We start from the raw sequence: 57,671 nt of genomic DNA, 5'->3' as shown, positions 1-57,671 counted from the left end.
AATGAATTCCACTTCCTTTTCGCCGTTTACATTTCTACAAAGCTCTATTAAAGAGTTTCCGGATTTAGCAGCCATTATAGGAGCCTTGTGGAATTCGCCGCACATTTTCGAAAGTTCAAAGAAGGAAGTCTCTCTCGTCACATGGATCTTCTTGCCCAATTCCTTTACAAAAATCTCGTGGTCAGCCATAGAATCACTCCAAATCATTGACACCACAAATCGTCGATGTTAGAATCTATTTGCTGTGGGGCGTAGCCAAGTTGGTAAGGCATCAGATTTTGGCTCTGACATCCGTAGGTTCGAATCCTGCCGCCCCAGCCAGAAAAGGGTGGCGTAAGCCACCCTTCGTTCTGCTAGTTAACAGTCTCTGTAGCCCCTTCGCTATCGAAATTCACGTCTAAATCAACGTCTCCGACAGAAGAAGGCTCATCATTGCCGAAAGGAACTTCCAGTTCGCCTGTTCCTATCTCAGTGTCGATAACCGTTTCGGTCGAGGCTTCAGTAGAAGTAGCGTCAGCCGTTGGAGTTGCATCGACGGTATTCTGAGCATTAAGTTCGGAAATCTGGAATTCTATTGTTTCGATGAGCGATCCAATAGTTTCGTCTTCGGGATAGAGTTCGGCAAGTTTCTCAAGATAGTGCTTTTCACTGAGAAGGTATATCTGCGTTATCTGCTCGTTCTGCTCCATGTTCGCCATCTTTTCATATATATCCACAAGGAGGTATAGAGCGCTCATCTTGAGATCGGTAGCTGCTTCGGTGGAGTTGATAACCTTCTGGTTAAGATCGCTTTCAATTCCCTGAATTGGAGAATCCAGGAGAAGTGATCTTGCCTGAGCGCCGAAGTACTGTCCATAATATTCGAGATAGCTGTCGAGTAGCTCGGGGCTTTCGAGAAGAGGCCTTATGTTTGCGTTATAAGAAGTTTCGTTGTACATGTATACCACTTCGGGATTATCACCGTCTATCTGGTACATGTAGTTAATCACTCTCGTTGAATTTGGCATCACAGAATAAAGGTATCGCACCGAATTCTCGAATCGCAAGTTCTTGCTGTCAAGCAAACTACGTTTCTCCGTAAGAGCCTCTTCGATTTCTTCAGGAGTCTCTACGTTGAATTCACTCATGTACTCTTTGGCCCTTTTCGTGTCGGTAAGTACGCTTCTGGCCTCCGTATCTGTCGATGGGATCGTCTCGAGCCGGCTGTCAATTTCATCGATCGTCAGCGAAGTGGCCGTAGAAGGTAGAGTCAGCAATAAATCCTGAAGATCTTCAAGATCAAATATCTGGTTTCTAAGCTTCGTTATCTCGTTTTCGACGAGTTCAGTGTAGAAAACAACGGGAAGATACGAGTCTCCAATCAGGAGATTGCCGGATTCGTCGAAGTAGTCTTTCTCGAGCTCCTCAAGAAGCGCACTTGACTTTTCTGGGTCGGAAATTGCCTCGTCATATCTGGCGTACATCTGCAAATCGGGATCGTTGACTGTATATGAGAGATTGTTCTCTTGCCGATAGTCGGCTATCCATTTATTGAACTCCTCATTTTCAAAGCGGCCTAGCTCAGTCTGATAGGCAGAAGTGCTGGCAAACTCCTCGAAAGTGTCGAAAGTTGTTTTGCTGTTAACCTGAATCAAGTGGTAGCCGAACTGCGATTCCACAGGGCCTATTACAAGACCGGGCGTAGCATCAAACGAGGCATCTTCAAATTCCTGCACCATCTGACCCCTTCCGAATTCACCAAGGGCCCCGCCGTTAACCGCGGAGCCGGTATCGATAGAAAACTGAGTCGCGGCATCTGTGAACGAGATCTCGCCGCTGTCTATCATCGACTTAATCTCAACCGCACTTGCTTCATCCGAGACGAGAATGTGGTTTGCATCGACTCTCTCATAGTTGATCTTCAGATCTTCCATATTTTCGTTGACGTAGTTCTCAAATCTCTCTTCCATGTCGGGAATAGCTTTCTGCGTGACATTAGTTGCAAGCATTTGTGTTGCTACATAGTCTCTTATCAGTTCAGAGAAAGCATCTACCGAACCGTACTGATAAACAATTGCGGATTTTGTTTCCTCATCTGCCACGTATTCATCGACGATTCTCTTCGTTTCCGCATCGACCTGTTCCTCAGCTGGAAGGACATCGTTCTCTGTCGCGTAGAGAAGAAGTGTCTTCTGATCTATCAATGACTTGAACAAATCATATCTGATTCCCATTTCACTGGGATAGTTTTCCGTTTCAAAGTATGGATCAAAGTTGTAACCCTGACTCCGAAGATTCGTAAGTGTGTCGCGCACAGACGTTTCGTATTCTGAATAAGTGATCCAGTAATCTGAGTTTGAGAGAGGGGTACCGTCTTTTGTAAGCCCTCCGACAGTTTCGCTAAAACTGATCTCCGTACCGATGCCCTGCTCATTGCCCTGGGAGCCCCCTCCAAGATACTGGGCAACCGACCACCAGACTATTCCAACTCCAAAGAGTATGGCCACGGCCCACACAATCGGCCGCTGAATGGATTTCATGAAATTAGAATTTCCTCTCGATTTTCTGTTTGGCATTTAGTTTTCAACTCCCTCCAAGTACCTAATACTCTACAACCAACAGGGGGAGGTTTATGCCTCCCCCGGCTTCACGAATTATACCATAGTAAGTATGCTCTTGTAATCGGCGCGATATCAAGAAAGATGGCCGATGTAACTAACCAACTTGCTTTGCGTAAACCCTGAAATCCAGGTATGGGAATATCGAGTCAATCCATTCAAGGGTCTTCAACCTGTGATCGTCGATCGAGTCACTCTCGATCTCTCTGTAAAGCGTCAGCAACCTGTCGATGTGAGTCTTTGTTCTGAAGACTGCATATTCTACGGTTGTGTTGGTAGTTATTATGAAAGCCCAATCGCTTGACTGAGCAAGGAGAAGCTCTCTCGCCATCTGATTTAGGGCCCTAATTTTAAGAGGATCTTCAGTTCTCTCATACTTCCTTGCAAGCTCTATCATTCTCCTAGAACCCTCGTCGAGATGCCTGTATATCCAGTCATTCCTACCGTTCAGCCAAACTTCATTGTAACCGTTCGCTCCCCATGTCGATGTATTTGGGGTTACAACCTGCGCCTGTTCCATGGACTCAATCACTTCGGGTGGTGTCGATGGAACAACGGTTTCGTCTCCATTTAAATCTCTGAATAGCTCTTCAATAAAGAGAGGCCCTTCGTACCACCAGTGTCCGAAAAGCTCGGCATCGAACGGCGCAACGATGACGGGTTCTTCTCCATCGAACTGCTTGGAAAGCCTTCTCACCTGTTCTCTCTTTCTATTTGCGAAGTCTCTTGCATGCTCGATCGTTGCCTTTTTTGCATCATCGATGTCGTAGTAGCTCTTATCGTTCAGAGGTACATCCTTTCCCGTTATCTTGAAATACTTGATGCCAGTATTGCACCGTTCACCACTCGGATCTATGTAGGGTCTTATATAGTCCTCTTCACGATCGAATCCAACGTCCCTGTAAAATTCTCTATATCTGGCATCTCCGGGATAACCTACCTCAGCGCTCCAAACTTGCTGGCTAGATTCCGGGTCTCTTGCAAATACAAAGACACTCTCCGGAGTAACCACTGGCCTGTACACTCCGTATCTTGGAGCGGGATCTCCGTACCAGAAACTGTGCGAATCTACGAAGAAGAACGAGAGACCATGTTCGCGCAGGTAGGAGTCGAAGCCAGGAACGTAACCACACTCCGCCAACCAGATTCCTCTCGGATCCTTTCCTACATGTCTCTTGTAAGACTGCACCCCGATTTCAACTTGAGCATTGATTGTCTCCGGAAAGTTTGTCATAAGGGGGAGAAAACCATGAGTAGCGTTACACGTTACGATTTCCAACTCTCCGCTTTCCTGGAGTTTGGCAAACTCTCCAACAAGGTCTCTGTTGCACTCTTCATAGACTCTTTTTATCTCCTGGAGCTCTTTCAAATAGTGCAAGGCTAGTCTATTCGCAGCTGGATGCTCCGAGACCGTTCTCGAAATCTCACTCCCGGCCAATTCGATGGATGAACCAAGATAATTGATGTACTTCTTCTGCAGATCTTGATTGGCAAGCATCTCCATCAAAGGTGGAGTTATACTCATTGTCACTCTGAAGTTCACACTGTCATCTTTCAATCTTCTGAAAACCTGAAGCAAAGGAATGTATGTTTCCGTAATTGCTTCAAAAAGCCACCTTTCTTCCATGAAGCTTGGAAAGTCAGGATGGTTTATGAAAGGCAAGTGTGCGTGGAGCATGAGAATCAGTCTGCCTCTTTCCATTCAATCATCTCCCGCTCTTGCTCTTCGAGATAGTCTTAATGAACTCCTCAGAAGATGGATTGCCCGTTGGCCCCGAAGACTTAGTCGCGCGTTCGAAGACGAATTCTTCGTGAGATGTTTTGTACTCTTTCCTCGACCCCTTCTTGAGATCTACCCAAATTTCGTAATCGGAAAATTTTGGTGAGTTTCTAGGTGTTCTGGCAATCCTCGATTTCAAAACACTGTTGAAGTTAGCACCGATATAATACCCAATCTCGGCAATATAATCTGCATCGGGGAAATCTACCTGGAAGTACCAGTTTCCGGCATCGGCGGAGATGCTGGCCTCTTTGAATCTGTGAGCGTTCATCCCGTCATAGATAATGTTTGTAATGTCACTCACTCTCACTAGAAGCTTTCTTGAAGAATGATCTGAAATGCTTCTTGCAGTCCATTCGGACAGATCCCACATCACGTAAACCCAGTAGGGATTGACCGGGTGAATAACGACAAAGTCGCGTGAATATGATGAAGGAATTTGGGCATCTTCCGGCTTAGATGGGCGAAGTATTTCTGAGGGTCTGCTCTTTGCAGTAGTAGTGCTGGACGTCTGTCTGCTCTTTTGAACAAGTTTCTTCAAGGCGCGGGTGATATCCTTCTTTCTCATCGTTCTCTTCAAGTTGATCCCCATCATCTTCGCATAACGACGAAGGTCCTGAATCGTTGGATCTTTACTAAGGAAAGTTAGAATCTCTTCGTTGCTCATATGAAAAACCTCCCGGGCATGATTTCCTACTAAAGTAGATGATAACACACTCAAGGGAGAAAATTCAAGGTATTATAGGTGAATAACGGCGATTATTATCATTTTTCTTTATTAGACAACAAAACATGGCAGGTTTACGAAATATCTCTTAACTTATCGACCACATAATCGGACATATAATCGCTATCTACCTGAAACTGTGACCCGTCCCTCATAACCCTGACAGTTACAATGTCTCTCTCAATCTCTTCTCTTCCAACTATCAAAGAAATCTTTGCGCCGATTCTTGCCGCATGCTTCATTTTGTTGCGCATGTTTCTCTCCATAACATCAACGTAAGTTGAAATGCCCATCTTACGAAGTCTTCTGGAGTAGTCGAATCCCCTGATGTTTTCCTCTCTGCCAAATGCCAGTATTGCAACCTGAGGGATTTCGGGGACGTTCACATTTACCTTTTCGGATTTCAAGAGCATTACTATTCTTTCTAGTCCTATCGCAAATCCAACTGCCGGGCAGCTGTTTCCCCCTATGTATTCGACCAGACCGTCGTATCGACCTCCACCAACGAGTTGGTCCTGACTACCCAGTGATGAAGAGCGGATTTCGAAGGCCGTTCTGCTGTAATAATCAAGTCCGCGGACAAGCAGAGGGTCGACTTCATATTCAATGTCAGCCTTCCTTAGATACCACTGGAGTTCCTCAAAATGGTTCCTGCAATCTTCATCGAGATAATCAAGAATACTAGGAGCGTTTTTAGCGTGCTCTTTATCGATCTTACAATCGAGTAGTCTCAACACGTTTGTATCAAATCTTCGCTGACAATCAGCGCACATTCCTGGCAGTTTGTCCCGATAATAATCTCTGAGCGCAGTTTTGTAATCTTCCCTGCATTTGGGGCAACCGATCGAATTGATGAAAAGCTTTGTCTTGCTTATCTTCAGCTCCTTAAGAAAACTATAGGCCATCTCGATTATTTCAAAGTCTGCCAACGGACTCTCGGATCCCAGTATCTCCGCGCCAAACTGATGGAACTGGCGCAGTCTGCCTGCCTGAGGCTTTTCATAACGGAACATGGGACCGTTGTAAAAGAGTTTTATTGGAGCACCAAGATTCACTAAGGAATTCTCGATAAAGGCCCTTGCGACACTCGCGGTGCCTTCCGGCCGCAAGGTTATCGATCTGCCACCCTTGTCTTCAAATGTATACATCTCTTTCTGAACAACGTCCGTTGATTCACCGACACTTCTCTTGAAAAGCTCTGTAGCTTCGAAGATTGGAGTCCGTATTTCGGTGAAGGAGTATCTGTGCGAGATACTTCTAATTGCCTCCTCCACATAGTGCCAGTATCCGATATCGTCAAAGGTTATATCCTGGGTACCCTTAATTCTGGTAATCATTATATTATGCATTCCTCCGTCTTCTTAATAGGATTCTCCCGTCTCTCATCAGTTTAGTTATAGCATATATTACGACTAGAAATTCGAGCCTTCCCAGAAACATGCCAATTGTTTCGGCCCAGATCAACCCGGCAGGTGCGTTAGGAGCTGTTATTCCAACCGAGAGACCGACAGTGCTAAGGGCAGATGCATATTCAAATGCTGAAAAAGCCATCGAGTGGCCGTAAGCCATCAAGACGCCAGTTCCAATGGCATACGTTAGGAAATACAGGGAGAAGACAAGCAGAATCTCTTTGACCAGAGAGTTGTCTATATACCTCTTCGTTTCACCCTTCCAGATTTCCTCTTTAAGGATTGCATCTTTCGGAAGGAAGTACTTTCTGATTTCCAGCCATAGAATCTTTATGAGAGCAAAAAGCCTGTACTGCTTCAGACCTCCAGATGTTGAATCGAGATCTCCCCCGAATATCATGAGCAAAATAATCAAATATATCCCGAAATGATTCCATGGTACGAAGTCCACTGTAGAGAAACCGGTTCCAGTCAAAGCAGAAACAGCCTGAAAAACGCTGTGGCGGAACTGCTCCGTGGCAGAGGAGTAGAAAATGGACAGCGTGCCTGTCATCAGTAACGGCGTGAAGATCGCCAGTATGACGAACATCAGCTTCGGCTCGCCGTTCTTCCAGAACGCTCTGAAGTTTCTCTTCCAAATAGTATAGTGAATCCCGAATCCCGTAGCTCCAAGCAACATCAACACAATGGTCACAATCTCGACTGAAACGCTGTTGAACTCTGCGATCGATCTGGCCTTTGTAGAAAACCCACCGGTCGCCAGGGCGGTGAGAGAATGATTTATGGCATCGAAGAGATTCATCCCGGCGATTCTATACATTATAATCCCTGCTATAGCATAGGAACCATATATTACCGCTATTGTCCGCGTCGAACTCTTGATATTCGGCACAAGATTGTCCATGCGGCCCTCGGCCTTATAGAGTCCAAGTCCCGCCGGTCCTAAGATCGCGGACATCATAATTATTGCGATGCCGGCTCCTCCAAGATACTGCATCATGCTTCTCCAGAGAAGAAAACTACCAGGAATCGTTTCGACATCTGTGAGAGTCAGACCCGTAGTAGTCCAGCCGCTTGTGGACTCGAAAACGGCCTGGGTAAAATTGAAGTATCCGGCAAAAATAAAGGGAAGTGCCGAAAGGATTATCGCCATCACCCAGGAGAACAAGACCACTATGGCCCCTTCCTGAACACTTATCGGAGATCCTGGCCGGACCTTCATAGTCAGCTTCAACGCCATCCCAATCACAAAACTGATCGAAGCAGCCTCCACAAAAGCGAGACTCTGTAGGAAGTCTTCGGGATACCATATGCAATACAGTAGTGGAATCAACAGCACAATGGGAAAGAAGACAAATAGATTCCCCAGGTACCCAAAGACAAGCCTGTATCGCTGTTTCAAAAGATTTAGAAACATTTACACCTCTCCCAGGAGAGTTTCGAAAACTGCAGACTGTACCGTTGGACTGCTAAGAACTAGAAGAACATCTCCCGTTTCAATCACAGTGTTCCCTCTTGGGATAACAACTTCATCCTCTCTGACTATTGCTCCAATAACACTTTCATCAGGGAGAGGAATGTCCTTTATCGCCTCTCCGAGTATAGGCGACTTATCAGTCATCTCTATTCTAAGAATAGAGACTTTTTCTGAAGAAGGGAGGAGATTCGTTATGTGTTCTCTGAAAAGGCTGTCTTCAAGCGCGACACCAAGGATTTCAGTCGGACTAACCACACTCTTTATCCCCATTTTTTCGAAAACCGCTTTGTTGTCGGGGTCATTCACCATAGCAACCGGTCTCTCGATCCCATAGACACGCGAAGCCGTTAAACAGGCGACGAGATTATCCTGATCGTAAGGAGTCAGAGCAACAAACAGGTCGGTAGGGTCAAGCTCAAGCTGCTCGAGAACGTACCTCTTGCTTCCATCACCCCTTACGATAATGGCACGGAGCTTCTTTGCCATTTCGTCACAGAACCTCTCGTTCTTGTTGACCAGCATAACGTTTTGGCCTTTGGTCAAGAATCTTCGCGCAAGATGGTAGGCAATCTTCTCACCGCCAATTAGAACAATCTTCATTTGTCGTCACCGCCGATGAAATACAATGCGCTCTTAATACTCTCAACAGCCAGGAGAGTTGGACAAATCACTTCTATTCCAAAGTCCGAGAACATCTTGATGTTGTTAGGATCATAAGCTCTTGCGACAACTCGGGGCACTTCGAAATACTCTTTTGCCGACATCGAGACCATAAGATTTGTGTTGTCATCCGTAGTAAGCACAAGGGCAACATCGGCCTTGTCAAGCTTGGCCTCCTTAAGCACGTCGAGCTCCGTTGCATCGCCCAGAATATTGAAGCCGGTGAATTCGTTCGACAGGGCATCGAAAGAAGATTCATTTCTGTCGACAATGACGACGCTGCACCCCAAGGAGGAGAGCCAGTTTGCCATTCTAGAACCAAGCCGCCCACAACCGAAAATCACTACATAGTATTCATCTTTTTTTATCGCACCTTTCATGAAAGGCATTTTTTACTCCTCTAGTTTCTTAAGCTCGTCGGAAGCGTCCTTAAAATCCTCATCGAGTGAGAGCGAGGCCTTCAGATGTTTTATGGCTACTCTGGGATTGTCTTTGGCCACAAGAAGAGCGTAAAGAAAATGCGGAAAGGGTGAACCCGGAAAGTCGGAGAAAAGGTTTCCCATTAGGGACTCCGCCTTCGCCGTCTCCCCTTCCTCAATCAGTCTCTTGATCTCCCTCGCTCGTTTGTAGATGCTGTCATCTTCTCTAAGCGCAAGTTCTGCCGCATCCCTGATCTCCTGCGGCGTAAATGGTTTGGTCAAGAAATCAACAATTCCTGCTTTGAAAGCGCTCCTCATCGATTCCGGGGAAGTATCCGAAGATATTACTATTACAGGTATTGAATAACCTCTATTTTTAAGTTCTTTTAGAAACTGAATTCCATTCATCGAGGGCAAACTAATATCGGTAAATAGGAGGTCTGGCTTACGTTTCTCGATCTCTTCCAGGGCTTCCTCTGCTGTCACGAAAGTATGGACTTCGTTGTTTTCGTTCTCCATGGTCTTTTTGACGATTCGCCTTACATTTAGCTCGTCATCGACCACGTAAACGAGTGCCATGCAATCACCTCCATAACACAAATCATATTACCATATTAAGATGAATAGTGTTTGATGGTTTTCACAGCCAAAATTCTCTAGAGATTATTCGTCTCAAACTGCCTCTTTGCGAAGTCAAAGAGAAAGGATAATGCAAACCCGGAGATGATTAAAGGGAGATTCACCTCATCGAATACCAAAAGGCAAGTTGAAGTGAGTAGTCCCTCAAGCCAAATGCTAAACAAAACAAGGACCTGGTAGATAGAGAGTACATATGAGAAGAAACTACCAACGAGAAGATGCGAATACCTCTTTCTAAGGTCGCTTCTTTTCTCTGCCAGCCCTAAGAAGTAGATTGCTGAGTTAACTCCAGCAATCATTGCCAGAAAAGGCTCACGTTTGGTCAGAAGAAGGCCGAAAAAGGAGTTTACAGAAAGAGTCGCCAAAAGAGTTCCTCCGAACAAAAGCCAGAAAGTTATCACCCTCCCCTTCATAACAACCCTCCAACAACTCTTACGATCAGCGCAACCGCATATGCGACCGCAAGACTGTAAAAAGCCGAAAAGAAGACGAACTTATAACTTCCCGTTTCATTCTTAATCACCGCAAGTGTCGGCATACATGGTACATAGAGAAGAACGAACACCAGGAAACTTAAGGCGATCTCTGGACTAATGATGGTTCTCATAATTTCTAAAGAAGTGCCGCTCACGCTGGGATTGCCAAAAAAAGTCGTAAGAGAAGAAACTATAACTTCCTTTGCAGCTATTCCAAAGACGAGACTGGTTATCATCTCCCAGGTGTATCCCAGCGGAACGAAGAGAGGTTCAAGGGCTTTTCCTATCGTAGCGGCAAAACTTCCCGTTCCTTCCGTCGGAAAGTATGTCAAAATCCAGATCACTATTGAGGCGGCAAGTATTATCGTGCCCGCCTTCTCGAGGAAGTGTCGCCCTTTGTTCCATGTATAAAGCATTATTGAGGTCAGCCTGGGCTTTCTGTATCTTGGAAGTTCCATAATCAACGTTGACGGTTCGCCTTTGAAAAAGAGCTTGTTGATTAGAAGGGCCGAAAGCACTGTTATCACTATGCTTAGCAGATAAAGGAAGAAGACCACTATGCCGGCATTGGTTCCGAAGAACGTGCCTGCAATCAGTACGTACACCGGCAGTCTTGCGCTGCAAGATATAAACGGAGAGACCAGAATAGTTACGAGACGTTCCTTGGGTTCTGAAATGGACCTTGTCGACATAATCGATGAAACATTACAACCGAAACCAAGCAGGAGCGATATAAAAGAGCGGCCACTGAGTTTCATTGCATACATAAGCCTATCTATTACGAATGCCGCTCTTGGTAGATAACCGGTTTCTTCGAGAACTCCAAGGGCAAGAAACAGTATGAATATGTTCGGCACGAACACTAAGATTGCCCCGACTCCTCCAATTACGCCGTCAACCACTAGTGACCTGAGCCAGTCTATAGCGATCCAGCCGCCCACAACTCTTCCAAGACCATCAAGTAGATTTTCGATCATTATAGAAAGGGGGCCCGAAATAGTGAAGGTCAACTGGAAAACAATATACATGATTGCGAGGAAGATCAAAATCCCCAGAAACTTATGGGTCATGACGTGGTCAATTGCTTCCGAAAGGTTCCAGCCGATCTTCTCCTTTCCCTTGACGGAAGAAGAGAGAATTCTCTTGATGTATTTATAACGCGTTTCGGCGATCTCTATCGAATAATCATAGTCCAGGCTTATACCTGTTAATTTCTCGACTTCCCTATCTCTCTCTAAAAGCTTTATGGAAAGCCAACGCTCGTCAAAGGCGGAAAGAGAGGCATTTCCCCTTATTCTATCGGACAGGTTTCTAAGATTGGCCTCTATTTCATCTGTGAAGAGATAATGGACGTGACTGCTGCTCCTTGCGCTCTTAATCAGCGTATTTTTTAATTCCTCGATGCCTTCACCTGTAACGGCGGAAGTTAGTACAACAGGAATACCGAGTTGCTTCGAAAGCTCATGCTTATCTATTTCAAATCCCGCTTTTCTCGCTTCATCGATAGCGTTGACAGCCAGTACTACATCACCGCGAAGCTCCAACACCTGAAGCAGAAGGTAAAGACTTCTCTCAAGGTTAACGGCATCTCCAATTACAAGAGCAACATCAGGCCTTTCATTTATCAGGAAGTCTCGCGCTATTCTTTCATCAAGGCTGGTAGCCCCAAGAGTATATGTTCCGGGCAAATCCACCACGTCAACCGTATGGTTGGCGAGCTTCATTACTCCGGTTCTCTTCTCGACGGTAACACCCGGCCAGTTTGCAACTATCTGCCGTGAACCTGTTAACCCATTGAATATACTGGTTTTACCAACGTTAGGATTTCCGAGAAGCGCTACTTTAATTTTCTTTGACTCAATAGCATCGGCTTGGTTTTCCACGACTAAGTCTATCTCTCCCTAACAATAATTCTCATTGCCTGTCCACGGGAAAGAGCTGAACGAATACCCTTTGCACTAACTTCAATTCTCTTCCCCAGATTACCGATCACCGAAATCTTTATACCTTCTTCTATACCGATCATCCTGAGCCTCTGCCTGAAACCCATGCCGCCGTTAATAAGACTTACCCAATAATCGCCCTCTGAAACGTAAGAGAGAGGGAAAGAAGAAGTTTCGACAAGAATCCACATAGAAATATCGTCTCTAAGGGTAATATCACTTCCTTTGATTCTAAAAACCTTAGGATCTCCGAAAGGTGCTACCTTCACCAGCTGGATCTCTTCTCCAGTGACGAAACCCAAACCGCACAGCCTCTCTCTTGTAACAGGCGGTAGCTCCAGTTTTCTTATCTTACCCTTCTCTCCTTCGCACATGCTTGACAGAGGAACGACCATCTACATCACCCTTATTGAGAATTTGTCTCAACAACATTTTATCATCAAACACTGGCAGCTGCACGGTCCGATTATGACGAATTTCTGAAGATCGCCTTTCAAGGCTCCACTTGGTTACCCCTTGTCGTTCAGTTGAATTGTTGACCCTTGGAAAGCTCTTTATGCTCAAAGCCAACCGGATCTTGTCAGTTGCTCATTGCGGCGAAAGTGCCGCCCTTGTTCCTTTTCGAAGTTTATCAATCAATATTCCTTTGAGACTACTCTGTGAAGAGCGTAGACATATGCTTAGCCTGCGAGAGAGAGGAAGGAAGGTCGTTATCGATTCATCCCTGTCGGAGAAGATCGGTTGCGAGTTTCGGTGTGCCAAGAAGTTGCAAAATACAGAATACTTGATCTCTTAGCATTTTTAGTTCCTACTTACTCCTGAACATAAAAGCATTTGAGGAGTAAAGGCGAAAAGTGTAAAATTTGCTCTGAAGAACATTCGGTTTTCGACATAGGTAAAGAGGAGTGGTCTAATGCATAAAATCTATCAGGTTGATTCATTCACTGCTGTTCCTTTTTCAGGCAATCCCGCCGGAGTATGTGTTTTGGAAGGGCAAATAGATGAAAATCTTTGCCTGAAAATCTCATCGGAAATGAATCTTTCAGAGACTGCATTTGTTTGGCCTGAAGGAACGAGTAATACTTTCAATTTGAAATGGTTTACGCCAAAGACGGAAGTCAAAATGTGCGGTCACGCAACTCTTGCAACTGCGTGGATTCAATTTACGGAGTTGGGTATTAAAGGCGAGATCTTTTACGAAACACTCAGCGGGAGATTGAAAGTGAGGCTTGTCGATGAAATGATTGAGATGGATTTCCCTTCCGAGGATCCCGCAAGAATCGATCTAGACAGAAGGATCGGGGAGATAATCGGGATTGAAGGCGATGCCTATTATTCGCCAGGTACGGAAAAACTGCTCTACGAAATCCCGGCAAAAGATAAGCTTGAGACACTTTCGTTTGACACCAAAAGACTTCTGAAAACAGATTTTGGTAAACAATCAAAAGGTCTTATCGTTACGTGCTCGGGTGACGAGAGATATGACTTTTACTCCAGATACTTTGCTCCGTGGGTTGGTATAGACGAAGATCCGGTTACTGGATCGGCACACACAGTTCTTGGCCCCTTTTGGGCTAAGAAGCTAAACAAGAAGAAGCTGAAGGCCTGCCAGCTTTCGGCTAGAAAGGGAGAACTCGAGACTGAGTTGCTAGATGACAGAAGAATCCTGATTCGGGGAAAGGCAGTCACTGTAATCAGGGGCGTGATTTCGATCTAGTCTCTTCTTGATCTAATTTGATCCTGAGCTCAGCCTCATCTATCGGTTCTGCGGGATTAACGGTTGCGAAGACTTTTCTAGATGGGTCTTCCTTTACGATAAAGATCGAAAAACTCACAAGCAGGAGGAAGATCGCTCCCAGGGAAAAACCGGCGACCGTTATGTAACTTGAAAGTTCGAGATTGACGAATCCCACAGCAAATGAGAACCAGGCGAAAACACCTCCCGAAAGGAGGTCTGCCTTGAAATGGGTAAGTATAATTGCCGGAACTAGAAGCAAAAAGAGAAGCAGCACCGAAGCGGCTTCCGAGGAAAAGAATAACGAGAGGCTACAAACCAGTATAACGAGACTAAAGGAAAAGGAAATACTCCCAAGATAGCTCGATTTTATGTGCTTCAGTATTCTGCCATAACTGGGTTTGGATAGCCTCAGAAACTGAGCCGAAAGATACAAGATCGGAATCGCCAGGATCATGGCGATACTCTTAATTTCAACTGCCGAAAAGATGATCCAGAAAGTGAAAGAAGCGTAAAGCGAAAGTAGCCAAACGTTGTCGAAATCTGCCTTCTCATACTTTCTAACAAACTGAAAATGGATTACGATGATGATCGGCCAGAGAAGACTACGGGAAACGGCACGATAGAGATATCCTTCATGTTCTGCTATAGAGCCTTCGGTTAAAATCACACCGAGTATGTAAGAAAGAGCCCATAGGGCAAGGAAGATCATAATCAGGGTTTTAGAAATTTTCAGTTTGCTGCCTCCAATCCGGCGTTTTCAGGCAAGCCGGTCTACTCTACTGACTCTATTCTGCCAAGAACAATCCTTTCGATCCTGTCTACCTTTGACAAAGCTTCCTCTTTATTCTTTGATCTTGAGTAGATATATATTTTGAGCTTCGGCTCAGTTCCCGACGGTCTAACGGCATACCAGGAGCCATCGTCGAAAGAGAATTTGATCACATTCGAAAAGGGGATTCCAGTCTCTGATTCATTCCCGTTCATAATGTCGGTATCAACACCGCTTAAAAAGTCTAGATAGTGAGTAAGCTTCGAACCATCGATTTCGGAAGGGTAGCTCTTCCGGTACTCCTTCATTATTCTTTCGACTCTTTTCTGTCCCGAAACTCCTTCAAGAACGATCGAAATCTGTTTTTCGGAGAAGACTCCATATTTTGCAAAGAGTTCCTCCAGGACATCCAAAAGGGACTTTCCAGCCTTAAGGTAATACGCCGCCATTTCACATAGAAGCATCGAAGTAGATACGGCATCCTTGTCTCTTACGAAGTTCCCTGCTACGTATCCGATACTCTCTTCATAACCGAAGATGAATCTCCCCTCTCCTCGTTCTTCAATATCGAGCGCCTTACCGCAAATATTTTTGAAGCCGGTGAGTGCCTCATAGGTCCTGACATTAAATCCTTCGGCAATTACCTTCGCCATATCTCCCGTTACTATTGATTTCACAATGAATCCGTTTTCCGGAAGCAAGCCCTTCTCACTCATCGAAAGGAGAAGATAGTTGACCAGCAGCGCTCCGGTTTGATTGCCATTCAAAGCGACATAATCGTCGTCATCTCTGACCATTACTGCCAATCTATCTGCATCGGGATCCGTTGCAAGCAGGATATGAGCGTCCTTTTCAAGACCGAGTCTCTTGGCGAGCGCGAAGGCCTTTATATCTTCAGGGTTTGGGTATCCTACCGTTGTAAAATCGGGATCGGGCCATTCCTGTTCGCGAACTACGAAGACGTTCTTGAAACCTCTCTCATCCAGCACACGACGCACAGGAATGTTCCCAGTGCCGTTCAAGGGCGTGTAAACTATCCTTATTGACTTATCCAGCTCATCTTCGGAATCTCTCAGTGTTAGGGACAGGACTTTTGAAATGTATAGATCATCGAGCTCTTTGCCCACTTCTAAGAGCAACCCCTTCTTTCTCGCCACTTCAAGCGGAATCATCTTTGACCCCACGAATAACTCGGTTTTGCGTATTTGAGTGTAGACTTCATCAGCAATCTCGGGAAGAACCTGAGCACCATCATCCCAGTAGAGCTTGTAACCATTATATTCCTTAGGGTTGTGGCTTGCGGTAATCATTATCCCCGCTACAGTGGAAAGTTGGACTACAGAAAAAGAGAGGAGCGGAGTGGGTCTTATGTCATCAAAGAGATAGACCTTTATTCCATTACCCGCAAGAACGGCTGCCGAAATCTCTGCAAACTCTTTCGACATATGCCTCGAGTCGTGGGCAATCACCACACCCTTTTCTCTGTAAGCGGGGTCTCCTGAAAGAATGAAATTCGCCAGACCCTGTGTTGCCCTCGCAACAGTGTATTTGTTCATCCGGTTGTCACCGGCGCCCAACTTGCCTCTCAAGCCAGCGGTTCCAAACTCGAGCTCTTTGTAGAATCGATCCTTTATCTCCGTTTCATTGTCTTTAATCGATATCAGTTCGTTGCGAGTATGCTCATCGATAGTCGGGCTCTCGAGCCACTTTCTGTAACGGTCTCTGTGGTCCATCTTAACCTCCTCGTCTATGTTCAATTATATAGCATCAGTTTGATCAATATCAACGAAGCGAAGGTTGAAATGCGTATACCATCTAGTAAGATCCTCTTCGCCTTTTCAGTTTTCACAGTAGTTTGGTCCTATTGCTGGCACCGACCAGCATTGTATAATCTCAGAGACGACTCTTCACATTTGGGGGTGTGATTTTGCTCTACAGAAAGATCGTGGTCGGGGAAAACCTTGAATCCATGCAGTGCGAAATGTACTTCGAAAGCCTTTTTGACGTTGATTTCGACTACCTTGTCGGTCTGGGGAAGGAGATGCCGACGATTCTCTTCATAGATGCGAGCAAGTACAGCGAAGATGTCCTTAATGATTGGATTTTCGCATTTACCAATATTATTCTCATCAATAACAATCCAATCAGAGCTTTCATTATTAGAGGTTATTCAGAAGAACGTCAGGAATTCAAGGGTTATTACCGTGTTGTCAGTAGTTACAAGAGCCCTAGACAAATAGTCCAGGAAATCACGGAGAATATAGACGAGAATCTAGATAAGATCATTGGAAACAGCAACAGGGTTCTGCAGATGAAGAAAATGATCGTTCTTTCGATGTTCTACGACGGTTCGATAATGATTCTTGGAGAGACCGGATCTGGTAAGAATCTTCTTGCCGAGATTATTGCAAAGCTCTCCCCGAGGGGCTCCAGACCTTTCTACTCTATAAACTGCGCAGCTATACCGGAGAATCTCCTTGAGAGCGAGCTGTTCGGTTACAAGAAAGGAGCCTTCACAGGTGCAACAACCGAGAAGGTCGGCCTTATCGAACAGGCCAATAACGGAACACTTTTTCTGGACGAGATCGGAGATATGCCTCTAAATCTCCAGGCGAAGATTCTTGCCATAACCGAGAACCGAGAGTTCTTCAAGATCGGCGCCACCAAGCCCATAAAAGTTGACGTACGCTTCATCACCGCGACCAACAGGTATGACGATGCTGCTATAAGAAATGACCTTAGATACAGACTATCGGCCGTAAAGGTCGACCTAGCGCCCCTGAGGGAGAGGAAGACCGATATCCCCCAGATCTTTGATGCAATTCTTGAAAAAAAGGGATATCTCGTAAAGTTTGAGAACATTCCTCAAGATCTCAAGGAGAGATTCCTTTCCTACAGCTATCCGGGGAATGTGAGAGAACTGATCAATATGATCGAAGAATACCTGGCAGTAAACGATGTTGTTCAGGCTTCAGTAAACTCCTCAATGTCGAAAAACGTCAAGCTTCTAGCCGAAGAAGCAATGGTGGCAAGAATGTTGAATGGCACAACATATAAAGACTTTCTTCAAGAGGTGTACAAGAGTGTTTCGCATGAACTTTTGGTGCAACGCTCAGAGGTCCTTGGAAACAACATGAACGAGCTTTCAAAGGAATTCGGACTGACAACCAGAAGAATACGAGATCTTCTTGCAGAGGCCAACAGCTACAAAAAAGATCAATCTACTGAAGTCGACGACGAGTGAAAGGGCGATCCTTCAAAACCTCCTTATCCTAGAATATTAATGTATAATCTCTGGAGTAGGAGGTGTTCTTTTGGCAGTACGAAAGCTCAGTCTTCCCATGGGAGTTGAAGTAGCCGAGCTTTTCGGAGAGTACGATCGAAAAGCGAAGTATATTCAGAAAAAACTCGACGTAAGAATCTCTATAATTGGTGACGAAATCTGGATAAAGGGTGAAGACGGTAATGGGATTGACATAGCTGAAAAGATTGTTGATGAACTGGTTCAAATGAGCAGAGACGGTCATCTAGTCGAGTGGAGGGAATTCGAGTACATTGTAGATCAACACCTGCAGCACGATGAAGATGATGATAGTTTCAAGGGAGTCTACAACGAAGTAAAGGAAACGACATTACTTTCCAATAGAATAAGGCCTAAAACAATCGGGCAAAAGAACTACATGGAGACAATGAAAGAGAGAGAGCTGGTCTTTTCCATCGGTCCTGCAGGGACGGGCAAGACGTATCTTGCCGTTGCCATGGCCGTTGACTTTTTGAAGTCTGGCAAAGTCCAGAGAATAATCCTAACTCGACCCGCGGTCGAAGCCGGAGAGAAACTGGGATATCTTCCGGGCACACTTCTAGACAAAGTCGATCCCTACTTGAGACCCCTTTACGATGCGCTCATGGAGATGATACCGGCCGAGAAGCTTTCCTATTACAGGGAGAGCTCGATAATCGAGGTTGTTCCGCTTGCATATATGAGGGGAAGAACTCTGAACAACTCGTTCATAATTCTAGATGAGGCTCAGAATACGACCTATCAACAGATGAAAATGTTCCTGACAAGAATCGGTTTTGGATCGAGGGTAGTTGTCACCGGAGACATTACTCAGATTGATCTTCCAAGGGATTCCGGATCGGGACTTGTCGTTGTGCAGAGAGTCTTGAAATCGGTCCCCACAATCGGCTTCTCCTATTTAACAGACCAGGATGTAGTAAGAAATCCTCTGGTGAAGGACATTATAAAGGCCTACGATGAATATGAGAGAGAAGAAAAAACTGAAGAAAAGTGATCTCTCAAAGGTCCAGTTCCCCCTCGAGAGACTTCTGAACATAAAGGATCTCACTAATTTCATAGTCTTCCCTGTGTTCCTTGCTTTACTAAACAGACTGCCGTTCCTTTCGCTTCCCTCAAAACCTTTTCTGTATTTCGTTGGATCGGCAATTCTTTGGTACATCTTTGCGGAAAGGTCCGTGAGAAGTAACAGGTACTTCAACCTTCACAGCGCATATAGAATAACGTTCTTTTCCGTAGTGTCCTTCGGTGTTTTCGTTAATTCCTTCGTTCCTTCTTTGGGAGATGAGGCGCTTCTGCCAGAAATGACACCTATCTTCTTGAGTGTTTCGATGGTTACCATACTGATAGGCTATCAGGAAGGCATTGGCAGCGGGCTGTTCATGTCGTTTCTTGCATCTGCAAATCTCGACAACTCTCTGGAAACCTTCATATTGTTGTCAGTGGTCGTATTGGCGACTGCCCTCACGACAAGAGCTATAGAGAGAAGGATTGAAATAGCAAGAGCAGGATTCGAAGTCAGTTTGATATTCGTGGCGATAAACGCGATCAGGATGTCTCTTCAGGGTGAGTCCATTAACGCGGTGGATCTTCTGATAGCTTTTGCTAACCCAATATTATCGTCAGTTATTGCTATCGGAATCATTCCCTATCTTGAGTATGCAAGCAGAATCTACTCGAATACGGGCCTCCTTGAACTGGGCAATCTCTCTCACCCACTTCTGAAAAACCTGTCGATTTATGCTCCAGGAACGTATTATCACAGCATCTCTCTTGCAAACCTTTCAGAAGCGGCGGCCGAGCGAATCGGAGCAAATGCAATTCTGGCCAGAGTCGCATCATATTTTCATGACATCGGAAAGTCCAAACGGCCCCAGTACTTCGCCGAGAATCAGCAGGAGGGAACGAATCCTCACGATAACCTCACCCCCTCAATGTCAAACCTTGTGATAAATGAACACGTGAAACAGGGGGTCGAGCAGGCAAGAAAGTACAGGCTTCCGCTTCTTGTTGAAGACGTTATCAAAGAGCACCACGGAACGAGAGTGAAGAAATTCTTCTTTCACAAAGCTAAAAACATTGGACAAGAAGAGAGAAGCGACGATTTCAGATATCCGGGGCCTAAGCCACAGTTCAAAGAGTCGGGGATAATTATGCTGGCCGATTCGGTGGAAGCTGCATTCAAGAGCATCAAAAAGCCCACACCTGCAAAGACCCAGGAACTGGTCGAGGAGATTGTCAATGGAATCTACAACGAGAGGCAGCTTGACCAGAGCGGCCTTGATCTGAACGATCTCGAGAAGATCATTGAAGCCTTTACTCGGGTCCTCATGAATATGAACCAACCAAGGATCGAGTATCCAAAAGAAACTACGGAAAAGGTGGTATCCATCAATGGAGATTCAAATTCAAAACAAGACATCGAAGAAGATAGAAGAGAGCAGAATATCTAATATTGTAGAAAAGGTCGTCAAGGCAGAGCTTGGAGAAAGGGAGATAGGAATGTTGAATCTCCTTTTCACAGATGACTCTGAAATTCGAAGCATAAACAAAAAATTCAGACACAGAGATGAACCAACGGACGTCCTCTCTTTCCAGTACGGGTTGGAAGAGGAGATAGTAGGTGATATAGTAATCTCGCTTGAGAGAATTTCTGAACAGGCCGGCGAGTTTGGCAACTCCTTTGAAGAAGAGCTCTATTACATATTGATACACGGCGTTCTCCACGTCCTCGGCCACACGCACGAGGGGTACGACGATGAAGGAGAAGAGATATTCAGTCTCCAGAGAGATTACTATAAACGTTTTGTTGAGGAGGGATAGACGTTGTCTGATTTTAGACCATTCAGGGCAGTGAGACCCGCTGAAGGAATCGAGCAGAAGGTCAATTGCCCCCCTTATGATGTTGTCTCATTTGAAGAGGCCAGAGAGATCGGGAGAAATCCCGAGAGCTTCATGCATGTTATCAGGGCTGAGATCGATCTGCCAGTGGACTCAGACCATTACAGCGATCTAGTGTACGAGAAGGCAAGAGAAAACTTTGAAACGATGCTTCAAACTGGAGTCCTAGTACAGGAAGAAGAGCCACTCTATTATATATACTGGCAGAAGATGAAGGACCATATCCAGATCGGAGTAGTTGGAGGAGCAAGTGTTGATGAGTATCAGAAAGACTTGATCAAGAAACACGAGCTCACCAGACAGGATAAGGAAGAAGACAGGATAAAACACATAAAGACGGTAAACGCGAATACTGGAATGGTCTTCCTGACATTCAGATCAAACGAGAAGCTCGAAACTCTCCTACAGAGTTATTGCAGAAAACTGCCTCTTTCCATGCGTGTTATCGATGAAAACGATGTCGAACACAGGCTTTATGCGGTGAAACAGAGGGATGGAGTTGAAGAAATTCGAGAGGCATTTAAGGAGATCGACTGCATGTACATCGCCGACGGCCATCACCGGGCGGCCTCTTCCTCTAGAGTTAGGGAACTTCTGAAGGAAAGCAATCCCGGGCATACCGGAAATGAAGAATACAACTTCTTCATGGCAGTTGCCTTTCCACATACTCATCTGAAGATTATGGCCTACAACAGGGTAGTTCAGGATTTGAACGGAATGAGCGAAAACGAGTTCCTTGAAAAGGTTGAGCAGGTCTTTGAAGTCGAGGACGCTCCGAAATACCCGTATGAACCTGCCATGAGACATGAGTTCGGCATGTGCCTTATGAGAAGGTGGTACAAGCTCACCGCCAGAAAGGGTACGTTTGACGAGAATGATCCGGTCTCGAGTCTGGACGTCGACATACTTCAGAAGAACCTTTTAAGCCCTATTCTCGGAATCGATAATCCGAGAAAGGACTCGAGGATTGATTTCGTTGGAGGCATTCGAGGTCTAAAGGCTCTTGAAAACAGAATAACCAATGGCTGGGCAGTTGCCTTTTCAATGTTTCCAACCTCGATGGAAGAGCTTCTCGCCGTCGCCGATGAGGGAAAAATCATGCCCCCAAAATCAACCTGGTTCGAGCCAAAACTGCGCAGTGGGCTGGTCGTTCATTTACTGAAATGAAGACCGGAGCAATCATAGTTGCAGGTGGAACCGGACGAAGGATGAAATCGTCCCTTCCCAAGCAGTTTATGACTCTCGGTGGAAAAGAGATGTTTGTCAGATCCGTAGAGATATTCCACGGATCTGATTTTATTCACTTCACGGTACTAGTTGTACACAAAGATTGGATTGACAAAGCAAAGGAAATACTTCAAAAGAGGGGACTGAACTCGGTAATGGTTGTCCCCGGTGGAGAGAGCAGACAGGAATCAGTATTCAAAGGGTTGCTCTCATGCCGAGAAGTCGGTTTAGAAGCAATAATGATTCACGACGCAGTGAGGCCCTTCTTTTCTCGTAGTCAGATTCCAGAGCTCCTTCGGCTTGTTGCTCCAGGTAAAGGGGTGGTAGTAACGGAAGGAGTAAACGACACAGTTTATCTTGTAGAGAACGACGAAGTTTTGGATGTACCGGACAGGAGCCGTTTGAGGCTGGCAGAGACTCCACAGACTTTTCCATATGATGAAATATTGGAGGCCCATAAAAGGGCGGTTGAAGAAAACATACTTTCGTCTACGGATGACGTACAGCTTTTCGTCAGATCTGGTGGACAGGTGATCACTGTAAACTCGATCGCTCCTAATCCGAAGATTACGACCGCTTTCGACTTCGATATGGCAGAACTACTGATCAGCAAACGTTTATAGGGTGAAGAAGAGAGCGATCTTCTCACATAGAAAACTCCGGAACGGACTCGGAAAGAGCAAATAACTCTTCGATTTCTCCGCCGAAGAAAACACTGTCAAAGAAGAGCTTTACCGCGCTGTCAAGATATTTAATTGCATCTTCATCGTTCATGAACCTTCCCGTTTCGCCGAAGAAAAATGTCAGCGGCGAAAGATTTCTGACCATCGCGAAATCTACATGTCTCATACCGCAGATGCGAAGATTGTAAAAGGACTCGTTTCTCTCTTTCGCAATCGTTGAAGAGTACTCCTCGCTGATACCGTGCTCCCATTCTTCAGTTGACATAAGCAGGATCCTATTTGAAAACGCAGTGTCGAGTTCTTGAGCCGAAAATCCCTCGAGAGTCGGATCGGCTAGAACCATGGGAACGTTCTTATTAGCCAGTGCATACTGAATGGCAACCGCACCTCCTCCCGAGTGTCCATACAGTCCGATCTCATTCATATTAAGCCTTTCGAAGAAATCCGAAGAGGGGTCTTCGTTCATTCCATTAAGGTATTCGATGGCATAGTTTATATCGCGAGCCAGGTATTCGGAAAGCATTCTAACCTTTGACTCCCTTGTTCCTTCAGGCAATCTCTCAAGAAGATCATTGCCGAGGAAGTAGTGTACATCCCCGTTCGAAAATGAAACCACCGCGCAGGCTCCCGGATGTTCTATACCCACCACCAGATAGCCGGCGCTTGCCAGTGATTCTGCAAGAGAGGTATGCAACTCGCTTATAGAAGACCATCCAAGAAGCAAGATTATGATCGGCCAGGTCGACGAGTCGTCCACGGGAGGCGCATCGATAAAGGAATTCGTTTTTACCTGATATATGTGTTCGAAGAGTTCCTTGGGATACCCGGTCATTATTTCGAAGCCCTGATAGACCAGAGGATCGTTATCTATCCATCCCTTTCTCGGAGCCGTGGAAACATCTCCAGCGGGATACCAGACCTCGAGACGGATCTTACCAGGATCGGAGTAGTCGATTCCGGCAACACTCATCGGTTCAGGATTAGATACTTCGTAGGAACGAAATCCAACATTATGGGGGCCGTCGGGCAAAGGCATATGATTCAACGGAAACAAATAGTTCAGAATCGCGATTACTCCCATAAGAAGACTGAATATCGCTACAATAGTTGAATAGCCACCCTTCGTCTTCATCACGGAACCTCCTCGAAGCTATGTCTTTCCGACCGCTACCCTCTCTTCTAAATTATATCAACTCTCACACCTAGAACAGAAGCTTACCTATAAGAAAGATCCAGCAGAGCACCACTATCTACCGAGGCATGCAGACTTGCTGAGTGACCTCTGACACTTCTTCGCAAAAACCATTTCTGTCTCATGAGTAAAGATCCCGTTATTTATTCTCTAAAAGCCAGTTAGATTCATCCCAAAATTCTTTCACCTTTCCGGAGAAGGGAAGATTTGGAAGCAAACTGAAACAAGATCTCAAGATCTACTGTAGTGAATCTTAAGCAGATCTGAACTGGTCAATTCGAGATCAAATTGCCATTGGTTCTGAGAATACGTCCCCCGTTTATAGGTTAAGACAACTGTGATCGACTTCTCGGTAAGCTGATTTCTCCCTGCATAGTTATCGATGATGACTGTACTGAAGCTAATTTACGACACCTAGACTCCTGTTCCTCCGAGCTTTTCTGCGGAAGCCTGAATTGATCATCTGAGATACGCTAAAAAAGAACAGTTATCTCATCTACTGCTCTTCAGCCTGAGCAAAGCCATCTACGACGATCCTTTAGTCGTTCGTTCTGAAGAAGGGATTGTCGCAGCTATCGGAACCTTCCAAAATGCGTACAGAGGATCATCCCCTTTTCACGCTGTTTCTGTGTCATGAACCGTTACGGAAAGATAAGCTCTATGAGTGCAGAAAGCGGGGAAAAGTCGGGAATAAGAACGTCGGCGCCGGCTCTCTTAAGTCTATTAAACTTCTCTTTGTTCCAGCCGAACCCTTTCCTTTCGTCGGAAGCCACCCCTATGGTGAAGGCTCCGGCTTCCTTTCCCACGCTAATTTCAACCGGACCATCTCCTATGACAATCAGCTCGTCGGGTTGCAATTTCCTATCCGTCAGTAGTCTCTGTATTACCTTCTTCTTCGAGTACTCCTCGAAGCTGCTCAAAGCTCCATAGACACCTCCGCCCATGAAGTCATAAACTCCCAGATATTTCGACTCTTCTATAACGTCTTCCAGATCGGTTCCTGAAGCAACAAGAAGAATAATTCCCCTTTCATGAAGTGATTTTAGAAATTCTAGTGAACCGCAAACCAGGTACCTGTCTCTTGAATCCTCATTGATCCGCTTTCTGACTATCTCTTTCAGATGCGCAGCGTAGACCTGCTTGTACTGATGAGGAGTAAGAATCTCTTTCTCAGAAACAAAGCCGTAGTGGATCACCAGTCTTTGAAGGCCTTCCATCTGGAGAATCGTCTGGAGTCCGGTAGTTTCGGCTATGAAGTCATTCACTTCTTCTTTTATCTTTTTACGAGTCTTTTCTTCAATGTCTCTATCACCGGTAATAAAATGAATCATGAGGTCTCTCATAATCGGCTGCCAGCCCTCCCTTAGAAGGGAAATGGTACCGTCGAAATCAAAGAGAACATACCTCGTCTTCCCAGGCAACCTTCGGGTATTCCTGAAGATAGACGGATCTTCGACTCTATAAGCATCAGGTTCTTCAAGCTTTGAGATTGATTCTCTCAGCAACACCCCCGTTCCTTTCTGAGAAACACAGAGCGAAGCGGCCTTTGTGGCCGTCTTGGCTGAGTCCAATAACGAGACTTTCTTACCGCACAACTCCAAAGTCAAGGCCGCAATGAATGCATCTCCAGCTCCGCAGACATCCCTCACTTCTCCTTCGAGATTGAATATTCGATTCAGTATACCGTTATTAAAGCAGAACGAGCCATCCTCGCTGGCGGTTACTACAACGGGTGAACCCACCAGTCTTGAAACCTCTGCGAGATGTTTCTGAACCAGTATTTGCTCAGGAATTCTGTTATTGTCATCTACAAGGCCTGCCCTTTCAAGGATCTGAGAAAATTCACCAAGGTTGGGCTTCAGAAGAAAACCTGAAAAGGCCTCGAGCCAGTTTCTCGAATCCGCGACGAATAATTTCTCAGGGAATAGCTTTCGCAACACAATCAGTTTTTTTCTTACCTCTTCGTCTATACAGCCTGTCCCAGGAATCTCAGACTGATCTTGGACAATTATGGCATCAACCTGAGGAACGAGAAATTCTAACATTTCGACAATCTCCCGTCTGTTTTCTTCGGCTAGACCGACCGGGGGAATATCAAGCCTTGGCAGATCCTCTTCCCCCGTCAAAGTATTGATGAATTTCATATACAGAGGGGTAACCTGTCTTTTCGACTTCACAAGGAACTGCGTGCAAATCCCATAACGATCGAGCTCCCTCTCCAGTTCGACAGCCCTAGCGTCGAGTCCCACCGGAGCGAGGAGAATCACTTTCCCATCAAGCGTGGCAAGATTCTTAGCCACATTACCGGCCGCTCCGGGAGAATACTCTTCTCTCACTCCCGTGATCGTCATAAGGCCGGTTTCAAGGCTCGGCCTCGACAGATTGGGATCGTAATAGACATACTTATCCAGGAAGACGTCACCGACTACGAGCACCCTGGCGTTCCTTTCCCAAGCTTGATTCATGGCATTCCCTTCATAATCAATCTGTAGAACGACGGCAGAGTCTCTTTATGGTTTCCCTTTATGTAATAACCTTTTCCACCAAAAGCATTCGGGATTCTCGTTACTATCGATTTCACATCTCTGAAGTAATAAGAAGCAACTTCCTTGTTATTTTTCGAAGTCTCATCTAGATCTGCATCTCTTATATCAAAGCTGGCCGTTGTGATTGACTTTGGAGCTCTTCCAACATTTGCCGCCATCGATATTGCCTTCAGAACAACTTCAGCGCCAATGACTGCAGAGCCTATCACTATACACACCCCGCCCTTTTCAAGCTTTGAAATTTCATTCGCGAATATGAGAAAGTCTCTTGCCGAGCATCCTCCAAGAGACTCACCGTCGAAGTATGGTGTCATGTGGTATATGTCAGTTCCCACTGCTGAGTGAACACAAAGCGGTATACTATCCCGATACGCATTGTACTGGACTGAGACGTCAGGGTACATGCAGTCAATCTTCTCTGGAAAGGCTTCTCCCGATAGAAGCCTGCCCATCGACTCTCCATATCCAAGAAAGAGCTTATTTCCATGAATCAGTGCGTTGTTAATATACTTATTTGTCTCTTCTGCGAAGCCGAAAAGCCCTCTAGAAAGAGCATTCGGAATACTTTCCGAGGTCCTTCCACAGTAAGCCAGTTCAAAATCATGTATCGTAAAGGCCCCGTTCACCCCAAGGGCAGTAATGATCTTTTCATGCATAAGCGACGAAAGCAACGGTCCCATTCCGTTCTTGATTACGTGCGCGCCGCTGAAAACAATAACGGGTAAACCCTTCTCTTTTGCCTCAAGCACCTTCTCGGAAAGCTCTTCCAGTTCGGGTGACCTGAAGCCATCAGACTCATTTACTATTTCCTTCATGTCAATCAGATCCGATATCGACACCTCACTAGGTCTGTTCAACAAAGAATATGTCTTCACATTAGAAGTATCGAAAACTGTGTACTTACCCTCGTATCTCATCGCCGCACCTTCCATTCTCACTACGCCATATTTACTCTCTTCCGACGGTAATCGCCTCGATAAGCTGACACAATACGTGACCGAGAGTTATGTGCGTTTCCTGAATCCTTGGAATGTCAGTAGAGTCTACTTTGAATAGATAGTCGCATAAGCCAAGCATCTCGCCGCCAGTCTTCCCCGTTAATCCAACTCTCAGCGAACGTCTCTCTATCGCCACTTTCAGTCCCCTTAAAATGTTTGTCGATTGTCCGCTAGTGCTAATTGCAATCACAATATCCTCTTCTCCCAGAAAGGCTTCGAGCTGTCTGGAGAAGACCTGGTCATATCCAAAGTCGTTAGGGATTTCTGTGAGAATCGAGTCGTTACTGGGTAGCGATACTGCCCTGATCGGTCTTCTTTCCAAATATAACCTTCCTACGAGTTCAGCCGCCAGATGTGCTGCATCTGCTGCACTACCGCCGTTCCCCATCAGGTAGACGGTTCCGCCATTCCCTGTTCTTCTGGCTATCTCGCGCGCAACCTCGTATATCAGCTCTTCATACTTGTCGATAAACTCACTCTTTACTCGTATGCTCTCCTCAAAAGCCATACGCGCTACACGATTAAACTCCATCTCCTATCTCCTTCTTCCCATTCCGCTTGCCACAATCAAAGCGGCATAGTCACCAATCCTGTCTTTGAGCTCCGTAATAACGACCCGATTTCTCGCCTCATCGCCGACAAGCGCTTCCTCCGCTGCCCTCTTTAGAGCAGCCTCAAGCCAGATTTTCGGAAGGCGCCAGGCAAGGTTACCGAGAATTATCCTGTCAGGGTCGAGAATATCCAGCAGTACGGCGAGACCTTCCCCAAAGTATGCTCCGCTTTCCTCAAGGACGGTGATGGCGTTAGGATCCTTCTTCAGTGCAAGACGTGAAATTTCCTGAGCAGTCATTCCTCGCCCAAACCGTTCAGGAAATCTGTAATGCGCATATAGTGAAATTCCCGTACCACCACAAAAAGATTCCCATGAACCGTTCTTTCCGAAGAGCGAGGGACCATCCTCGGCTACTCTCATATGACCAACCTCTCCAGCCAATCCCGTAGATCCACTATAAATACTCCCATTGATAATTATGCCTGCTCCCAGGCCGGTTCCCAGAGTCAGAAAGACAATGTTTAGAAAGCCCCTGCCGGCCCCCAGAATGCTTTCGGCAAGTGCACCGGCTCTTCCGTCGTGTTCGATCGTGATCGAGAAACCAAAACGCTCCACCAACGGTTGAACTATGTTAACGGTTCCCCATCGAAGGTGAGGAGGGTTGAACAAAGTACCCGTTTTACAATCCATAGGACCGCCGACGGATATTCCCACCCTGGATGGAATCAAATCTCCTGTCAGACCGATGATTTCGGAAGAGAGCCTCTCGATGAAGCTCTGAAAACCGAGCTCTGGTTCGGTCAGGAACTCTGCTCTTGCGAGGATGTTGAGAGTTTCATCTCCGAGAACGACGGCCGTTTTCGTACCTCCCACATCTATGCCAAGGAGGGTTCTTTCTTCAATCAACTCCATCGCTTTCCTTCATGATCTCGCCTCATTCAAACCTGAGCGTGTGGAGACCGAACTGCCTGTAGGGGAGCTCGACTTTACCGTCAATTACCGGGAGCTCGCGCACTTTATCCTCGAGAACGTTCGAAATCCAGCATCGTTCAAAGGCCAGTCCAGTACTGATCTTTGCTACTCCCCGCCTCCCTTCTACTTCAGCGAGCCGGAGTACGTAACCGCTCTTCTCGGAATGCTTCAAGGCGAGTACCTTGAGGTTTCTCGTTGAGATTTGCAACACGGCTGTTTCAAGATCTATCTTTCCGTCAATCTTGATCATCTCCTTGTTAAGGTCCTCGGCTTCCTCGACCACCCTGACAGCATCCTCTCCATCATGAGAGAACAACGAGTAGGTGAAACGATGCCTTCCCTCATCTGCAAAGAAATCGGGATAAATGGGCGATCTAAGAAGTGTAAGAGATATATCTGAACCGTTGCAGGAATGACCATGCTTTCCGTCATTGAGAATAGCTACGGCAAGACCTGGCTCTTCCAGCTCGACCCAGCGATGGGCCGGAAATTCGAATCGGGCATCTTCAAAGGTGTTTCGAACCCTCGTACTTCTCCTTGAGTATCCCGCGGAGAGATCACATCTTACTTCTCTAGAAAGAATGCTGACGGGAAAGTGAGCCTTGAGAAGAGTCCTTCTAGTGTGCCAGTCGATATCGTTTTCAATATCCAGTCTCCTTGAAGAGGCGTTCAATATGTATCTCTGCACTATAGAGCTTCCTTCATACTCGTATCTCGCCTGAACGACCTTTCTCACTGGACCGCTCTCAATCGTCCTCACATCGAGGGCGGTCAGTCTCTTGCCAGATATCTCGTAATCGTGATCGATATCCCACGCATCCCAAGCAACTGGAATGTCCTTGTATACGTAGAGACAGTTCCCTGGGCCGGAGGTTACTTCTCTTTGAAGTTGCTTATCAAAAACGGAAACACTTCCATCGGGGTTTACTTCAACACGCAAAAAGCTGTTTTCGAGGACGGGATCACTTTCTATAGCGTGTTCCTCGACCTCTCCACCGATACACTCGAAAACCTCGCTCGAAAACGGTTGAATATACAGATCTGAGCTGTAAATAAACCTTCCGTCATATGTTCTCTGGCTTGCCAGAAGTTTGCCCACCCGGTCATAGAGATTCATTTCATTGTCGTCAATAAATATTGATTGTTGAGGGTAAGATCCAACATTGATTACGGTCTTGAGAGAAGGATTTCCATCGCCAACAGAGTCAAGTAGAGTACCGGTTATTTCATTTGCCTCTCTGATTAGCTGACCAAGTTCATCTTCGGCCTGGATGTGAGCTTCATTTATGGATGAACCGGGAAGAATGTCGTGAAACTCGTTACGAAGTAGTATCTCCCACAGTTTTCTGACTTTTTTGAGCGGATACTTTTCTCTACTGCAGACCATAGCACCGACGGCTTCCAGTCTGTACAGAGCGTCTTCAGCATCTTTATGCAGCTTCTTTGTTCTTGCCTGGCTAGTATATGTTCCTCTGTGGAGCTCGAAGTACAGCTCGTCGTCCCAAACGGGCAGTTCCAGAGTGGAAGGCAACTCCTTGAAATAGTTCGTCAAGGGGGCCATTTCGAGTTTCGGCATGCCAGGATACTCTTTGAGCCTTTCATAGTATTCGACCATCTCGTCTGTCGGACCGCCGCCGCCGTCGCCGTAGCCAAAGGTGGTTATTGTCTTATCGTAAACTCTTTTATCCTGGAAGTTCTCCCATGTGCCAAGAATCGCTTCTGGATTAAGCATTCCGTTGTAACCCCCGAGAGGGTTATCGAAGAAATGGCAGACTACTTCACTGCCATCCAGCCCCCTCCACAAGAAGAGGTCGAGAGGGAAACGATTCTTCTCATTCCACTTCAGCTTGGTCGTCGAGAAGTATTCTATTCCCGCTTCCTTCATGATTTGAGGAAGTATCCAGGAGAAGCCAAAGACATCTGGAAGCCATGCCACAGAAGATCTCATCCCGAACTCCTCTTCGAAGAACATCTGGCCGTATAGAAACTGCCTGGCAAGTGATTCGGCGCTGGAGACGGTGCAGTCGCTCTCAACCCACATTCCGCCGATCGCTTCCCATTTGCCCTGCGAAATCTTCTCCTTTACCCTCTCGAAGAGATCGCGATCGTTCTCCTTCAAATCCATGAACATTTGAGCCGAAGACTGAAGATAAACGAATTCCGGAAACTTCTCCATCATTCTTACGGCATTGGCGAAGGTCCTTCTGATCTTCCTCTTGGTCTCATCTATCGGCCAAAGCCAGGCATAGTCAATGTGTGACTGACCGGTAACATGAACGGTGCCCATCGCACTATGCTTGTCTCTCAAGCTGGCTATATTACTCGCGAGTTTCTCACGGGCCTTCATGACCGTGCGGCGATAATTGTCGGTCAGTCTGTTCCCTTCAGACTTCTCAAACCTCGGGGATTGCCAGATCTCGTTTACGCTTCCATATGTATGGTGCCCGAAAAGAGTCGGATTGTCAGGGGCCGTCTTGAAGTACTGATCAGTAGATCTAGGAAGCTCGATCTCGGAGAGGCAGTCGCTTATGATTTTCAGTAGCTTCTCTGAGAGGAATTCATCTCTGGTTGCCTCAAGAACCTCGATCGCGACCGTAAAATCGAGATATGTGCTTGATATGGATCTATCTTGAAGGAGCAGCTCGGCGCCTTCAAAGACCGGATCGGGCAAGTGAGTACCGAACAGCCCCTTCGGCACTGTCTGTATATCAATTACGTGGCTCTTCCCATCAGCAAACTCTGTTAGGTCAAGAAACTGATGATATACATTTATCTCGCCAAAAGAACGGCCGTCAATCAAGACCAGACTCTCTCCTCCGGGAACCGCTTTGAGGTAGAGCCTCTCTCCGTCTTCAGGTTTTTCTGACTCTATGGAGGTTCTGAACCACACCGGGAATTTTGTCTCATCCCACCGGTAGCCCACGGAGATCTCCTTCCAGCCTTTCTCGGGCGGTCTTTCCGCGCCGGAATCACTGAATCTCCATCCGCCAATCGCTTTTCTCTCGATCAAAGTATACGGGAAAAGCTCAGCTAGTTCCTTTCTAAGCTTTGTACAGTACTCATTTCTAGAATGATACACGGTGCCCCCTCCAGTCTTTCACAACTTATCTTTCCGCGTATTCGATTAACGAAATTCCAGCTCAGCCGAGCTCTTTCATGGCTCTATCGAGATCCTCCGAAAGGACTTCAATTTCTTCTAGACCGGCATGAATCCTTATCAGAGATACATTGTCACCGGGGTCCCTGTGAGAAACGGCGTACGGAGAGATCAGACTTTCATACCCGCCCCAACTGACGGCTCTCCTGAAAAATCTCAGGGAGTTCACGAATTTCTTTATCCTGTCGATATCCCGGGTCTTAAGCTTAAACGAGAAGAGGCCCGATCCTCCCCTCATCTGCTTCTTGGCAAGCGCATATTGCTCCGAGCTCTCGAGCATCGGATACAAAACGGATTCGACGGCTTCACTCTTCTGTAGCCTTCTGCTGAGCTGCATAGCGTTCTGGAAATGCACGGGCATCCGGATATGCAGAGTCCGGATCCCCCTCAGAATAAGCCAGGCAGCAAAGGGATCGGGAACGGCTCCAGTGTTGAGAAACTCTTTTTCGAATATTCTTCTGACATCCTCATCGGACCCTGCTACAACTCCTCCTACGACATCGCTGTTTCCGCCCAGATACTTGGATGCGGAATGGACTACCAGGTCTATTCCGAAATCGATCGGATTCTGGTAGATGGGAGTCGCCCAGGTGTTGTCTATTATCGTCTTCACACCCCTCATCCTGGCCAGTGAAGATACTTCCGTCAAGTCTTGCAGCTTAAAAGTGAAAGTAGTGGGACTTTCGAGATAGATAATCTTCGTGTTGGGTCTAAGAGCTGCCTCGATCTCATTCACATCGTTACCTTCCACATAGGTATGTTCCACTCCAAATCTGGCCAGATACTGGGTTACATAGGTGGATGTCCAGCTGTAGCAGTCCCTGACAGTTACTATGTGATCACCGCTCTTCAAGAAAGCGGAAATACTCGAAACGATTGCCGCAACTCCAGATCCGAAAAGCTTTGCCCTCTCCGCGTGCTCCAGCGCAGCCAGTTTCTCCTCGAGAATATTTACTGTAGGGTTGTTTCCTCTGGTGTACAGAAAATGGTTCGTCTCGTCTGAAAGGGCCGTTGAGAACTCGTCAAAGCCCTTGAAAGAGAAGATCGAAGTTTGAAATATGGGAGGATTTACCGCCCCGCAAGGTAGATCGTCTTCACCCAGATGATGCAAAATCTCAGTTACGTACTTCTTTTCCATCCTCAAGATCCTCCAATCATTATCCTTTGACAGCGCCTTCGGTAAGTCCGGCTATTATATATCTCTGTGCAAAGGCGAAAACTATCATAGTTGGTAAGAGAGAAACAACAAGTCCCGCGCTCAAAACGTCCCAGCTTATCCCGGCCTTAGAGATGAACGAGTTCAACGCTACCGGGACAGTCATCTTTTCATCGGAGAAGATGAACATCGATGCCAGAAAAAGCTCATTCCAGATATTCACGAAGGCGAAACTGAAAATCGCTGCAAGTCCGGGCCTCGTTAGCGGGAAAACCACTTTGAAGAGCGCCTGCAAAGTACTGCAACCATCGATCACGGCAGCTTCTTCAAGGGAAACCGGTATCCTGTCGAAGAAACTCTTTGACATGATCGTGCTGAAGGCAATTACCATAGTTACATATAGGATAAACAACGTAGAAAGCCTATCGGTCATACCGTAGTTTGCCAGCATGACAAACAGAGGAGCCATCAGAATGAACGGAGGAACCATCTGAGTGAAATACATGGCTAACAAGGTACCGTTTCTGAATCTCTTCGCTCGAATTCGCGACAGTGCATATCCACTGAACATAGATATTAGCATGGCGGCTAAAGCAGCCGCAAGGGCCACTATTGCGCTGTTTCGAAAGTAAACTCCGAAGTTAGCAAAGCCAAACAACTTCGAATAGCTTTCGAAGGACAGCTTTGAAGGGAGGTATTTCAAAGGAAATGTGTAGATCTCCCTGGGGCCCTTGAGGGATGTAACAACAACCCAGTAAAGAGGTAGTAGAGCCGCAATCAGATACAGCCCCAGAGCGATGACTTTGAAGACCTTACCCAGCACCTTCATGACTGTCTTCATACAGTTACCTCCTTACGGGAAGAGATATTCAGGAAAATAATCGCATACAGTAACAACATAGACATGATTATGAATCCTATCGCGGCTCCCTGACCGTAGTCATAGAACTGATAGATTCTGTTTATCATGTGTGTCGCCAGTATCTGAGTTGAATTGGCCGGCCCACCGCCGGTCATTCCATAGATTATCTCCGGGAAATTCATTATCCACATCGTCCTGAGCAGGACCGTGCTAACGATTGTCGGCCTAATGTACGGTATCGTGATCTTGAACAACTGCTTAAACCTGTTTGCCCCATCTATTCTCGAAGCCTCATACAGCTCATTCGGAACGGACTGGAGTGCGGCAAGCAACATGATTGCGAAGTAAGGAATTCCGTACCAAACATTTGCGATAATCACCGACATCATGGCAAACTTAGGATCTGACAGAAAACCTATTGGGTTACTAATAATCCCAACTCTTACCAGAATGTCATTGATTATCCCAAACTGACCGTTGAACATCCACGCCCAAATGAGACCTATGGCAAATCCCGACACCGCCCATGGATAGAAAACGAGAGCCGAGTAGATTCCTCTCCCCTTGAAGGGTTTTCTCATTAGTAGTGCCAGTCCGAAGCCAAGGCCGAACTGGAAAATCAGAGAAAAAAAGACCCAGACAAGTGTGTTGATCACTATTCTTACGAAGTCGAAATTTCTGTCGGTTATGATCGCTTTGAAGTTACCAAACCCAATGAATCCAGTATCAGAGAGGTCAAACATGTTATAGCGCTGGAACGCCATAACCCCGCCACGGATAATGGGTGTGTATGTAAAAACTATAAGAAGGATGAAAGCCGGAATCATCATTACGAAAAACTTCCAGAAATTCTTTCTCAAAATCAACACCTCTCAGAACATCTCTCTGCCTGCTCTAGAAAAACGGCACGGCGGGCAAATCTCGAACTGTCTCTGCGCCGTGCCGAATCGTCAATCAGTCAGTATCTTTCAGTTTCTTATCAGTCTTCCCAGTACTCGGCCCACTTCGCGGCAACGGCTTCGACTGTGGTATCACCGAGGAGCAGAGATTGCATGTCCTGCTGGTGAATCTCCGGCCAACCAGGCCACTTTTCGGAGTCAAGAGGATAGGACGCGAAGATGTACTTCTCCGGGTGACTCATCATGTAACTCCATGCCGTATAGACGCCGGAACTGAAGTATGGATCATTCTCATATGTGGAAGAATGGATTGGAAGCGGACCGTAACTCTTGCTGAAGTATGCGTTTACCTCGGGGCTCGAAATATACTTTATGAACTCCCATGCCTCTGCTTTGTGCTTGGAATATGAGGGGATTCCGAGTCCGCTGAATCCGTAGTCCATATAGGCCTTGCCGGAGGGACCTACCGGGATGGGCACCACAGTGTAATACTCTCTTCCGAGCATCTCATCCACAAGGGCGACCGTATCCGGATCCTGAATGAGGAACGGAGTGATACCCGATACAAAGGCATTCACCTGTTCGTTGAATCCCCAGTTGATTCCGTCTGCAGGGACTCCACCCTCGAAAAGCCTCACATACATTTTAAGACCCTCGATGGCTCTGGGGTCATCGAAATAGGCTTCTCCGGATTTCGTCTTATAAATATTGGCTTCATCGATGTCGCTTAGGAAAGAAGTGGCTATAAGATCTGAGAACTTGAACTCCCATGATTTTCCTCTGAAACCGAATCCATACTGGTTCTTATCGGGATCAGTGATGTCGATAGATAGCTCGACAAGCTCGCTCATAGTCTTTGGAATGTAACTTACGCCGAGTTTCTCCAGAATATCGGTTCTTACAAATAAACCCTTGATGAAGAAAAACTGAGGAACAATGAATGCCGTGTCATCGACGGTTCTTGCGGCCTGATTGGCGACAAAGGTAAGAGTATCATTGTGCTCCCAACCGGCAAGGTAGCTCTCGAGATTCTCTAGCTTTCCGTTGTTGACGAACTGCTTCACCGTATAATCCCTGACTTCGATAATGTCGAGTGGCTGATTCGTGTTGAGCATGAGAGTTGCCCTTTGATCTGCCTGCTCGTATGGAGGAGATATCAGGTTGATCTTGATATCAGGGTTCTTAGCCTCGAAATCTGCAATTATCTCCTTGATTACCTGTGTTCTTGCAGGACTGGTGAGAACCTCGATGAAGTTCAGAGTAACTACGCCAAACGAGAAGACTCCGATAAGCACTACCAGTAGTAGCGAAAGAACTACTTTCCTTTTCACTTGAATTCCCCCTTTTCTCAGTTTTTTGGTGCTAGTTTGAAAGCACTTTATCCATCAAGTAACTGAAAATCGCATAACTCGCAGCCCCCGTAGAGAATGCTCGAAACTGATTCGTAAAACCTTTTATGAGTTGAACACTGCCCCTCGAAAAAAGGTTAGATTCAAACGAATCCTTTAGTGCTTCGAAGAAAACTTCTCCAAACTCTAGAAGCCGCCCATTGACTACAACTGCTTCGGGACCTACAATGTTTGAAACAAGAGCTGCGATACGACCGAGTTCGTCACCCACTCTCCTCAGAACAGAATTCATTTTTTGCCCACCGTTGAATCTCCTGTCCAAGAAATCATCGATTTTCCCGCAGTTGACTCCGATTTCCTTGTTCAAGTCACTGACGACCGTATCCAGACTAAACCGGCTATTCTCAACTTGGCTATTGCAGAAGCTCTTGATAAGAGCGTAACTGATCTGACCGGAATATCCGGAGCTTCCGCTGTAGATCTCGTCGTTCAATATGATCCCTGCCCCAACACCTTCATCAAAATACATACTGATGAACGATCTGATATCTCTGCATTTTCCAAAGCACTTCATTCCGAAGGCTGCGCCATCGGCATCACTGACGAGAAACACGGGCAAACCAAACTTTTCGCGGGTAATCTCTCCCACCGGGAAATCCTTCCAGTCGCTCAAACCGTAGGGGGCGTAAATCACTCCTTTATCTTTATCCAGAGGAGAGGGAGCTCCAATACCGATGACATCGACATCAATGCCATTTCTGAAACATTTGTTCAGCAACCTCTGAACGACTTCAAAGAGATGGGCAGTAGCATCAGCTCTAGTCAGGTTAGAGACTTCTTTGCTCACCGATTCAAGGAGCTTACCACAAGCCGTCATGACCACTCCAGATGTGCTTCCCCTTGCAAGATTCACTCCAATAGCTGCTGCAGCATCGCCCCGAACTCTCATAGGGATAGGTGTTTTGCCGACTAGACCCGTCTTCAAACCCGGGGTTTCTTCGACAATATTCAGATCCAGAAGCGAGGCAATTATGGCAGAAATTGTTGTCTTGGTGAGTTCGGTTTTCCTCGCGATTTCAACTCTTGAAATATCCGAATTTGCGAGCAGAAGCTGTATCACTCTTCCTATGTTCTTTTCCCTAAGATCACCGGGCTTCGTTATCACTTTCGGGCACCTCTGAAACTCAATTTGATTATTTAGTAATAGTTTCTTACTAAATATTATATAGGACACGATGCTGAGTTCAAAGAAGAATCAAGTCCTATTATTCCCGTTGAGTGGCGATTATCTCAGGCCAAAGGTGATTAAAGTCAATGGTTGCCATAGCGCGAAAAGCAATGATGAGAAAGAGCCAAAGCACTTCTGAGAAATATCTTTCAGGCGCTTTAATCGCTAATCATAGATCCCCTGTTGGCACGAGATTGCATTGCATATAATGACAGAATTGGTGAGGGAGTGAGTGAACTTGACTATGAGTTGTTTCATGTGCACTAGAAGACGAGGGTTTTCTCTTATCGAAATGCTTATTGTTCTCGCGGTACTTGCCGGCCTTATCGCTGTCATTGCACCTATAGGGGTGAATACGCTTCGGAAATCACACGCCGTTTCAGTTGCAAAAGATCTTAAGACGCTTTCCAGTGTTTTTTCAAGTAAGATCTACCTGGGCGGGGAATTGCCCGAAGTTATCGGCGAACTCGGGAGAAATGTTGATGGCCGTTCCTTCGGCGCCGCATGGAAGAAGAACGATGATGGCCAGTACAACTACTTCGTATTCACAAATCGCAGTGTAGACTTCGAGACTGTCTCGGGTGTCCTAATCGATTCAAGACAGGGAATTCCCTTTGGAATAGACGACTTCACTTTTCTCGACGGTGGGTTGGGAAGAGAATCACTTGATTCCGAAACTATTTACTACAGTCTGGTAGGTGAAAATTCCGTCGCCCCGCTCACCGAATTCGGATCTACCTTCGATGAAATAAGCGAAGGATTGAAAACTCTTATTCAAGAGTTTTTCGTGAATCACGGACGATACCCCAGAGATTGGATAGATAGGGAGTCCGGCATAGACTATAGGTTTGAAGATCTCTCGCTTGACGCTTCTTTCTGGGCTAATAGTGCATTTGGTGGCGTTGTTTATAAGCCGGCAGGTAAAGTTCTCAGAGTCAGTCCAGACAATGGTTATAAGTTTGTCTTTAACTTTCTGGGATCATCTGAAAAGGGCGAACTTACCGAGAGGCTAAATTGGGACCTGATTTACAACATCGGAAACGACTCCGCAGACACTGACTGCTGGTATTTTCACAGTCTCGAGGGAAGAAAGATAGATATCTCAACCCTGGAAATAGTGAAGATCAGCTAAATGGGTTAAATGGAGACACTAACTCGACCAAAACTTGACCGTTTCAGTTTTGACAAAGGACTGAGACGGTGAAGCAAGTTCAGATTATGGTATGCGACGTTTTACAGCTAGACAAACAAAGTCATTCGAACTTGTTTCGGGACCCGGTTTTGGATCGGTTGCGCGTTGTGCGTAAAGATTACACAGATTTGAAGGTTTTTCCATAGCATCTCCATCGGGGGCTGAAAAAAGTTCATGACGGAATGTGGCATTCTCGGAATTGCCAAACGTTGTCGTCATGTTAGTATTCTTTCAAAGACTATTCGAATCGTGACGCGAAGCGGTTTTCGGAATAACCATCGCTATCATTCCCGCCATGACTTCTTGGAAGTCCTTCACGTTGTGATCCGAACTTGTTTCGGGCGGGATCTTCGAAAAGCGGCAGGGTCGAGGGTAGCAGGTACGGTTGGAAAAACTAAAGAACGCTCTTCTCCCGCGAGCGGAACTGGCCAGTCGAAACATGACTGACCTGCGAAAGCAGACTGGCTTCTGAATGACTCCCGCTGAAAGCGGCATCACTTCCCTGGATGTTCCTCCAGGCATCACTTCCCGACTCAGTCGCCCTTGCCTCCTGCCAAAGGAAGCCTTGAATCCACTGATGTTCTTCAGTGCATTGCGCCCAATAATCTATTTTTCCTCGCGCCAACGAGCGTCGCTTCCTGCCGTAGGTAAAATCACTTTTGCCTTGTTGATTGATCCCGGCGGACGGTGGACCGTTGACGAACAACGTTATTTTATCAGCGTTCACGGCTCTTTGCCCGGCGAAGTCGGCAATGGTCTTTGCGAAGCAAAGGCTGCTGCATGAAGTGCGACTTGCCAGGCGGAGCCGACTGGCTTTCTAATCGCATCTGGCGATGGCATACCCCAGCCCCGAGACTCTATATCCGTTTTTCTTGGCTCTCTATAACAAGCTCTTTCAACTCCCTGCCATCGAAGACTCTTATCAAGTGGTTATTGGTATCGGCTATGTACAGTAATCCTTTGTGAAACTTGACGTCATTGGGTTCGAACAGGCCGAGGTTTGAACATTTATCGCCGTCCAGAGTACATGTACCCTCCCTTAGGTTCTTTATTACCGTCTCGACGCGCCTGATTCCGAGATCGATCTTCCTTATTGCGTGATTGTAAGTGTCGGCTACGTAGAGAAATCTGCCTTCACCGTGAATTCCAATAGGATGCTGGAACAAAGACCTCTTGAGAATCCCGTCCACATAACCGAAGGAGAATAGACCACTTCCGGCAACTGTTTGTACCGTCCCGGCTTCCAGATCTATAAATCTGATTCCAGAGACTTCAGAGTCGGCCACATATAAGCTGTTTCTATCGAGAAACAAACCGCTGGGCTGCGCAAAATTAGCGTCTTTCAGTTGCCCGTCTTCGACGTTCTCTATTCCGCTTCCCGCAAATGCACTTATAGTGTTGTTTTCAAGATCCAATCTCCATATTTGGTGCATTCCCGCCATTGCAATGTACAAGAATCTGCCATCAGTTTGGAGATCCCAGGGCGAGTTAAGTCTTGCTTTCGAAGCGTCTCCATTGTAGTTCCAATCGTAGTCCTGAAATCCGTCGCCGGACAGTGTACTGAGATACCTTTGGTTCATATCTGCGATACGTAATGCGTGGTTCTCGGTGTCGGCAACGTATAGTCTGCCATTAGAGTAGACTATTCCTTGAGGTTTGTTGAGGCGCGCATTTTCGAAAGACCCGTCCTCTAAGCCACTTTGACCGCTCCCGATCTGATCGATTGCCTTCGCCACAAAAGGAGTAGAAAGCTCCGTTAAGAGTATCCTATTGTTATTCGTATCGCTTATGAATAGATTCTCTCCGTCGCCAAAGGCAATCTTCCCGGGGAAAGAGAGATTGGATTCACTCTTGGAAAGCTCTAGCTTAACCGGGATTCTCTTCTGGCTAAGAACTCCCTTCCTCTTTCCTTCTTCGAGAGCCTTTGAGATCTCATGTGAAAGGTATTCTCGCTTTCCCTCTCCCGATGTCTTAGACAGTATCTTTCCATCAGGCCCAATAAGAACATATGAGGGCCACGCACGGATCACATATCTTTCCCAGAGGAAGTAATCATTATCGATTACTACCGGATGTTGGATCTCATATCGTTGGACTGCCGCTCTTATGTTACGCTCATCATGCTCATTTTCGAATTTCGCCGAATGGACGCCAATTACTACGAATGGGCTATCCTCATACTTCTTTTCGAGCCATTTGAGGTCCGGAATAACATGAATACAGTTTATACAGCAGTATGTCCAGAAATCGAGCAGAACCACATAACCCTTCAGATCAGCAAGGGTCAGAGGTCTCTCGACATTTATCCACTTGCAAGACTCCGGAAATTCTATCGCTCTTCCATACAAATCGATCACCTCTTTCGAGCTTTGACTATAGAAGAAGGATAATGGATCATGCTCTTCCGTTCCAATGGAAAGGATCGCCTCTGTTATTAAAGAAGCTTTCAAAACATTCTATTTGCTTGCACAGAGTCAGCCAAAGAGCCCTTCTCAACAGCGCCTTCTTACAGATAGTCTTGCAGATGAATTCCAAATGATCAGGCTCCTTCAGGAAGGAGAATCAAGGCGGTCGAAGGAGACAATGAGCATAAAAAAGCAGCGATGTTAGGCCCTTGAAAACCTTCAATTGGAGCACTTCACTTATGCATTACGCTTGTGGAGTTCCTTATCGTAAGCTTGACATCGATAATCGTATCGGGGACTTCCTTTCCAGACAGTATCTTTGATAGAGCAACCACCGATTCCGACCCGAGGGTTCTGGGATCCTGATCGACGGATGTTAGCGTGGGAATCGTTATCGGAGCGATGAGGTTGTTGTCATAACCCACCACAGATACCTCATCAGGGACGTTGATTCCCTGATCAGTTAAGAAACCTATGACGCCTGCCGCGACAAGATCGTTAGCCGCGATCACCGAGTCTACTTCAACCATTCTCTCAAGAAGCTCTCTCGCTCCGTTGTAACCGGCCTCGTAATCGTATCCACATATGACAATGAGCGACGGGTCGTACTCTATTTTTTCCTCTTCGAGAGCCCTTCTGTACCCCGTGTACCTATCGAGCGTCGTGTATTTGCCGGCATCCTCGCTCGAAGCCACTTCACCAATCGTGTCTATGGTACATGGGCTGGACCAGAAGCCGGCGAGGAAGCCAACCCTCTTCCTTCCCAGTCTGAGCAAGTACTTTGTCGCAAGATACCCGCCCTTAACGTTGTCAGTATAAACATGAGGCTTAGACTTGAAGACGTTTCGCCTTCCGACAACTACTATCGGGAGCTCCTTGAAACTCTCTATTTGCGGAAGAGGATCCCCGGTGGAAACCGGACAGTAGATGAGACCATCCACAACCGTTCGAGAGAGACTGTCGATCGCAGCTTTTTCGACTTCCCTCTTTCCGTCGGAAGTGGAGATAATTATTACATGATCGATCTCTCCCGCCTTCAGAATGGCTCCCGCAATCATCGCGCTGAAAAAGGGTTGGGAAACATCTGGAACTAGCATGCCTATGACATTAGTGGTCTGGCCCTTCATGAATCTGGCTCCAACATTTGGTTTGTAATTGAGCTTTTTGACTGCATCCCAAACTTTTACCTTCAAGTCTTCTTGCACAGGCCTTGAACCATTTAGGACTCGAGAAACCGTTGCGGCCGAGAGGCCGGCGTAATCAGCAACCTGTTTTATGGTAACCCTGTCGCTCTTTCTTACAGCACTTCACCTCCTTGACCGGAAAAGGACTTGAGAAAAGGCAACGCCACTAAGCTTATTATAACCAGAAGAGTAACTATGCCAAAGGTCGAATTGAAAGCTGCAAGGTCAATCTCCGCTCCCCCACTCGAAGAGAAACGCTGCATCAGGAATCCCGTGCCAGACTGAAAAATGATTACAGAGATGAAAGTGAAGAGGTTCATACCTCCAAAGAGAGAACCTCCACGGCCTCTGGCTGCCAGATCGTTGACACCTGCAGTAAGATGATCGTAGGTTATACCGGCAAAGAATCCCAAAAAGAATCCGACCAGTCCCGGTATAAGAATCGGCAGCCGGCTCCTCATAGAAAACCAGAAGAAAACCCACGAAGCACCATAGGAAACACATGAAACGGTTATCGCAGGGAGCCTCAATCTTGCCGGCCTTGCGATGTATGCCCCTACAAAGTTTCCGACCATCACTCCTATGCTTATCAGCGTCGACCATAAACTCGCCGTTCCATACGAAACACCGTAAGAAGTCTGGTACCAGGAAACAGCCCAGAGACCTTGCAGTGACATCAGGGCACCAAACGACGTTCCCCAAAGGACAAGCATCAGCTTTAGCTGCCTCGACCTGAGGATCTTTCGGAATGAATTTTTTAGATTATCTAAAAAACCTTTTCTTTCAATTTTGCCATCAATTGAGATCACAGGATCTCTCCTCCTGAAAGCGATTAGAGACGCTGCAAGAGCAAAATTCAAGAAGGCGAGAAAGACGAAGACATTTCTTCTGCCAAACTCGTCGAGAGCAAAGGCAAGAGGAGCGACTGAAATCACCGCGCCAAAGTTCCCAAGAGTGTAAGTGATTCCCGAAAAGAATGAGTATTTGTCTCTGTGAAAGGAGTGCGACTGGTAAACAAGCACTCCGGAAAGCATTGGCGCAAGTCCAAAGCCCGTTAAAAGACGACCTACACCTAGCATCGTCGGATTCGAAGCGAAACCGAAAAGTAGCGCCCCGATTCCGGTTGTAAGCATCCCTAGCGAAACTATCCTAAGCGGTCCAAATCTGTCGTTGAGTGCGCCGCTTATCGGTTGCATGAATGCGTACGCGTAGAAATACAGACTGGAAATGAATCCGACAAGGGAAGCGCTCATTCCCCATTCCGTCGAAATCGCAGGAAGGCTTACAGAAGCGGATACCCTGAAAAAATACGAAAAGAAATATGCCGATACAAGCAGGCAGTATATTGGAATCTTACCCTTATTGTTTGAAATCATGGCTCCTCTTTCACTCATATATTGCCTCCAATATCTGGAAAAGCTTTTCCCAACATCGTGAAATTGCACCGTTTTCCCCATATAATTTGAATTATCTCTTTGAAAACTCAAAGAAGCCTAAGTGAAAAACTCTCGTAAAAAGAACAGTAGCTTTCTTCTTTACTTTTCGTAAATAGTATACATTAAGAGTTTGGTGAAAACAAATATCTGTCTCAGCTTTTTGGAATTTCCCCATCTTATGAAGTATAATCTATCTGATTGAAATGGCAAACGTTTTCCGATTTCGAGGAGGTGGATTGTTGTGAAGAAAGTTCTTCTGTTTTCGCTAGTTCTTGTTATTGCTGCATCAGTTCTTGCATCGTACCCTAACAGGTCAGTAACTCTCGTTATTCCATGGGCGGCCGGCGGGATCACCGACAGAGTGGGAAGGGCATTTGCACCTTATCTAGAGAAGTACCTGGGAGTTCCCGTTGTCGTTCTGAACCAACCGGGCGCTTCCGGAGCAATTGGAACGGATTTTGCTTACTCCAAGCCGGCAGATGGGTACACGCTACTTCTCTCGGCAGAGACTCCAGGAGTCTTCAGAGTTATGGGAACGGGCAAACTTGGCTTCGATAACTTCGAAGGAATTATAATGCTTGTGGAAGATACGAAAGTGGTCGTCGTTCCGGGCAACTCGCCGTTCCAGACTATGGATGAACTCGTTACCGCAATTAAGGAGAACCCCGGAAAGATAAAGATGTCATACTCTGGCCCTGGGGCCAGCGGACACATCCAGGGACTTCTGCTGAAAGAGGTTGGTCTTGATGTTTCCATGACCCCGTTCGGCGGCGGCAGCCCTGCCATGCTCGCAACAATAAGCGGTCAGGTTGATTTCACATTCGGCAACATCGGCACGGTTCTCGATTACTTGAAAACCGGTGATCTGAGAGCCCTTGCCGTATACACAAAGGGAGAGAGATCTCCTGCGATTCCAGATGTTCCTCCAATTGCGGACGCGATTCCCGAAATGGCGCGTTATCTGCCTTTGACATTCCCGAACTGTATTCTTGTAAAGGAAGGAACTCCGCCGGAGATCAAACAGGTTATTCTCGAAGCCGCTCAGAAGGCAGTTCAGGATCCGGGATGGATCGAATTCACCGAGTCAAGCTTCTACAACAGAATGCACGACGTTCAGGGCGACGCTGTTATCGAATACTGGAACCGCTGGACCTCGATCGTTGCATGGCTTCTCTATAACGCTGGAGTGGCTCCCAATAGTCCTGCAGACTTCGGAATAGAGAGATTCTGATCTATCGACGGTAGACTTCGTGTCTACCGTCTTTGGAGGTCATTATGAAAGAAAAAACGAGTGGTAGTCTCAATTTCCAGATAATCGAAGGAGCCTTCTTTGCTGTAGTCGGTGTCTTCATAATTGTAGTCTCATCTGGGATGAACCCTTACGGTTCCTGGTCACTTGCGCCCGGTCTCTTTCCATTGATAATGGGTGTAATACTTTTAGTGCTTGCAATATCTCTAATATTCCAGGCGGTAAGAAGCAAGAGTTTCAAATCGGGTGGTTTTGACAAGGTTGATTGGCTCAGAATTACAATTTCAATGGCACTTACGTTCATATATGTCTGGCTTCTTCCGATGATTGGCTTCATTGCTATTTCAATTCCTTATCTGGCCTCGATGCTGCTCCTACTTGGAGAGAAGCGTTGGTGGCTGCTGGGCATAATCTCTGTGGGGACTACTCTTGGCCTGTATTACGCCTTTGGTGTTCTACTGAGTGTCTACCTGCCTTGAGAAGGTGATGTGCAAATGATTGAACAGATACTCGCCGCGATAGATCTCAGGTTCATTTTCCTGGTATTTGTCGGTGCCTTCGCCGGACTTGTTGTAGGCGCAATGCCGGGGCTTTCCGTCACAATGGCCACCGCAATTCTGGTTTCGGTAACTTTTACATGGGCGGTCAACGACGCTATGGCTCTTATGATGGGGGTGTATGTCGTCGGAGTCTTCTCCGGGGCTATATCCGCGATACTCATAAACATCCCAGGAGCTCCCGCATCGGTCGCAACGACACTTGACGGCTTTCCTATGACCATGAAAGGACAGGCCAGAAAGGCTTTACGAGTTGCTACCGTCTATTCTTTTGTTGGTACCCTTTTTGGTCTGATAATGCTGGCCTTACTCGCAAAACCAGTTACAAAGATTGCCCTACAGTTCTCGCCAATGGATTACTTTCTGCTTGCCCTCTTCGGCCTTACCACTGTCGGATCCTTGACGTCAAAGAACTTCCTCAAAGGATTGATCAGTGCAACACTGGGAGTAATAATAAGCTTGATTGGAATCGATCCGATTATGGGCACACCGAGATTCACTTTCGGCTCGATGAAGCTTCAAGCAGGTATTTCGCTGATAGCAGCTCTGATCGGCCTGTTCGGTTTTTCGGAGATTCTCGTTCAGATAGGGCAGCGCTCACTCGAACCGATAGCCGGTAAGCTGGGGAAAGAGAAGGTCGGTTTTCGGCAACTTATGAGGCACATTCCCCTTTCACTCCAGTCGGCTGTGATAGGGACCTTCATAGGTGCGCTGCCAGGCACGGGAGGCCCAGTAGCTTCTCTAATTGCTTACGATCAGGCGAAAAAGACGGTCAGAAAACCCGAAGTTCCATTTGGCGAAGGGGCCGTTGAAGGGATAGTTGCAAGCGAATCTGCAAACAATGCCTGCATAGGAGGCGCACTTATACCCATGCTGACACTTGCTGTGCCCGGAGACGCCGTTACTGCCGTTCTTCTGTCTGCAATGTACGTCCACGGCTTGAGACCCGGTCCTCTGCTTTTCACGCAGACTCCCGACCTCTTCTACGTAATACTGGCTGCCGGGTTAATTGGATCGTTGTCGATAATTGCTCTTGGAATCGGTGTGGCTCCACTAATGGCAAGGATGGTACTGATTCCGAAGAAGATCCTCCTTCCTGTGGTCGCAATCTTGTGTATAATCGGCGCTTATGCAATAAATTCAAGTGTTTTCGACGTCCTGATTATGGCCATCTTTGGTCTAATTGGCTTCGTCATGAGAAGGAAGGGATACTCGGTGGCGCCAATGGTTCTCGGTATTGTGCTGGGATCATTGATGGACGCTAACTTTAGAAGGGCGGTATCGCTTGCTTCGGCAGGAGACAATCTGATAATCTCAATGTTCTCAAGACCCATCAGCATTATTCTTATTGTCTTCATTCTTATATCACTGTTTTCCAATTTCAAGTTTGTCAAGACCGGGGTGAGAAAACTCTTCTCCGGAAGGTCTGACAAAGGAAAGGAGCATTGAAAATGATAGCCTTTGCTTCAAAGCATAATCTTTCGGGTAAGCTCTCTGTGCCCGGTTCAAAGAGCCATACAATAAGGGCGGTCCTGATCGCCGCCATGGCAAAGGGACTCTCAACCATAAAAAACCCTCTTCCGAGTCAGGACTGTCTTTCGGCGACGAGAGCTGCCAGGGCATTCGGATCCGATGTGAAAATTGAAAAGGGAGTATGGACGATAAAGAGCAGCCCCGAGGGCCTAAAGATTCCCGACGATGTCATTGACTGCGGGAATTCCGGAACTACCTTCTATTTTGCCACGGCGATCTCAGGAACTTTAAGCGACTACGTTGTTCTCACAGGAGATTATCAGATTCGTAGAAGACCCGTTGTGAAACTGCTGGAGGCAATGAGAGAACTGGGGGCCTTCGCCGTCACGACGAGAAGTGACAGCGATGCGGCTCCCGTCATTGTAAAAGGACCAATGAGGGCAGGGACTATTGTTTTCGATGGAAAGATGTCACAGTACATTTCCGGAATGCTCCTGGCATCGGCGAGGCTCGAGGGAAAAACCAGGATCGAAGTTCAGAAGGCCATAGAAAGGCCTTACCTCCAGATGACCGTGGATTGGATGTGCAAACACGGGATAGAAGTTAAGTACGATGAGAAGAATTACAGTTTCTTCGAAGTGGAAGGCCCTCAGAATTACAAACCGGTCGACACTGCTATTCCCAGCGATTGGGAATCAGTCGCTTTTCCACTGGTGGCTGCGCTCGTAACTGACTCGGAGTTAGTAATAGAGGACCTGGATCTCTCGGGCAGCCAGGGCGACGCCGTAATCATCGACATTCTAAAAGAAATGGGCGGAAATGTAACTCTAAACAGATCCAGCAACTCTTTGAAGGCAGTTGGAGGAAATAAACTCAGGGGAATCACCATAGACTGTTCAGACATTCCCGATGCTCTGCCCATACTCTCAGTTGCCGCCTGCTACGCTGAGGGAGACACAGTATTGACCGGAATTGAAAGTATAAGGGTAAAAGAAACCGACAGAGTCGAGGTCATGAGGAGAGAACTCTCAAAAATGGGCGCGTCGATCGAGGACACAGACCATGAGATGATCATTCACGGTGGAAAGAAACTGATGGGTGCAAAGGTCCAGAGCCACGACGACCATAGGGTTGCAATGTCTCTCTCAGTCGCTGGTCTATTCTCCGAAGGAGTAACCGAAGTCGGCAACGCCGAATGCGTCTCGGTGTCTTTCCCTGGCTTCTACGAGCTCATGAACAGCGTTGGAGCTGGCTTCCAAACGAAATAGAGAGCCCACGCCTCTAATGGGTCTAGAATCATACAACTGAGCAGGAATCAAGGGGGAAAAACAAAACCCGGCGAAAAGGCCGGGTTTTGTTTTCAGACTCATGCAAAGGATCTCAACAGGTCTATATCAAAAACAATGAACTACGTACAGTTAAACTATCTCATTGATGTGCCCATCACTTCAAGGATATTTGATTCCGGAGAAGCAAATGGAAGGTCCTCGTTTCCGTACAGCCTCTCGTCGTAGTAGTTGCGACTTCTGAAACCGACAGTTCTTCCGGCGGGGCCTGTTTCAGAAGTTTTTCCGGCGGGGCCTGCTTCAATAGAAACCATGGTACCAAACAGATGCCTGAATCCCAGATCGACACTGTAGTCATCGTAGCGATCTATGAGAATCTGTCCCGTATTGCTATGCCCGCTGTTCTTCCCGAACGCGAAGAGATTAGTGAACAGCTTAATATTCTCAATAGCGTCTCTGCCACTTGGACTGCTCTGGTAAGGCATTACAATATTCCCGTTAGTTGCTACAAGGTTCAGCATGTCATTCAGAGAGGCGTTCGCCGCTGAAAGGTTTGGGTCGTAATTCGGGTCAAAAGCAAGTCCTGACTCATCTACATAGCTTCTGAAAGTTGAATCATTCAACATGTCGTTATATAAGATATCTCCGTAGATCCTGATATCTCCTTCTTTTGACCTGATTGTGTATCTCCCGTCAATTACAGTTGCTTCTCTGCCCAGCGTTGTTCCGACCCCTCCAGGTATTCCCGCTCCACCCGTTTCTATATCTTCCTCAACCACGTAGTATCCTTTGTTCGAGAAAGAGGTCGCCTCGGTAGTGAAGGAAGGATAGTCTTCTTCGTTCTCTGAGTTGACTTTCATTATGACGGTAGTATCGAAATTCATTTCGGAAAAACCGTCGGACGGAGTTATCAAATACATGTCGACATCTGCATCTGCAATCTTTTGTCCATTACCACCACTTCCACTTATCACGTCCCAATCAGACCATGGAGAATAACTCCATTCAGACCATGTTGTTATTGCTACAGGCGCCTCGATGCTTGAATTGTGACTCCATGATCTGGGCCCCTTTTGAGATGGGCCACTCTTACCAGTGAACCTCCATTCCCATCCGGTGAAGTTAAGAGAAAAAACAACTGTTGACATTTCATATTCCGTGGGGTATCTGTTCGCAACTCGAGTTCGTTCTCTTATCTGTTGGCTGCCACCTGATGATCTTACTTCCCTATCCCACTTGAATCTGATAACTGAATAGGGGACTGAACTTTCAAAACCGCCAGTGCCTACAAGACTGTTCAGAGACGATCCCAAAAGTACATCCGACGATAAATTCACGTTATCCGCATTGTCCAGTATTCTGACGCCACCAGTAATTTCAGTTTGAGTAATCGTTCTTCTCTCCTCAATAATCGGGGATTCATTCACCGAGAGCGTTATGTCATCACTATTGATTAGCTGTCTCAATTCATCATACGTGAAAGTTTCGTCAGTTATGTTATGATTCTTCCCAAGAATATAATTCGCAGAGAGTTTCCGGTGATCATCATCAATTATCCAGGCTTCAAATTCATCTAGAAAGTCATTGCTATTGATTAGAAGAGCTTCAAGCCATTGCGTGTCTTCGTATCTTATCTGCTGTAACGTTTCAGTCTCAGTGACTTGAGAACCAGAGCTTCTCTCCGTGTCTTTCAAGTATAGACCGTGAGAATTCTGAGGAAGAGTTCCTCCCGTTTCAATGGCATTCAACATATCTTCCAGCGAGGTCGTATTTGAGTAGTGGCTTTGATAGTATTCTTCCATCTCATCGAATCTCGTTTCTAGGTCCTTTATAGTTTCTTGACTAACCTTGACACTCCCTGCTCGCAGAAACCAGGGTAAAAAACGGCTGTTGAAATCCCCCGAAGAAGCGTTGTCTACAAAGTCGATAACTGAACCTTTCACTCTCATTTCTTCTTCATCTTCTTCATAAGAATCTGCAACAATTACCTCATTGAACCCCTCGAGAAATATCCATGTTTCGCCATTCTCCACGTGTACTGCATAGTGCTTGTCCTTGAACCGTTCATCATCGTAATCACCGTCGCCATCCGTATCAACGCGTACTGTCTTTTCTGCTTTCCAATTCCCATTAAGTGCAATGTTTGCATTCTCGTACCAAACCTCACCATTGAAGATCGGTCCATCACCAGAAATATCGTCAGGATCAGGCGGAATCGTTGCGTTCATTCTGAAACCGCCATTTCCAGCTCCGCCCTGACCTACGGACCCGAAGAAAGTCGGCCCATATATCACCGATCCAGGATACCAATGGGCAGTTGAGTTACTTTCTAATTCAAATCTCGACCAATTGCTGAAGAAACGCGGGCTAACAAGACCCCAGAAGTAAGCACTCATATTCCCCTTAGAGGTCCTCACGATCGCGAGAAGTGTGTTTGGAGATGATTTGTAAGGGATTAGAACCATATCGTCGAACGTTCCTTCGGTCACTTCGTCAAAAACCTTAGTCAAATCAATTCCCGGCCTGTAGAACTGCTCGTTAGAAAATTTTGAAAACAATTCCTTCCAAGCGTTGTATTCGAGGGTATCAGTAACGAAAAGACCGAGAAAATCATCGTACATTGTGGGGGTAGAAGTAAGTGACATGTAAAAATTATCGGTTGATAAATTGAGATAGCTTTCTTCAGCAAATTTCCTCTTCAGATACCCAAAATTCGCGAAGAATGCATTCCCCCCGTTCACCTGCAATTGTGCCTTGCTAATCCTCTGAAATAACTCAGAGGTAGTTGAAGAAGTTCTGTTTAGAAGCGCAACTGAGATTACTGTAACTGACATCATTATTATAAGTGTCAACGGCAAAACAAGCCCTTTTCTCATGCGGTTCACTCCCAATCATTTCTGCATTACTGCAGTAAATGTTGCTTCACGGCTACTGTCCTGTACATTCATTATTGTGATTGCTGATTCGAGCTTTTCCAGGAGATCAGAAGAGACACCCTCCGCAGCTAACCTGTCAAAAAAAGATCCGTCTTCAGATACTTCCAGTCCGTAACCGTTAACTCCACCAGGTCTCCAAAGATTAGTGATTTCGTATCGTATTTCTGTGTAATCCTTCATTCTTGCATTCGACTTGCTAAGGGTCGAATGTATTGTGAGAAATATCTGAAATACGGTCACGATCATTATCGCAACAACAGCCATTGTGATAATCATTTCGATCATAGAAAGTCCCTTCTGCATAGTCATCCTCACTTCACGTTCATCAGTCTCACAGAAGATCTGTGAGTTCTAGTCCCATCGGGAGAAGAAAGCACTATGCTATATGAAACCGATCCTCCGTTGATAGACACAAATTCCAAATCGACATGGTCAAATGAGCTGGAAGAGAAAACAATGTCCACATTATCGTTAAGAGACTCAACTACATCCGCATTACTGTCGGCTGGAAAGTCTCCCTGAACCGCCTGTTTTTCCCAGATAAAAAGCCTTCCATCATCAATATAGAACTGCTTCGTCACTTTTCCCCTTACGAAAGGCAAGGAAACCATATATCTCAAACCCTTTGCCGGTCCATCTTCATTTTCCCGTACTAGGGCAATTCTTTCAACATTGGGACCAGCCTTTGAGAGTTCGGCTTGAATCAGACTATCGACCCTAAAGAGCTCTGAATACCTTTCCACCTCTCCAAGAGCTATTCTTGATCTTCTTGTGAGGTCAGTAAACATAAGCAACACAGAAGCAAGTACTATCGTAAAAACAGCCAAAACCACTGCAAGTTCGACAAGTGTAACACCGGCTCTTGTTCTTTCCATCGGCTAATAACCCCTCCTTCAAGAGAAGTCTTCAATCCAAATGACAAATCCACCAAGCATGGATAGATGGATAGATAGATCGTTTATTGTGTAGCAACTTTATGCCAAGACCACGGACTAGAGAAATCTCAAAAGAGATTTACGGATACTGCGGATTTGAGAATTGCAAACGCGAATCAAGCGATCGCAGTCTTGTTTGCCTGCTGAGCTGTTGAATACTAAAGTTCTCACAGGAATCTCATAATATTCGCGTCAATCGGCCGCTTCTCTTAGAAGTGGATTTCAACAAATCAGTCGCATTAAGGAAACTAATTTCCGCAGCCAAGAATCTTAATGCTCAAATTGCCGTCTTCCTTGTCATGTGCAAGTCACGCGTTCTAGTTTGCTACCATAATTGGTTCGAAGGGAGTTATTGAGTCCTCATTTCAAAAAAGTTCGGCAAGAGTAATCATTCTCCCGATTAAATCTTGTGGAATAATCCTTTCGCTTTGAACGTCCTCCTTAGCTGTTCAGGAAAGCACCCTCGGGTCTCGATTATCGTGTAGAGAAACTAGAATCATTTGCCACCCAAACTGGAAGAAATGAAGCAACAAATCATCAGAAAGCCAGGGACTTCTTCACCTTTTATTGTCTTGAGATCCCCTGATTTGCTACAAAAACTTTGAGCTCAATCTTGTTTTCTCCAAGGAACTGACCGTAATCAGCCGAGCTTACCTATGAACTTGGATAAATGCCACATAGGCATTGTTTTGCATGGTTCTTTTTGTCAACAACGCTTGGCCGTTAACTTAGTTCTTGAGGATGCAAAGGTGATCGCTTTGAGAGAGAAAGAGAAAGAGATAGTGAAAAGGCAGATCAAGGAACTTGTGTCAGAGTACGCTGAGAAAGTTCTATGCAGCAAGGCAGAAGCTATACTAGACAGCAACCTGCTCAAGGACGAGGAAATTGAGGATTTGATTCAAGATGGCAGGGCATATACAATGGCTATTGCGCTGATTAACGACTGGTTGCTTTCCCTGCCATATCCTCTCGAAGGCAAGTCATACAAGAAGCTAAGAAGGCTATTGGAAAAACTCAGATAGAACCCGGACTTCAATTTTCCGTTCTCTGAGCGAGAAAAATCATATTGCAACAAAATCCGATGAAATAGGCAACTCTGTAACTGTTCAACATGATTCGTCCAACAAAATGCAACTTGCTCCATCAACACGACCAAGGTCAAAAGAAAAGCAGTGTAGCTTAGTTACATCAAAGAGCAGCCCTTCCCCCGGCTGCTCTTTGAATTATTGGATGCATAATTGTAAGAGCTGAACAACCCCAGAAGAAAGAGACTTCTTGATAATCAGGAATAGGCTAAAATTACGAACAGATCTGCTCATATTAAAACAATCTAATCTTCTTCGATAGAGAAACCCACCAATCTACTCTAATCACGGACTATTAGCTGAAACCCGTTTTCTCCCAAACCACCGTTTTGTTATACTTTAACTAAGATGAAGACACAAGTGAGAGTCCATTTCTGTTTCTCACCGCAGTTCATTTTTTCTCAGCACAAGTGTTCTTAAGTCAGGCGGATTGACCATGGAGAATTCAGTGAGATTCTTGCGTGCCTTTGCAACGACAGAAGGGTATTTTAGCAGATTCAACGAAGATTATTGGATCGATGGATACTCCAGATCCTTGAGAGGTTTGTCGAAGAGTGACAGGTTCTCAGGAGCTTTCTCGACATTCTTCTGGAATATGCAGAGTTACGCAACGCGATAGTCCAGACAGTAACAGCCGATACCTGACCAATCGCAGAGCCACACGACGAAGTAGTTCAAGACATAGAGCAGATCGCTCGGATGCTCAATGATCCGCCAAGGATTACTTCTGTATTTGGATACGAGAAAGTAGCGACGATAGACACAAATGACAGCCTGGAAAAGGCGCTCTAGATTATTGCTGAGAGATCATCTTCTCAGATCCCTTTATACAATGGTGATCAATTCAAAGGAATCCTAACGACAAACGCAATAGCCGATGGATGGCAGGTGCAGGTGAAGAAGAAAGGGCAAACATAAGGAAAACGTGGGTCCGTAATGTGATGGAGTATGCCGAAGAAGACGAGACCGTGGAATTTGCAAACAGAAAGGCAACCCTATCGAACATCGTCGCCTCATTTGGTGAATTCAGAGCTCTTGGATAAAGACTCAAGGCTATATTTGCGACCGAAAACGGGAGGATTCGGCTATCATGGAACCGAGGGCGAGGAGGGAACCGTGATCGCTTTCTAGGGTACCATGTTGAAACGCTGCAGATTACCTGCGGCAAAGCTGGCTGATATCGTGCCGATGACATTGAAGATTCTCTCTATAGAAAGCAAAAGGAAATTCGATGGTGAAAACATCTGGAGCTGTGATGATGAGCGTTGATTTCGATTTTCACATTCATACGGTCTTTTCCGACGGTTCGATGTCCTTCGAGGAGGTTCTGACAGCGCTGCGTAATGCCGGTCTGTCGAAATGCGGGATAACCGATCACTTCGAAACGGGCTTGCCCCATTCGGTGGCCGTGTCGGAGGCTCATTATATGGATCTGTTCAACCGGTTCAAAGAGAAAGCGAGAAAGTCTGGCATAGAGGTTCTTCTGGGCGGCGAAACGGGGCTGGGACCGGACTGTTTGATGCTTCCGGCGAAGGTACCGCCCTTCGATTTCTTGATCGCCAGCGTGCACAGGGTAAACTGGAGGCATAAGAGCGAATCCGACTACTGGAGAGAGTACAGGACTTACATAGAGCGCGGAATAGAAAAGGGAGGCTTTCAGGTTCTCGGCCATGTCGAGGGATACCCTTCCTGATGCCTCTTGGAGCGAGCAGCCCTTCGATGAAAGGCGCGAGATCGAGCGTTACTACGCCGCGAAGTATCTCACCCTCGACTGGTACGCCTCGATAGGTCCGGCCCTCGTAAAGAGCGGCGTGGCCGTGGAGATTCACGAAATGTCCGCATCGCCCAGGCTTGAGGTGATCGATCTCCTCCGGCGCAGGGGCGTGCGGTTCTCTTACGGGACCGATTCGCACGGTCCGGAACAGCTTTTGAAGAGAGAGTTCATAACCAGAGTGTTGAATTGCATCGGATTGAACGAAGCCGACATATTCAAACCGGAAGAGAGAAAAGGAGGAGCGAGATGCATTCGATAGCGATACTTGGAGCGGGGATGATGGGAAACGTCCACGCGAGGGCCTACAGGGCCATCGATCAAAGAAATTCCCTCTGGATAGTCGATCCAGTCGAAAGCAGGGCAAAGGCGATCTCAGAAAAATACGGAGCGACCGTCGCCAGCTTTGAGGAGATTCTGGAAAACAGCAGTGTAGACATTGTGGATATCTGCACGCCGACATTCACGCACAGGGAACTTGCCGTCAGGGCGCTTGAGGCCGGCAAGCACGTCTTCTGCGAAAAGCCAGTGGCGCTAACTCTTGAAGACGCAAGGGCAATGGACGGGGCGGCCAAAAAGAGCGGAAGGAAATTCATGGTGGGCCACGTCGTACGTTTCTTTCCGCAGTATATAAGAGTGAAGGAACTTGCTGCCGCCGGAGACGTGGGTGAAATTGTAATGGCAAGACTTTACAGGGGAGGTTCATTTCCCTCTCACGGTATAGACAACTGGTTCGCCGATATTACAAAGAGCGGGGGCGTCTTCGTAGATCTCTCCATACACGATTTCGACTTTCTCAGAAAACTGCTGGGCCCCGTGAAAACCGTCGAAGCGAGGTCCGTAACGCTGAGCTCGGAGAGGAAGAAAAACTCTTTCGATCATGGCATGGCGATTCTGAGGTTCGAATCCGGCGCCCTGGCACACATCGAAGGCAGCTGGGCCGAACCGGCCGGGATGCCTGTTAATTTTGGAACGTTCTACGAATTTGTCGGCACTAAGGGAATGATAACCAACAGCTACGAGAGAGAGACGACGCTTCGTCTGCAAACTTCGATCGATGGAAAGCCGAGATACTTGCAGGAGAATCCGGCCTATTTTGATCCGTACACCGAAGAATTGAAGTCCTTCATACTCTCAGTAGAGAAAGACAGAGAAGTCCCCGTTAACGGGCAAGAGGCCATAGAATCGTTGAGAGTCGCGCTGGCTGCCAACATGTCTGCAAAACTGCACAGACCGGTCGAGCTTTCGGAGGTGTTTTGAGATGACGAAAATTGCAATCCTAGGTATTGCACATATGCACGGTTACAGCTATGTGAGAGCCTTGAAGAGAATGAATGATATCGAGATAGCGGGGCTTTACGATGAGGACAGATCCAGGATGAACAAAGCTTGCAAAGACCTGGGCATAAAGCCCTGTGAAAAGCCAGAAGAACTCGTCGCTCGGAGCGACGGTGTGATAGTAACGAGCGAGAACTCTACCCACAGGGAGTTCGTCGAGATCGCTGCCGGAGCCGGAAAACACATTCTCTGCGAAAAGCCGATCGCGACAACCGTAGAAGACGCGGAGGCGATGATTGAGATCTGCCGCGAGAACAATGTGAAGCTTCAAATAGCCTTCCCGGTCAGGTACAGTGCCTCCGTGAGAAAGGCCAGAGAGATCATCGCGGGCGGTCTGCTGGGCGAAGTGGTGAGTCTGGTGGGAACAAACCACGGGAGAATGCCGGGCGGCTGGTTCATAGACCCGGTGCTGGGCGGTGGCGGTGCCGTTATGGATCACACCGTGCACGTGGTGGATATAGTGAGATGGTTTCTTGACTGCGAATTCACACAGGTTTACGCAACTTACGGTACCCTTATACATGACATACCGGTCGAAGACTGTGGACTGGAGATGTTCAGACTTTCGACTGGCCAGTACATGACACTCGACTGCAGCTGGTCGAGACCAAAGACCCATCCTTACTGGGGAGACGTAACTCTTCACATAGTCGGAACTGAGGGAACGCTCTTCCTGGATGTCTTCAACTCAAAGATTGAGGTCTATTCCAACGAAAAGGGTAGTCGATGGGAAGCTTATGGTGACAACTTTGATTGCCTTTTGATTGAGGATTTTGTAGAGGTTCTTAGGTCAGGGAAGGATCCTTTCACAAGAGGAGAAGATGGACTTGAGGCTCTCAAAGTCGTTGATGCTGCTTACAAGAGCTTCAGAGAAGGCCAAGAGATTCAGATCTGCTGACTGATTCGGATTTCAGTCATATCGCACTGTTGCCTGGAGTATAATCTAGATGATAAGGTAGAGTTACGAGGTGAGTCATTTGAAGCAGCATTACGATCGTGGAAAACTTGAGCAAGAATTTGACAATCTTCCCGAGGCCTCTCCGATTGCAGATATTGATCCGTTCAAAGGTGATATCATCGCAATGGTTGGTGCGCTCGCACTTGATTATCTTGATCTTGATCCCGGAGATACATTACTTGATATCGGAACCGGCAGAGGAAGGTGGGCC

General features: G+C 46.5%; 50 protein-coding genes and 1 tRNA gene (2 of these 51 cut by a window edge). 20 read left to right on the top strand and 31 right to left on the bottom strand.

The annotated features are described in order from the left end of the window. Nucleotides 1-189, bottom strand: partial view of a nucleoside kinase gene (locus Y696_RS07590; RefSeq protein WP_099771425.1) — the 5' portion only. The gene continues 1,479 nt to the left of window position 1, outside the view; 189 of the gene's 1,668 nt are visible here — the first part of the coding sequence; its start codon is at nt 187-189; its stop codon lies beyond the left edge, outside the window. Between the two features lie 56 nt (nt 190-245). On the opposite strand from Y696_RS07590, the gene Y696_RS07585 reads away from it, so the two are divergent. Then, nucleotides 246-321 (top strand) — tRNA-Gln (locus Y696_RS07585). A gap of 32 nt (nt 322-353) precedes the next feature. Here the strand turns inward: Y696_RS07585 and Y696_RS07580 are convergent. The 11 genes from Y696_RS07580 to Y696_RS07530 all read right to left on the bottom strand — a co-directional run bounded on the left by Y696_RS07580 (nt 354) and on the right by Y696_RS07530 (nt 12,522). Further along, nucleotides 354-2,555 (bottom strand): peptidylprolyl isomerase, encoded by a 2,202-nt coding sequence (locus Y696_RS07580; protein WP_121510147.1) that lies wholly within the window; start codon nt 2,553-2,555, stop codon nt 354-356. A gap of 139 nt (nt 2,556-2,694) precedes the next feature. Beyond that, entirely contained in the window at nt 2,695-4,299 is a 1,605-nt protein-coding gene (locus Y696_RS07575; protein WP_121510146.1) for a glycoside hydrolase family 57 protein, read from the bottom strand. A 4-nt stretch (nt 4,300-4,303) separates the two neighbouring features. Further along, nucleotides 4,304-5,044, bottom strand: coding sequence for a DUF4912 domain-containing protein (locus tag Y696_RS07570; RefSeq protein ID WP_121510145.1), 741 nt, complete (start codon nt 5,042-5,044; stop codon nt 4,304-4,306). A 134-nt stretch (nt 5,045-5,178) separates the two neighbouring features. Next, nucleotides 5,179-6,453 carry a histidine--tRNA ligase gene (hisS, locus tag Y696_RS07565; RefSeq protein ID WP_259459882.1) on the bottom strand — a complete coding sequence of 425 codons (1,275 nt, stop codon included), beginning with the start codon at nt 6,451-6,453 and terminating at the stop codon, nt 5,179-5,181. Beyond that, nucleotides 6,446-7,930: a TrkH family potassium uptake protein gene (locus Y696_RS07560; protein ID WP_099771420.1), complete on the bottom strand. Its 1,485-nt coding sequence runs from the start codon at nt 7,928-7,930 to the stop codon at nt 6,446-6,448. Before Y696_RS07560 ends, hisS begins: the two co-directional genes overlap by 8 nt. Further along, nucleotides 7,931-8,590, bottom strand: coding sequence for a TrkA family potassium uptake protein (locus Y696_RS07555; RefSeq protein WP_121510144.1), 660 nt, complete (start codon nt 8,588-8,590; stop codon nt 7,931-7,933). Beyond that, the gene (locus Y696_RS07550) at nt 8,587-9,039 is read right to left on the bottom strand and encodes a TrkA family potassium uptake protein (RefSeq protein ID WP_006486984.1); all 453 of its coding nucleotides are present in this window, start codon (nt 9,037-9,039) and stop codon (nt 8,587-8,589) included. Before Y696_RS07550 ends, Y696_RS07555 begins: the two co-directional genes overlap by 4 nt. Before the next feature lie 3 nt (nt 9,040-9,042). Beyond that, a complete protein-coding gene (locus tag Y696_RS07545) occupies nt 9,043-9,648 on the bottom strand; it encodes a response regulator (protein ID WP_099771418.1) in 606 nt (201 codons plus the stop codon). A gap of 77 nt (nt 9,649-9,725) precedes the next feature. Further along, entirely contained in the window at nt 9,726-10,121 is a 396-nt protein-coding gene (locus Y696_RS07540; RefSeq protein WP_099771417.1) for a hypothetical protein, read from the bottom strand. Next, on the bottom strand, nt 10,118-12,067 hold the full coding sequence (gene feoB, locus Y696_RS07535) for a ferrous iron transport protein B (RefSeq protein ID WP_099771416.1): 1,950 nt from the start codon (nt 12,065-12,067) through the stop codon (nt 10,118-10,120). The genes Y696_RS07540 and feoB overlap by 4 nt, the downstream gene beginning before the upstream one ends. An 8-nt stretch (nt 12,068-12,075) precedes the next feature. Then, a complete protein-coding gene (locus Y696_RS07530; RefSeq protein WP_121510143.1) occupies nt 12,076-12,522 on the bottom strand; it encodes a FeoA family protein in 447 nt (148 codons plus the stop codon). A gap of 518 nt (nt 12,523-13,040) precedes the next feature. Between Y696_RS07530 and Y696_RS07525 the strand changes: the two genes are divergently transcribed. Next, nucleotides 13,041-13,844, top strand: a complete 804-nt coding sequence (locus Y696_RS07525; RefSeq protein ID WP_121510142.1) for a PhzF family phenazine biosynthesis protein — start codon at nt 13,041-13,043, stop codon at nt 13,842-13,844. Here the strand turns inward: Y696_RS07525 and Y696_RS07520 are convergent. Together Y696_RS07520 and Y696_RS07515 are read right to left on the bottom strand one after the other, a co-directional pair. Next, nucleotides 13,822-14,574: a hypothetical protein gene (locus Y696_RS07520; protein ID WP_099771477.1), complete on the bottom strand. Its 753-nt coding sequence runs from the start codon at nt 14,572-14,574 to the stop codon at nt 13,822-13,824. The genes Y696_RS07525 and Y696_RS07520 overlap by 23 nt on opposite strands. A 62-nt stretch (nt 14,575-14,636) precedes the next feature. Further along, nucleotides 14,637-16,367 carry a phospho-sugar mutase gene (locus tag Y696_RS07515; protein ID WP_121510141.1) on the bottom strand — a complete coding sequence of 577 codons (1,731 nt, stop codon included), beginning with the start codon at nt 16,365-16,367 and terminating at the stop codon, nt 14,637-14,639. A 194-nt stretch (nt 16,368-16,561) separates the two neighbouring features. On the opposite strand from Y696_RS07515, the gene Y696_RS07510 reads away from it, so the two are divergent. From Y696_RS07510 to Y696_RS07485, 6 genes are all read left to right on the top strand, one after another. Further along, a complete protein-coding gene (locus Y696_RS07510) occupies nt 16,562-17,878 on the top strand; it encodes a sigma 54-interacting transcriptional regulator (protein WP_099771412.1) in 1,317 nt (438 codons plus the stop codon). Nucleotides 17,879-17,948: 70 nt separating this feature from the next. Continuing rightward, complete coding sequence (locus Y696_RS07505) at nt 17,949-18,929, top strand: PhoH family protein (RefSeq protein WP_099771411.1); 981 nt, start codon at nt 17,949-17,951, stop codon at nt 18,927-18,929. Next, complete coding sequence (locus Y696_RS07500; RefSeq protein WP_099771410.1) at nt 18,892-20,385, top strand: HDIG domain-containing metalloprotein; 1,494 nt, start codon at nt 18,892-18,894, stop codon at nt 20,383-20,385. The genes Y696_RS07505 and Y696_RS07500 overlap by 38 nt, the downstream gene beginning before the upstream one ends. Then, entirely contained in the window at nt 20,327-20,755 is a 429-nt protein-coding gene (gene ybeY, locus Y696_RS07495; RefSeq protein ID WP_121510140.1) for an rRNA maturation RNase YbeY, read from the top strand. Before Y696_RS07500 ends, ybeY begins: the two co-directional genes overlap by 59 nt. Before the next feature lie 3 nt (nt 20,756-20,758). Further along, entirely contained in the window at nt 20,759-22,000 is a 1,242-nt protein-coding gene (locus Y696_RS07490) for a DUF1015 domain-containing protein (protein ID WP_121510139.1), read from the top strand. Further along, a complete protein-coding gene (locus Y696_RS07485; protein WP_121510138.1) occupies nt 21,997-22,683 on the top strand; it encodes an IspD/TarI family cytidylyltransferase in 687 nt (228 codons plus the stop codon). The genes Y696_RS07490 and Y696_RS07485 overlap by 4 nt, the downstream gene beginning before the upstream one ends. Before the next feature lie 22 nt (nt 22,684-22,705). On the opposite strand, the gene Y696_RS07480 is transcribed toward Y696_RS07485, so the two are convergent. From Y696_RS07480 to Y696_RS07430, 11 genes are all read right to left on the bottom strand, one after another. Then, a complete protein-coding gene (locus tag Y696_RS07480) occupies nt 22,706-23,875 on the bottom strand; it encodes a hypothetical protein (protein ID WP_121510137.1) in 1,170 nt (389 codons plus the stop codon). 701 nt (nt 23,876-24,576) lie between these two features. Further along, on the bottom strand, nt 24,577-26,400 hold the full coding sequence (locus Y696_RS07475) for a PfkB family carbohydrate kinase (RefSeq protein WP_121510136.1): 1,824 nt from the start codon (nt 26,398-26,400) through the stop codon (nt 24,577-24,579). After that, nucleotides 26,397-27,398: a hypothetical protein gene (locus tag Y696_RS07470; protein WP_259459881.1), complete on the bottom strand. Its 1,002-nt coding sequence runs from the start codon at nt 27,396-27,398 to the stop codon at nt 26,397-26,399. Before Y696_RS07470 ends, Y696_RS07475 begins: the two co-directional genes overlap by 4 nt. Before the next feature lie 31 nt (nt 27,399-27,429). Further along, nucleotides 27,430-28,011: an SIS domain-containing protein gene (locus Y696_RS07465; RefSeq protein ID WP_121510134.1), complete on the bottom strand. Its 582-nt coding sequence runs from the start codon at nt 28,009-28,011 to the stop codon at nt 27,430-27,432. 3 nt (nt 28,012-28,014) lie between these two features. Further along, the gene (locus tag Y696_RS07460) at nt 28,015-28,944 is read right to left on the bottom strand and encodes an ROK family protein (RefSeq protein WP_121510133.1); all 930 of its coding nucleotides are present in this window, start codon (nt 28,942-28,944) and stop codon (nt 28,015-28,017) included. A gap of 22 nt (nt 28,945-28,966) precedes the next feature. Then, the gene (locus Y696_RS07455; RefSeq protein WP_121510132.1) at nt 28,967-32,083 is read right to left on the bottom strand and encodes a glycoside hydrolase family 38 C-terminal domain-containing protein; all 3,117 of its coding nucleotides are present in this window, start codon (nt 32,081-32,083) and stop codon (nt 28,967-28,969) included. A 61-nt stretch (nt 32,084-32,144) separates the two neighbouring features. Continuing rightward, nucleotides 32,145-33,299 carry a bifunctional L-alanine/L-glutamate racemase gene (gene aar / locus Y696_RS07450; RefSeq protein WP_121510131.1) on the bottom strand — a complete coding sequence of 385 codons (1,155 nt, stop codon included), beginning with the start codon at nt 33,297-33,299 and terminating at the stop codon, nt 32,145-32,147. 19 nt (nt 33,300-33,318) lie between these two features. Beyond that, nucleotides 33,319-34,158, bottom strand: coding sequence for a carbohydrate ABC transporter permease (locus tag Y696_RS07445; RefSeq protein WP_121510130.1), 840 nt, complete (start codon nt 34,156-34,158; stop codon nt 33,319-33,321). Further along, a complete protein-coding gene (locus Y696_RS07440) occupies nt 34,155-35,039 on the bottom strand; it encodes a carbohydrate ABC transporter permease (protein WP_121510129.1) in 885 nt (294 codons plus the stop codon). The genes Y696_RS07445 and Y696_RS07440 overlap by 4 nt, the downstream gene beginning before the upstream one ends. Nucleotides 35,040-35,158: 119 nt before the next feature. Continuing rightward, nucleotides 35,159-36,409 carry a sugar ABC transporter substrate-binding protein gene (locus Y696_RS07435; protein ID WP_121510128.1) on the bottom strand — a complete coding sequence of 417 codons (1,251 nt, stop codon included), beginning with the start codon at nt 36,407-36,409 and terminating at the stop codon, nt 35,159-35,161. Between the two features lie 31 nt (nt 36,410-36,440). Further along, nucleotides 36,441-37,592 carry an ROK family transcriptional regulator gene (locus Y696_RS07430; RefSeq protein WP_121510127.1) on the bottom strand — a complete coding sequence of 384 codons (1,152 nt, stop codon included), beginning with the start codon at nt 37,590-37,592 and terminating at the stop codon, nt 36,441-36,443. A 295-nt stretch (nt 37,593-37,887) separates the two neighbouring features. On the opposite strand from Y696_RS07430, the gene Y696_RS07425 reads away from it, so the two are divergent. Further along, a complete protein-coding gene (locus Y696_RS07425) occupies nt 37,888-38,787 on the top strand; it encodes a type II secretion system protein (RefSeq protein ID WP_121510126.1) in 900 nt (299 codons plus the stop codon). Between the two features lie 917 nt (nt 38,788-39,704). On the opposite strand, the gene Y696_RS07415 is transcribed toward Y696_RS07425, so the two are convergent. From Y696_RS07415 to Y696_RS07400, 3 genes are all read right to left on the bottom strand, one after another. After that, complete coding sequence (locus Y696_RS07415; protein ID WP_121510124.1) at nt 39,705-41,195, bottom strand: thioredoxin-like domain-containing protein; 1,491 nt, start codon at nt 41,193-41,195, stop codon at nt 39,705-39,707. Between the two features lie 290 nt (nt 41,196-41,485). Then, on the bottom strand, nt 41,486-42,529 hold the full coding sequence (locus tag Y696_RS07405; protein WP_121510123.1) for a LacI family DNA-binding transcriptional regulator: 1,044 nt from the start codon (nt 42,527-42,529) through the stop codon (nt 41,486-41,488). A 20-nt stretch (nt 42,530-42,549) separates the two neighbouring features. Continuing rightward, nucleotides 42,550-43,830: an MFS transporter gene (locus Y696_RS07400; protein ID WP_121510122.1), complete on the bottom strand. Its 1,281-nt coding sequence runs from the start codon at nt 43,828-43,830 to the stop codon at nt 42,550-42,552. Between the two features lie 283 nt (nt 43,831-44,113). Between Y696_RS07400 and Y696_RS07395 the strand changes: the two genes are divergently transcribed. Genes Y696_RS07395 through aroA form a run of 4 tightly spaced genes read left to right on the top strand, consistent with a single transcriptional unit; the run spans nt 44,114 to nt 48,419 of the window. Next, entirely contained in the window at nt 44,114-45,103 is a 990-nt protein-coding gene (locus Y696_RS07395) for a tripartite tricarboxylate transporter substrate binding protein (protein ID WP_121510121.1), read from the top strand. A 44-nt stretch (nt 45,104-45,147) separates the two neighbouring features. Beyond that, nucleotides 45,148-45,600: a tripartite tricarboxylate transporter TctB family protein gene (locus Y696_RS07390; protein WP_121510120.1), complete on the top strand. Its 453-nt coding sequence runs from the start codon at nt 45,148-45,150 to the stop codon at nt 45,598-45,600. Nucleotides 45,601-45,615: 15 nt separating this feature from the next. Next, nucleotides 45,616-47,127, top strand: a complete 1,512-nt coding sequence (locus Y696_RS07385) for a tripartite tricarboxylate transporter permease (protein ID WP_121510119.1) — start codon at nt 45,616-45,618, stop codon at nt 47,125-47,127. Nucleotides 47,128-47,129: 2 nt separating this feature from the next. Further along, entirely contained in the window at nt 47,130-48,419 is a 1,290-nt protein-coding gene (gene aroA / locus Y696_RS07380; protein WP_121510118.1) for a 3-phosphoshikimate 1-carboxyvinyltransferase, read from the top strand. 155 nt (nt 48,420-48,574) lie between these two features. On the opposite strand, the gene Y696_RS07375 is transcribed toward aroA, so the two are convergent. The 3 genes from Y696_RS07375 to Y696_RS07365 are packed head-to-tail and all read right to left on the bottom strand — an operon-like array spanning nt 48,575 to nt 52,248. After that, nucleotides 48,575-51,313, bottom strand: coding sequence for a hypothetical protein (locus Y696_RS07375; RefSeq protein WP_121510117.1), 2,739 nt, complete (start codon nt 51,311-51,313; stop codon nt 48,575-48,577). A gap of 15 nt (nt 51,314-51,328) precedes the next feature. Then, nucleotides 51,329-51,676: a prepilin-type N-terminal cleavage/methylation domain-containing protein gene (locus Y696_RS07370; RefSeq protein ID WP_180274796.1), complete on the bottom strand. Its 348-nt coding sequence runs from the start codon at nt 51,674-51,676 to the stop codon at nt 51,329-51,331. Nucleotides 51,677-51,684: 8 nt separating this feature from the next. Further along, nucleotides 51,685-52,248, bottom strand: a complete 564-nt coding sequence (locus tag Y696_RS07365; protein ID WP_121510116.1) for a type II secretion system protein J — start codon at nt 52,246-52,248, stop codon at nt 51,685-51,687. Between the two features lie 809 nt (nt 52,249-53,057). Here Y696_RS07365 and Y696_RS07360 point away from each other — a divergent pair. The 7 genes from Y696_RS07360 to Y696_RS07330 all read left to right on the top strand — a co-directional run. After that, complete coding sequence (locus Y696_RS07360) at nt 53,058-53,330, top strand: hypothetical protein (protein WP_257211865.1); 273 nt, start codon at nt 53,058-53,060, stop codon at nt 53,328-53,330. Nucleotides 53,331-54,274: 944 nt separating this feature from the next. After that, nucleotides 54,275-54,436 carry a hypothetical protein gene (locus Y696_RS14025; protein WP_183084195.1) on the top strand — a complete coding sequence of 54 codons (162 nt, stop codon included), beginning with the start codon at nt 54,275-54,277 and terminating at the stop codon, nt 54,434-54,436. Between the two features lie 188 nt (nt 54,437-54,624). Further along, on the top strand, nt 54,625-55,086 hold the full coding sequence (locus tag Y696_RS07350) for a PHP domain-containing protein (protein WP_121510114.1): 462 nt from the start codon (nt 54,625-54,627) through the stop codon (nt 55,084-55,086). Then, nucleotides 55,064-55,426 (top strand): hypothetical protein, encoded by a 363-nt coding sequence (locus tag Y696_RS07345; protein WP_121510113.1) that lies wholly within the window; start codon nt 55,064-55,066, stop codon nt 55,424-55,426. Before Y696_RS07350 ends, Y696_RS07345 begins: the two co-directional genes overlap by 23 nt. After that, a complete protein-coding gene (locus tag Y696_RS07340; RefSeq protein ID WP_121510112.1) occupies nt 55,414-56,424 on the top strand; it encodes a Gfo/Idh/MocA family protein in 1,011 nt (336 codons plus the stop codon). Before Y696_RS07345 ends, Y696_RS07340 begins: the two co-directional genes overlap by 13 nt. 1 nt (nt 56,425) lies before the next feature. Beyond that, entirely contained in the window at nt 56,426-57,400 is a 975-nt protein-coding gene (locus Y696_RS07335) for a Gfo/Idh/MocA family protein (RefSeq protein ID WP_121510111.1), read from the top strand. 79 nt (nt 57,401-57,479) lie between these two features. Next, a protein-coding gene (locus tag Y696_RS07330; RefSeq protein ID WP_099771381.1) for a class I SAM-dependent methyltransferase crosses the window boundary here: on the top strand, nt 57,480-57,671 show its beginning. 471 nt of this gene lie beyond the right edge of the window; 192 of the gene's 663 nt are visible here — the first part of the coding sequence; the start codon lies at nt 57,480-57,482; the stop codon falls past the right edge of the window.

The sequence above is a fragment of the Mesotoga sp. H07pep.5.4 genome, from assembly GCF_003664935.1.
Classification (GTDB): domain Bacteria; phylum Thermotogota; class Thermotogae; order Petrotogales; family Kosmotogaceae; genus Mesotoga; species Mesotoga prima.
This window is presented reverse-complemented; position numbering and strand designations above follow the sequence as displayed.

Bases quoted from the DNA above. Each gene is read 5' to 3' on its own strand.
- Y696_RS07580 (WP_121510147.1), bottom strand. From the start codon at position 2,555: ATGCCAAACAGAAAATCGAGAGGAAATTCTAATTTCATGAAATCCATT.
- Y696_RS07575 (WP_121510146.1), bottom strand. From the start codon at position 4,299: ATGGAAAGAGGCAGACTGATTCTCATGCTCCACGCACACTTGCCTTTC.
- Y696_RS07570 (WP_121510145.1), bottom strand. From the start codon at position 5,044: ATGAGCAACGAAGAGATTCTAACTTTCCTTAGTAAAGATCCAACGATT.
- hisS (WP_259459882.1), bottom strand. From the start codon at position 6,453: ATGCATAATATAATGATTACCAGAATTAAGGGTACCCAGGATATAACC.
- Y696_RS07560 (WP_099771420.1), bottom strand. From the start codon at position 7,930: ATGTTTCTAAATCTTTTGAAACAGCGATACAGGCTTGTCTTTGGGTAC.
- Y696_RS07555 (WP_121510144.1), bottom strand. From the start codon at position 8,590: ATGAAGATTGTTCTAATTGGCGGTGAGAAGATTGCCTACCATCTTGCG.
- Y696_RS07550 (WP_006486984.1), bottom strand. From the start codon at position 9,039: ATGCCTTTCATGAAAGGTGCGATAAAAAAAGATGAATACTATGTAGTG.
- Y696_RS07545 (WP_099771418.1), bottom strand. From the start codon at position 9,648: ATGGCACTCGTTTACGTGGTCGATGACGAGCTAAATGTAAGGCGAATC.
- Y696_RS07540 (WP_099771417.1), bottom strand. From the start codon at position 10,121: ATGAAGGGGAGGGTGATAACTTTCTGGCTTTTGTTCGGAGGAACTCTT.
- Y696_RS07530 (WP_121510143.1), bottom strand. From the start codon at position 12,522: ATGGTCGTTCCTCTGTCAAGCATGTGCGAAGGAGAGAAGGGTAAGATA.
- Y696_RS07525 (WP_121510142.1), top strand. From the start codon at position 13,041: ATGCATAAAATCTATCAGGTTGATTCATTCACTGCTGTTCCTTTTTCA.
- Y696_RS07520 (WP_099771477.1), bottom strand. From the start codon at position 14,574: ATGATCTTCCTTGCCCTATGGGCTCTTTCTTACATACTCGGTGTGATT.
- Y696_RS07515 (WP_121510141.1), bottom strand. From the start codon at position 16,367: ATGGACCACAGAGACCGTTACAGAAAGTGGCTCGAGAGCCCGACTATC.
- Y696_RS07500 (WP_099771410.1), top strand. From the start codon at position 18,892: ATGAATATGAGAGAGAAGAAAAAACTGAAGAAAAGTGATCTCTCAAAG.
- ybeY (WP_121510140.1), top strand. From the start codon at position 20,327: ATGGAGATTCAAATTCAAAACAAGACATCGAAGAAGATAGAAGAGAGC.
- Y696_RS07485 (WP_121510138.1), top strand. From the start codon at position 21,997: ATGAAGACCGGAGCAATCATAGTTGCAGGTGGAACCGGACGAAGGATG.
- Y696_RS07480 (WP_121510137.1), bottom strand. From the start codon at position 23,875: ATGAAGACGAAGGGTGGCTATTCAACTATTGTAGCGATATTCAGTCTT.
- Y696_RS07475 (WP_121510136.1), bottom strand. From the start codon at position 26,400: ATGAATCAAGCTTGGGAAAGGAACGCCAGGGTGCTCGTAGTCGGTGAC.
- Y696_RS07470 (WP_259459881.1), bottom strand. From the start codon at position 27,398: ATGAGATACGAGGGTAAGTACACAGTTTTCGATACTTCTAATGTGAAG.
- Y696_RS07465 (WP_121510134.1), bottom strand. From the start codon at position 28,011: ATGGAGTTTAATCGTGTAGCGCGTATGGCTTTTGAGGAGAGCATACGA.
- Y696_RS07460 (WP_121510133.1), bottom strand. From the start codon at position 28,944: ATGGAGTTGATTGAAGAAAGAACCCTCCTTGGCATAGATGTGGGAGGT.
- aar (WP_121510131.1), bottom strand. From the start codon at position 33,299: ATGGAAAAGAAGTACGTAACTGAGATTTTGCATCATCTGGGTGAAGAC.
- Y696_RS07445 (WP_121510130.1), bottom strand. From the start codon at position 34,158: ATGAAGACAGTCATGAAGGTGCTGGGTAAGGTCTTCAAAGTCATCGCT.
- Y696_RS07400 (WP_121510122.1), bottom strand. From the start codon at position 43,830: ATGAGTGAAAGAGGAGCCATGATTTCAAACAATAAGGGTAAGATTCCA.
- Y696_RS07390 (WP_121510120.1), top strand. From the start codon at position 45,148: ATGAAAGAAAAAACGAGTGGTAGTCTCAATTTCCAGATAATCGAAGGA.
- Y696_RS07385 (WP_121510119.1), top strand. From the start codon at position 45,616: ATGATTGAACAGATACTCGCCGCGATAGATCTCAGGTTCATTTTCCTG.
- aroA (WP_121510118.1), top strand. From the start codon at position 47,130: ATGATAGCCTTTGCTTCAAAGCATAATCTTTCGGGTAAGCTCTCTGTG.
- Y696_RS07375 (WP_121510117.1), bottom strand. From the start codon at position 51,313: ATGAGAAAAGGGCTTGTTTTGCCGTTGACACTTATAATAATGATGTCA.
- Y696_RS07370 (WP_180274796.1), bottom strand. From the start codon at position 51,676: ATGCAGAAGGGACTTTCTATGATCGAAATGATTATCACAATGGCTGTT.
- Y696_RS07365 (WP_121510116.1), bottom strand. From the start codon at position 52,248: ATGGAAAGAACAAGAGCCGGTGTTACACTTGTCGAACTTGCAGTGGTT.
- Y696_RS14025 (WP_183084195.1), top strand. From the start codon at position 54,275: ATGGCAGGTGCAGGTGAAGAAGAAAGGGCAAACATAAGGAAAACGTGG.
- Y696_RS07350 (WP_121510114.1), top strand. From the start codon at position 54,625: ATGGTGAAAACATCTGGAGCTGTGATGATGAGCGTTGATTTCGATTTT.
- Y696_RS07345 (WP_121510113.1), top strand. From the start codon at position 55,064: ATGTCGAGGGATACCCTTCCTGATGCCTCTTGGAGCGAGCAGCCCTTC.
- Y696_RS07340 (WP_121510112.1), top strand. From the start codon at position 55,414: ATGCATTCGATAGCGATACTTGGAGCGGGGATGATGGGAAACGTCCAC.
- Y696_RS07335 (WP_121510111.1), top strand. From the start codon at position 56,426: ATGACGAAAATTGCAATCCTAGGTATTGCACATATGCACGGTTACAGC.